The 57,671-nt window shown below is 53.6% G+C and carries 54 protein-coding genes (2 of these 54 running past the window's edge); 26 read left to right on the top strand and 28 right to left on the bottom strand.

What is annotated here, in order from left to right:
• The 4 genes from waaA to ACPUC8_RS16635 all read right to left on the bottom strand — a co-directional run.
• Nucleotides 1-261, bottom strand: partial view of a lipid IV(A) 3-deoxy-D-manno-octulosonic acid transferase gene (gene waaA, locus ACPUC8_RS16620; RefSeq protein WP_039328170.1) — the 5' end (the start) only. 1,014 nt of this gene lie to the left of the window's left edge; 261 of the gene's 1,275 nt are visible here — the first part of the coding sequence; its start codon is at nt 259-261; the stop codon falls past the left edge of the window.
• A gap of 85 nt (nt 262-346) precedes the next feature.
• Complete coding sequence (locus ACPUC8_RS16625) at nt 347-1,480, bottom strand: glycosyltransferase family 4 protein (RefSeq protein ID WP_494926858.1); 1,134 nt, start codon at nt 1,478-1,480, stop codon at nt 347-349.
• Nucleotides 1,473-2,549: a putative lipopolysaccharide heptosyltransferase III gene (gene rfaQ, locus ACPUC8_RS16630; RefSeq protein WP_494926859.1), complete on the bottom strand. Its 1,077-nt coding sequence runs from the start codon at nt 2,547-2,549 to the stop codon at nt 1,473-1,475. Before rfaQ ends, ACPUC8_RS16625 begins: the two co-directional genes overlap by 8 nt.
• A gap of 73 nt (nt 2,550-2,622) precedes the next feature.
• On the bottom strand, nt 2,623-3,612 hold the full coding sequence (locus ACPUC8_RS16635; protein WP_071885762.1) for a glycosyltransferase: 990 nt from the start codon (nt 3,610-3,612) through the stop codon (nt 2,623-2,625).
• Nucleotides 3,613-3,788: 176 nt separating this feature from the next.
• On the opposite strand from ACPUC8_RS16635, the gene ACPUC8_RS16640 reads away from it, so the two are divergent.
• Nucleotides 3,789-4,820: a glycosyltransferase family 9 protein gene (locus ACPUC8_RS16640; RefSeq protein ID WP_039328182.1), complete on the top strand. Its 1,032-nt coding sequence runs from the start codon at nt 3,789-3,791 to the stop codon at nt 4,818-4,820.
• Here ACPUC8_RS16640 and ACPUC8_RS16645 read toward each other — a convergent pair.
• Nucleotides 4,795-5,766, bottom strand: a complete 972-nt coding sequence (locus ACPUC8_RS16645) for a polysaccharide deacetylase family protein (protein ID WP_039328185.1) — start codon at nt 5,764-5,766, stop codon at nt 4,795-4,797. The genes ACPUC8_RS16640 and ACPUC8_RS16645 overlap by 26 nt on opposite strands.
• Nucleotides 5,767-5,951: 185 nt before the next feature.
• Between ACPUC8_RS16645 and ACPUC8_RS16650 the strand changes: the two genes are divergently transcribed.
• The gene (locus ACPUC8_RS16650) at nt 5,952-7,034 is read left to right on the top strand and encodes a glycosyltransferase (protein ID WP_039328188.1); all 1,083 of its coding nucleotides are present in this window, start codon (nt 5,952-5,954) and stop codon (nt 7,032-7,034) included.
• Nucleotides 7,035-7,069: 35 nt separating this feature from the next.
• Here the strand turns inward: ACPUC8_RS16650 and tdh are convergent, their stop codons facing one another.
• Complete coding sequence (gene tdh / locus ACPUC8_RS16655) at nt 7,070-8,098, bottom strand: L-threonine 3-dehydrogenase (protein WP_039328191.1); 1,029 nt, start codon at nt 8,096-8,098, stop codon at nt 7,070-7,072.
• On the bottom strand, nt 8,095-9,303 hold the full coding sequence (locus ACPUC8_RS16660; protein ID WP_039328194.1) for a glycine C-acetyltransferase: 1,209 nt from the start codon (nt 9,301-9,303) through the stop codon (nt 8,095-8,097). Before ACPUC8_RS16660 ends, tdh begins: the two co-directional genes overlap by 4 nt.
• A gap of 232 nt (nt 9,304-9,535) precedes the next feature.
• On the opposite strand from ACPUC8_RS16660, the gene rfaD reads away from it, so the two are divergent.
• Genes rfaD through ACPUC8_RS16680 form a run of 4 tightly spaced genes read left to right on the top strand, consistent with a single transcriptional unit; the run spans nt 9,536 to nt 13,403 of the window.
• Nucleotides 9,536-10,468 (top strand): ADP-glyceromanno-heptose 6-epimerase, encoded by a 933-nt coding sequence (rfaD, locus tag ACPUC8_RS16665; protein WP_039328197.1) that lies wholly within the window; start codon nt 9,536-9,538, stop codon nt 10,466-10,468.
• A gap of 17 nt (nt 10,469-10,485) precedes the next feature.
• The gene (gene rfaF / locus ACPUC8_RS16670; protein ID WP_039328200.1) at nt 10,486-11,529 is read left to right on the top strand and encodes an ADP-heptose--LPS heptosyltransferase RfaF; all 1,044 of its coding nucleotides are present in this window, start codon (nt 10,486-10,488) and stop codon (nt 11,527-11,529) included.
• 2 nt (nt 11,530-11,531) lie between these two features.
• Nucleotides 11,532-12,494, top strand: coding sequence for a lipopolysaccharide heptosyltransferase RfaC (gene rfaC / locus ACPUC8_RS16675; RefSeq protein WP_058970428.1), 963 nt, complete (start codon nt 11,532-11,534; stop codon nt 12,492-12,494).
• Nucleotides 12,495-13,403, top strand: a complete 909-nt coding sequence (locus ACPUC8_RS16680; protein ID WP_039328207.1) for a WaaZ-like lipopolysaccharide core biosynthesis protein — start codon at nt 12,495-12,497, stop codon at nt 13,401-13,403.
• A gap of 34 nt (nt 13,404-13,437) precedes the next feature.
• Here ACPUC8_RS16680 and ACPUC8_RS16685 read toward each other — a convergent pair whose 3' ends face one another.
• From ACPUC8_RS16685 to envC, 3 genes are all read right to left on the bottom strand, one after another.
• Nucleotides 13,438-14,517 carry a glycosyltransferase family 9 protein gene (locus ACPUC8_RS16685; RefSeq protein ID WP_039328315.1) on the bottom strand — a complete coding sequence of 360 codons (1,080 nt, stop codon included), beginning with the start codon at nt 14,515-14,517 and terminating at the stop codon, nt 13,438-13,440.
• A gap of 129 nt (nt 14,518-14,646) precedes the next feature.
• A complete protein-coding gene (locus ACPUC8_RS16690) occupies nt 14,647-15,549 on the bottom strand; it encodes a divergent polysaccharide deacetylase family protein (protein WP_039328317.1) in 903 nt (300 codons plus the stop codon).
• Nucleotides 15,550-15,552: 3 nt separating this feature from the next.
• Nucleotides 15,553-16,854 carry a murein hydrolase activator EnvC gene (envC, locus tag ACPUC8_RS16695; RefSeq protein ID WP_494926860.1) on the bottom strand — a complete coding sequence of 434 codons (1,302 nt, stop codon included), beginning with the start codon at nt 16,852-16,854 and terminating at the stop codon, nt 15,553-15,555.
• Nucleotides 16,855-17,104: 250 nt separating this feature from the next.
• On the opposite strand from envC, the gene ACPUC8_RS16700 reads away from it, so the two are divergent.
• The 5 genes from ACPUC8_RS16700 to cysE all read left to right on the top strand — a co-directional run bounded on the left by ACPUC8_RS16700 (nt 17,105) and on the right by cysE (nt 20,214).
• The gene (locus ACPUC8_RS16700; protein ID WP_039328214.1) at nt 17,105-17,536 is read left to right on the top strand and encodes a rhodanese-like domain-containing protein; all 432 of its coding nucleotides are present in this window, start codon (nt 17,105-17,107) and stop codon (nt 17,534-17,536) included.
• Nucleotides 17,537-17,553: 17 nt separating this feature from the next.
• A complete protein-coding gene (gene grxC / locus ACPUC8_RS16705; protein ID WP_039328217.1) occupies nt 17,554-17,808 on the top strand; it encodes a glutaredoxin 3 in 255 nt (84 codons plus the stop codon).
• Nucleotides 17,809-17,847: 39 nt separating this feature from the next.
• Nucleotides 17,848-18,312: a protein-export chaperone SecB gene (gene secB, locus ACPUC8_RS16710; protein WP_034823785.1), complete on the top strand. Its 465-nt coding sequence runs from the start codon at nt 17,848-17,850 to the stop codon at nt 18,310-18,312.
• On the top strand, nt 18,312-19,331 hold the full coding sequence (gpsA, locus tag ACPUC8_RS16715) for an NAD(P)H-dependent glycerol-3-phosphate dehydrogenase (RefSeq protein ID WP_039328222.1): 1,020 nt from the start codon (nt 18,312-18,314) through the stop codon (nt 19,329-19,331). Before secB ends, gpsA begins: the two co-directional genes overlap by 1 nt.
• A gap of 67 nt (nt 19,332-19,398) precedes the next feature.
• Nucleotides 19,399-20,214 carry a serine O-acetyltransferase gene (cysE, locus tag ACPUC8_RS16720; RefSeq protein ID WP_039328225.1) on the top strand — a complete coding sequence of 272 codons (816 nt, stop codon included), beginning with the start codon at nt 19,399-19,401 and terminating at the stop codon, nt 20,212-20,214.
• On the opposite strand, the gene trmL is transcribed toward cysE, so the two are convergent.
• From trmL to cpxR, 3 genes are read right to left on the bottom strand one after another with little or no spacing between them, the layout of a single operon-like run.
• On the bottom strand, nt 20,211-20,684 hold the full coding sequence (gene trmL, locus ACPUC8_RS16725) for a tRNA (uridine(34)/cytosine(34)/5-carboxymethylaminomethyluridine(34)-2'-O)-methyltransferase TrmL (RefSeq protein ID WP_039328230.1): 474 nt from the start codon (nt 20,682-20,684) through the stop codon (nt 20,211-20,213). The two genes, cysE and trmL, sit on opposite strands and share 4 nt — an antisense overlap.
• A gap of 35 nt (nt 20,685-20,719) precedes the next feature.
• On the bottom strand, nt 20,720-22,096 hold the full coding sequence (cpxA, locus tag ACPUC8_RS16730; protein WP_039328236.1) for an envelope stress sensor histidine kinase CpxA: 1,377 nt from the start codon (nt 22,094-22,096) through the stop codon (nt 20,720-20,722).
• A complete protein-coding gene (gene cpxR, locus ACPUC8_RS16735; RefSeq protein ID WP_039328240.1) occupies nt 22,093-22,791 on the bottom strand; it encodes an envelope stress response regulator transcription factor CpxR in 699 nt (232 codons plus the stop codon). Before cpxR ends, cpxA begins: the two co-directional genes overlap by 4 nt.
• 150 nt (nt 22,792-22,941) lie before the next feature.
• On the opposite strand from cpxR, the gene cpxP reads away from it, so the two are divergent.
• The 5 genes from cpxP (at nt 22,942) to ACPUC8_RS16760 (ending at nt 27,749) form a co-directional block, all read left to right on the top strand.
• Nucleotides 22,942-23,454 (top strand): cell-envelope stress modulator CpxP, encoded by a 513-nt coding sequence (cpxP, locus tag ACPUC8_RS16740; protein WP_039328243.1) that lies wholly within the window; start codon nt 22,942-22,944, stop codon nt 23,452-23,454.
• A 200-nt stretch (nt 23,455-23,654) separates the two neighbouring features.
• Complete coding sequence (gene fieF / locus ACPUC8_RS16745) at nt 23,655-24,557, top strand: CDF family cation-efflux transporter FieF (RefSeq protein ID WP_039328246.1); 903 nt, start codon at nt 23,655-23,657, stop codon at nt 24,555-24,557.
• Between the two features lie 207 nt (nt 24,558-24,764).
• The gene (pfkA, locus tag ACPUC8_RS16750; RefSeq protein WP_039328251.1) at nt 24,765-25,727 is read left to right on the top strand and encodes a 6-phosphofructokinase; all 963 of its coding nucleotides are present in this window, start codon (nt 24,765-24,767) and stop codon (nt 25,725-25,727) included.
• A 147-nt stretch (nt 25,728-25,874) separates the two neighbouring features.
• Nucleotides 25,875-26,864, top strand: coding sequence for a sulfate ABC transporter substrate-binding protein (locus tag ACPUC8_RS16755; RefSeq protein WP_039328254.1), 990 nt, complete (start codon nt 25,875-25,877; stop codon nt 26,862-26,864).
• Nucleotides 26,865-26,993: 129 nt separating this feature from the next.
• The gene (locus ACPUC8_RS16760; protein ID WP_039328256.1) at nt 26,994-27,749 is read left to right on the top strand and encodes a CDP-diacylglycerol diphosphatase; all 756 of its coding nucleotides are present in this window, start codon (nt 26,994-26,996) and stop codon (nt 27,747-27,749) included.
• A 136-nt stretch (nt 27,750-27,885) separates the two neighbouring features.
• Here the strand turns inward: ACPUC8_RS16760 and tpiA are convergent, their stop codons facing one another.
• From tpiA to fpr, 3 genes are all read right to left on the bottom strand, one after another.
• Nucleotides 27,886-28,653, bottom strand: coding sequence for a triose-phosphate isomerase (tpiA, locus tag ACPUC8_RS16765; protein WP_039328259.1), 768 nt, complete (start codon nt 28,651-28,653; stop codon nt 27,886-27,888).
• A gap of 120 nt (nt 28,654-28,773) precedes the next feature.
• The gene (locus ACPUC8_RS16770) at nt 28,774-29,364 is read right to left on the bottom strand and encodes a YiiQ family protein (protein ID WP_039328263.1); all 591 of its coding nucleotides are present in this window, start codon (nt 29,362-29,364) and stop codon (nt 28,774-28,776) included.
• 106 nt (nt 29,365-29,470) lie between these two features.
• Nucleotides 29,471-30,217 carry a ferredoxin--NADP(+) reductase gene (fpr, locus tag ACPUC8_RS16775; RefSeq protein WP_058970408.1) on the bottom strand — a complete coding sequence of 249 codons (747 nt, stop codon included), beginning with the start codon at nt 30,215-30,217 and terminating at the stop codon, nt 29,471-29,473.
• A gap of 291 nt (nt 30,218-30,508) precedes the next feature.
• Here fpr and emrD point away from each other — a divergent pair, with 291 nt between their 5' ends.
• Nucleotides 30,509-31,705, top strand: a complete 1,197-nt coding sequence (emrD, locus tag ACPUC8_RS16780) for a multidrug efflux MFS transporter EmrD (protein ID WP_039328269.1) — start codon at nt 30,509-30,511, stop codon at nt 31,703-31,705.
• Here emrD and glpX read toward each other — a convergent pair.
• The 3 genes from glpX to ACPUC8_RS16795 form a co-directional block, all read right to left on the bottom strand.
• Entirely contained in the window at nt 31,695-32,705 is a 1,011-nt protein-coding gene (glpX, locus tag ACPUC8_RS16785; RefSeq protein ID WP_039328271.1) for a class II fructose-bisphosphatase, read from the bottom strand. The genes emrD and glpX overlap by 11 nt on opposite strands.
• 98 nt (nt 32,706-32,803) lie before the next feature.
• Complete coding sequence (glpK, locus tag ACPUC8_RS16790) at nt 32,804-34,315, bottom strand: glycerol kinase GlpK (RefSeq protein WP_034823749.1); 1,512 nt, start codon at nt 34,313-34,315, stop codon at nt 32,804-32,806.
• Between the two features lie 29 nt (nt 34,316-34,344).
• Nucleotides 34,345-35,193 carry an MIP/aquaporin family protein gene (locus ACPUC8_RS16795; protein WP_039328274.1) on the bottom strand — a complete coding sequence of 283 codons (849 nt, stop codon included), beginning with the start codon at nt 35,191-35,193 and terminating at the stop codon, nt 34,345-34,347.
• 421 nt (nt 35,194-35,614) lie between these two features.
• On the opposite strand from ACPUC8_RS16795, the gene zapB reads away from it, so the two are divergent.
• The gene (zapB, locus tag ACPUC8_RS16800; protein ID WP_034823745.1) at nt 35,615-35,854 is read left to right on the top strand and encodes a cell division protein ZapB; all 240 of its coding nucleotides are present in this window, start codon (nt 35,615-35,617) and stop codon (nt 35,852-35,854) included.
• 153 nt (nt 35,855-36,007) lie between these two features.
• Here zapB and rraA read toward each other — a convergent pair whose 3' ends face one another.
• The 6 genes from rraA to priA all read right to left on the bottom strand — a co-directional run bounded on the left by rraA (nt 36,008) and on the right by priA (nt 43,155).
• Nucleotides 36,008-36,493: a ribonuclease E activity regulator RraA gene (gene rraA, locus ACPUC8_RS16805; protein WP_039328319.1), complete on the bottom strand. Its 486-nt coding sequence runs from the start codon at nt 36,491-36,493 to the stop codon at nt 36,008-36,010.
• A gap of 154 nt (nt 36,494-36,647) precedes the next feature.
• Nucleotides 36,648-37,982, bottom strand: coding sequence for an ATP-dependent protease ATPase subunit HslU (gene hslU, locus ACPUC8_RS16810; RefSeq protein ID WP_039328277.1), 1,335 nt, complete (start codon nt 37,980-37,982; stop codon nt 36,648-36,650).
• Between the two features lie 11 nt (nt 37,983-37,993).
• Complete coding sequence (hslV, locus tag ACPUC8_RS16815; RefSeq protein WP_071885763.1) at nt 37,994-38,524, bottom strand: ATP-dependent protease subunit HslV; 531 nt, start codon at nt 38,522-38,524, stop codon at nt 37,994-37,996.
• A 187-nt stretch (nt 38,525-38,711) separates the two neighbouring features.
• On the bottom strand, nt 38,712-39,602 hold the full coding sequence (gene ftsN, locus ACPUC8_RS16820) for a cell division protein FtsN (RefSeq protein WP_494926861.1): 891 nt from the start codon (nt 39,600-39,602) through the stop codon (nt 38,712-38,714).
• Nucleotides 39,603-39,751: 149 nt separating this feature from the next.
• Nucleotides 39,752-40,789, bottom strand: coding sequence for a DNA-binding transcriptional regulator CytR (cytR, locus tag ACPUC8_RS16825; RefSeq protein ID WP_039328283.1), 1,038 nt, complete (start codon nt 40,787-40,789; stop codon nt 39,752-39,754).
• Nucleotides 40,790-40,956: 167 nt separating this feature from the next.
• Entirely contained in the window at nt 40,957-43,155 is a 2,199-nt protein-coding gene (priA, locus tag ACPUC8_RS16830; protein ID WP_494926862.1) for a primosomal protein N', read from the bottom strand.
• A 222-nt stretch (nt 43,156-43,377) separates the two neighbouring features.
• Between priA and rpmE the strand changes: the two genes are divergently transcribed.
• On the top strand, nt 43,378-43,593 hold the full coding sequence (gene rpmE, locus ACPUC8_RS16835; RefSeq protein WP_021506837.1) for a 50S ribosomal protein L31: 216 nt from the start codon (nt 43,378-43,380) through the stop codon (nt 43,591-43,593).
• A 77-nt stretch (nt 43,594-43,670) separates the two neighbouring features.
• Here the strand turns inward: rpmE and metJ are convergent, their stop codons facing one another.
• Nucleotides 43,671-43,988 (bottom strand): met regulon transcriptional regulator MetJ, encoded by a 318-nt coding sequence (gene metJ, locus ACPUC8_RS16840; protein WP_034823729.1) that lies wholly within the window; start codon nt 43,986-43,988, stop codon nt 43,671-43,673.
• Between the two features lie 277 nt (nt 43,989-44,265).
• Between metJ and metB the strand changes: the two genes are divergently transcribed.
• The 3 genes from metB to metF all read left to right on the top strand — a co-directional run bounded on the left by metB (nt 44,266) and on the right by metF (nt 48,963).
• Nucleotides 44,266-45,426, top strand: coding sequence for a cystathionine gamma-synthase (metB, locus tag ACPUC8_RS16845; protein ID WP_039328291.1), 1,161 nt, complete (start codon nt 44,266-44,268; stop codon nt 45,424-45,426).
• Between the two features lie 2 nt (nt 45,427-45,428).
• Nucleotides 45,429-47,861: a bifunctional aspartate kinase/homoserine dehydrogenase II gene (locus ACPUC8_RS16850; RefSeq protein ID WP_058970394.1), complete on the top strand. Its 2,433-nt coding sequence runs from the start codon at nt 45,429-45,431 to the stop codon at nt 47,859-47,861.
• Between the two features lie 205 nt (nt 47,862-48,066).
• Nucleotides 48,067-48,963 (top strand): methylenetetrahydrofolate reductase, encoded by an 897-nt coding sequence (gene metF / locus ACPUC8_RS16855; protein ID WP_039328297.1) that lies wholly within the window; start codon nt 48,067-48,069, stop codon nt 48,961-48,963.
• Between the two features lie 230 nt (nt 48,964-49,193).
• On the opposite strand, the gene ppc is transcribed toward metF, so the two are convergent.
• Both ppc and argE read right to left on the bottom strand, forming a co-directional pair.
• On the bottom strand, nt 49,194-51,845 hold the full coding sequence (gene ppc / locus ACPUC8_RS16860; protein ID WP_039328300.1) for a phosphoenolpyruvate carboxylase: 2,652 nt from the start codon (nt 51,843-51,845) through the stop codon (nt 49,194-49,196).
• Nucleotides 51,846-52,091: 246 nt separating this feature from the next.
• Nucleotides 52,092-53,240, bottom strand: coding sequence for an acetylornithine deacetylase (gene argE, locus ACPUC8_RS16865; RefSeq protein WP_058970391.1), 1,149 nt, complete (start codon nt 53,238-53,240; stop codon nt 52,092-52,094).
• 169 nt (nt 53,241-53,409) lie between these two features.
• On the opposite strand from argE, the gene argC reads away from it, so the two are divergent.
• From argC to argH, 4 genes are all read left to right on the top strand, one after another.
• Nucleotides 53,410-54,414, top strand: a complete 1,005-nt coding sequence (argC, locus tag ACPUC8_RS16870) for an N-acetyl-gamma-glutamyl-phosphate reductase (protein WP_283228878.1) — start codon at nt 53,410-53,412, stop codon at nt 54,412-54,414.
• Between the two features lie 15 nt (nt 54,415-54,429).
• On the top strand, nt 54,430-55,203 hold the full coding sequence (argB, locus tag ACPUC8_RS16875) for an acetylglutamate kinase (protein ID WP_494926863.1): 774 nt from the start codon (nt 54,430-54,432) through the stop codon (nt 55,201-55,203).
• A 15-nt stretch (nt 55,204-55,218) separates the two neighbouring features.
• Nucleotides 55,219-56,436 carry an argininosuccinate synthase gene (locus tag ACPUC8_RS16880; RefSeq protein WP_039336506.1) on the top strand — a complete coding sequence of 406 codons (1,218 nt, stop codon included), beginning with the start codon at nt 55,219-55,221 and terminating at the stop codon, nt 56,434-56,436.
• 76 nt (nt 56,437-56,512) lie between these two features.
• Nucleotides 56,513-57,671 carry the 5' portion of an argininosuccinate lyase gene (gene argH, locus ACPUC8_RS16885; protein ID WP_039336508.1) on the top strand. Its footprint extends 215 nt past the window's final position, so 1,159 of the gene's 1,374 nt are visible here — the first part of the coding sequence; its start codon is at nt 56,513-56,515; the stop codon falls past the right edge of the window.

Consider the following 57,671-nt stretch of genomic DNA (forward strand, 5'->3'; position numbering starts at 1 on the left):
GGTTGGCGTCATGGTGGTGACAGTAATGGGTAGCGTTGGGTAGCGATGGCGCAGTGCGCGTACCAAGGGTACCGCGGCCAGGGTTTCGCCCACGGAAACAGAATGCAGCACAATGCCATGCGGTTGCACTTTGCCGACGCAATAGCCGTAGCGCTCGGCCCAGCGTTTACGATAGGCCGGTGCTTTTCGACCGCGCAGCCACAGGCGCAGCCAGATGAATGGCTGAATCAGATAGAGCAAGGCTGTGTATAGAGTTGTCATAGTTATCGTTACGACAGGTTCGCGTCAAAAAACACATGAAAGGCGGCATGTTATCAGAAACTGGCCGCCTGCTCATACCACTTCGTCAGCTGGCCTTCAGTACCTGCTGATAAAGTGAGGTCAGTGCCTGCGCCAGTCGTTGCGGACCAAAAGGTTCGATTCTGCGGCGTGCGGCTTCGCCCATGGCAGAATTCTGTAAAAGCGCAGGTGTCGCCATAATGGCATCATTTAACGCTTTGATATCCAACGCATCGCAAACGAAGCCTTCTTGACCTGCTGTAATGAATTCTGCACCACCGCAGCCCGTGCTGGTGATTACTGCTAAACCACAGGCCATCGCTTCCAGCACCACATTCGGAAAAGGATCATAAAGCGTCGGCAGCAGCAGTGAATCAGCCGCATGATAGTACGGCTGGACATCCTGCTGTACGCCAACAAAGCGCAGGCGATCAAGACAGTTAAGCTGGTTAGCTAACTGCTGATAACGCGACAACTGCTTATCCTGACCAACGACAATCAGATAACGGTCACTGTTGGCCAATGCGCTAATGGCGGCTTTCAATCCTTTGCGTTCAAAGCCGGAGCCGACATAGATCATCACCGTGGCATCTTGCGGCAATGTCAGTTGCTGACGCATGGCAAAGCGCTGGGCTTCTGTGGCTGGCTGAAAACGTTGGCTATCGATGGCGTTATGAATGACGTGTATCTTGCTGCCATCGAGCGTGAAATGACGCAAAATATCCTGTTTGACCATCTCTGAATTACAGATGACGGCTTTTAAGGACGGCGCGTTGAACATTTCCGCTTCAGCCTGCAGTACATAGCGATGATAAGGGCTGAGGCTGGCGCTTAAACGTTGCCAAGGCGAGACGATGCGTGCCCGCTGCTCAAGCCACACGCGATGCACGCCGTCACCGGCGCGAAAGATATCGCAGCCGGCAATGCGTTCGTGGCTCTGAACGATATCGAATTTTTCGCGCTCCCAGCATTCGCGTGCGGCGCGTGCAAATCCACGTTCGCGTGAGACGCGGCCAAATTTAGCGGGATTGCAAATGTGCAGATGCCAGGCCGGATTGGGTGTGCCCTGCCAGCTGCGGGTAATGATATTGAGATCGAGCTGCTCACTATCCAGCGCTTCCAGCGCCCGTGAGATAAAGCGCTCAGCACCGCCATCCGGGCGATATTTCTGCCGGACAATCGCCAGGCGTAACTTAGTCATGCAAAAAACTCCTTGCGGCGGCAATCACATCCTCAACGGGAATCGCGGAGAGATAGCGCTGCTCGGTTTTGGTATCGATATCGTCGGGGGATGGCAGCGGTGCATAATTACCGGCCCAAATGACGCGATTATTGTCACCCCACGGACGCCAGTGATGCAGCTTGGTGGGACCAAACAGCGCCAGGCAGGGCGTATTGAGCGCGGCGGCCATGTGCATTGGGGCTGAATCCACGCCAATAAACAGTTGCGCAGCATCGATCAGCGCCGCCAGTTGCGGTAGTGAGAGCTGCCCAGCCAGTGACACCACGTTCTGGCTATGGCAGAGCGACTGAATGTTAGCGATCATCGCCTGCTCTTTCTGATCTGGTGCTGCGGTCAGGACAACGGTGTGGCCATCGGCAGTGAGCGTATCGATGAGCTGCGCGACTTTTTCATCTTCCCAGCATTTGAATACCCAGCGTGAGGTCGGCTGTATCACAATAAACGGGCCGGTGACCTGTTGCTGCGCCAAAACAGCCTGCACTTTTTGCTGATCGGCTGCGCTAAAGTGCATCGAGGCTTTCGCACCTTCCGCACTGATGCCGAGTGGTTCCAGCGCCGCCATATTTTGCTCAACGGTGTGCAGCTGATTGTAGTTCTGAGTGGATATCAAGTGATTATGGCACCAGCGCCAGAGTGCATTATCGCGCTTCGCAAAGGCAAAGCCGATGCGAACCGGTGCGGCAGAAAAGCCGGTAATGATCGCACTGCGCCACTGATCGGCAAGGTTAATCACCACATCATAATGGCAGGCACGGACCGCAGAGAGCAGGGCCATTTCATGGCGAAACTTTTGCCAGCCGCCTTCCTTTTTCCAGTTACGATCGATGATATGCAACTGACGGATGGCGGGATGTGCTTCCAGCATTGGCCGCGTCTCTTTATACAACAGGACGTCGATATTGGCCTGGGGATAGCGCTGGCGTAGTGCATTGATAGCCGGCGTGGTCAGCAGCATATCGCCGTGATGACGCAGCTTAATCAGCAGAATATTTTTCGGTGCAAACTGGGCTGGAATCGGGCTTGCCATACTCAAATGATCTCAAAATTCAGTGAGCTGATTGTAGGGCAAACCCCCAGGGTGCGAAAGCCAGCCGCGGCGCTTATTTCTTACGCCAGCGATAAATCCGGCTCAACCACAACATTAACTGATACCACTGTCTGGCACCGCGTGCGTTACGCAGCATTCGTTTGTGAGTTTGAGTGGCAAAGATATCCGCAATCATCGCCTGGCGTGCGCTCTCTTCGGGCTCGCGGCGGATGGAGTGGCAGACGCTGAGTGCTTCACGGGTAATCTGATAGTGAAATGCCGGATAAATTTTAATGCGTGTGCGATAGCTTGTATTGATCTCTTCCAGCATCTGCGCGATTTTCAGGTAGTGCTGTTGATATTCCACGTTACGCTGACCTGTGCGCTTGCGATTACTGATCGATGCATCGTGCATGTAATACCGATACAGCATCTGATCGGTATAGCGCACACGTTTGACGTTGAACATAAACTCGGTGGTCCAGGGAATATCCTGATGGTGTAGTCCCGGCTCGAAGGTGAGATTGAGTTGTTCAATCAGTTCGCGGCGGTAAATACCAAGCCACACTACATGCATATAACGATGGGTCTGTAACGCGGTGTTCAGCCACTCTGGCCCACTGAGCACTTGGGTGCTCCTTAAACGATCCAGAGGAATCAGCGGTTTGGTGGTCTGGCTGGCTTTGAAGAACCATTCAGCGTTGCATTGCGCGGCGTCTAACTCATCACTTTCTGCCATCTCGACCAGCGTTTGATACATCGCCGGGTTCATGGTGTCGTCGGCGTCTGGGAAAGTGACGTATTTGCCCCTTGCGACGGCCAGCCCGGCATTACGTGCACGTGAAACTCCGCCATTGGCCTGATGGATGACACGTACATGAGAATGCTGCTGCGCGTAGGCATCGGCCCGTTCACCTGAGCCATCGGTGGAGCCATCATCAACGATGATAATTTCCAGTGAGCTTAGCGTTTGCGTCAGCAGGGACTGCATAAAAGTCTCGAGCATCGCACCGGCGTTGTACATCGGCGAGATGATGGAGAGTAAGGGAGCATTTTCCGACATTGTTGTGATGTTTTTATCAGTAATTAACGAAATTCTTACGTTAATTATTGCTAAGGAATTCAGAACTTTTTGGACATTTATGGTCAAAAGTAGTTAGCTCGCTAGCATTTTCGCACTTTTAGGAATGGTGATAGCCGAAAAGCGCAGCATATATCTTTATACACCTGGGTCTTAGCATGAAAAATATACTCGTTATCCGACGCGATAATATCGGTGATATGGTCTGTACCACTCCTTTACTGGAAGGCATAAAACAGGCATTTCCAGAAGCAACCATCACTTTGCTGGTGAACAAAATTGCGCAGGATGTGGTGAGTTACAATCCCCATGTTGACCGTCTGTATGTGTATAAGAAAGCCAAGCATCGCGCCAAAAATGAGACCACGCTGGGCGTTTACTGGCAACGGGTGAAGATCATGCTGGCACTGCGTAAAACCCGATTTGATGCCACCATTCTGGCCAATCCTGTGCCTTGCAAATACAGCCTGAGGCTGGCGAAGTTGGCGGGCGCGCACAACATTATCGGCGCCGCCCAGGCAGATGCGCAGCTGGATCATCCCTTCCAGAAAACAGATTTTCACGGCAAGCATCAGGTTGAGCACACCTACTCTTATCTTTCGGCATTAACGGATGCCTACCCCGCGGTCCCTCAGGTCAATCTCTACCTCGCGGAGGCAGAACGCGAAGCGGCGAGCGCACGCGTCGCAGCATTATTTCCCGCGCCGGGTAAAGTCTTCGGTGTTCATATCAGTAGCCGCAGCCCAAAACGCCGTTGGCCGGTGGCATCTTATGCCGCTTTTATTAATAAATTGCTGGAAGATGAGCAGGCGCGGGTACTGGTTTTCTGGTCGCCGCAAGGCACACTGGATGCCAATGATAAAGGCGATGCCGCACGCGCCGATGAGCTGATGGAACAAGTAAACTCAGCCCGCGCAGCACGTTACCCAACTGCGTCAGTGCGTGAGTTGATTGCCGGTTTTGACCGCTGTGAACAAATTTTGTGTAGCGATGGTGGCCAGATGCATTTGGCCGCAGGTTTACATAAAAAGCAGGTGGTGTTCTTTGGCGATACCAATGCCAGCATCTGGCATCCGTGGTCTGGAAAGTACCATATTATGCAGACCGCTTCCGGTGAATGCAGCGATGTCACTCTGGAAACGGTCTGGCAGGCGTGGCAGGAACTCAGCGCTGAGCCTGCTGGCGTGTGAAGCTGGCGTAATATTCCGCCAGTGTCTGGCCGACAAAGTTCGGTGCCAACCAGCTAAACAGCGCTTCGAGATCTTCGTATAGCTGCTCGATGTCACGTTCATTTTTAAACGTTGGGCTACCATCGGGCATGAATTCGGAGCTGTGCAACATAAACTCGGTGTAATTGTTCCCTTCCGCCAGTGACATCTCCACGACGCGCTTCATATCTGCAATGTTGCCACCCGATGGGCGCAACCAGTGCACAGCAGGGCTTTTTTGTTTACCGCGTAGTCGGTAAGCACCCTGTTTGAACGCATTCATCAATGCGGAATACTTGTACTGGATGCTCATCGGGACTTCGAGTAGCGATGAATCACCACTGCGCGAAATATCCTGTGGATCGATGAAATAAGGTTTGGCCGGGAAATGGGTATAGTTAGTGCCGCCGTTACCTTGCGGCGCACCGCGCGTGTAGGACCAGTTCACACGTGGCGTGACCGAACAGTCTACCTGATAGCCCAACTCAGTCAGGATCGCAGCGTAGCGTTCATCAAATGCCCAGCGACCGGCGCGATGACTTAACATTTTGGTTTGGAACTTTTCTTCGAGGAGATCCGTCATATAAGCGACTTTGTCACGCAGCACGCTATCGGGGTACTCGATCAGAAAAGGCTGCCAGCGCCAGTCATCGTCAGTCAGCGGGGCTTCGGGTGGACTGTTCCAGGCATGGAGATGCATCCCGATTTCGCCTTGCTTACGGGCAATCACATCTTTGCCAAATTCGACAAACGCAGGATCAATCGCCATTTCATAGTTGGTCAGCCAGGTGGGTTTAAAACCATAACGTTCGCACAACGCCTGAAAACGTGGCAGATAGCCGGTGTTTTTGGTGGTGATTGAGCGGTGATTGCGCCAGAGATTGTCGCCTTCGGTGTCAATGGTAATAAGGAACGCGTGCCGGGTCATGTTCGCCGCCTGAGGCCAATAAAATCGCAATGTTACGCTGTGCCCTGCAGTGACGCAAAACTATTTGTCTCGGCAGTAAACAGGCGAAAAGGGGGATGAATGTGCGTTAATATTCTCCACGCATAGCTGGCATTCACCCGTTTTCTAAAACTGATAGGTAGGACAATTTGTCAAAACGCATACTGATGGTGATCGATGGTTTACCAGGCGGCGGCGCCGAGAAGGTGGTGTTGACGCTGGTTGCTGGTATGTTGGCGCTGGGGCATCGAGTCTCACTCTTTTCTCTGCGCAAAGTGTGCGAGTATCCGTTGCCAGAAGGCGTGGATTATCACGTCATTCAGGACACCAACCGTAAGCCGTGGCGCAAATTGACCGAACTCAGTCGGCGTGCTCGTTTACTGGATGCCGCCGTCAGGAAGGCGGAAAAAGAGGGCGGTCAATTCGATCTTGTGGTCTCACATCTGCACAAAACCGATCGTATTGTGCGCCGCAGCCGGGCACTCCGGCAGGAGAAGACCTGGTGTTGCCTGCATGGCGTATTCTCTGCATCTTATTTGGGGCATCGCACCGGGTTATCTCGCTGGTTGAAGGCACGTAAAATCCGTCAGGTTTATCAGGGACGCAACGTGGTGGGTGTCTCGCCCGCGGTGCTTGAAGATCTCAAGTCTGCTTTTGCCGTGCAGCCCTCACGTGAAGCGGTGATTGGCAACCCATTCGATGTTGAGCAAATTCGACAACTGGCCGCCGAGCCCGCTGACGTGCCGCCAGCCGGTTTCCTGGTGCATGTGGGGCGCTTCCACGAAACTAAGCGCCATGACCGTCTGCTTAAAGCCTATGCATTGAGCAATATCCAACAGCCTCTGGTGCTGTTAGGCCAGGGTTCACCTGAACGCAAAGCCGCCCTGCAAGCGCAGGCGCAGACGTTGGGTATCGCCGACCGGGTGATTTTCCAGGGCTTTACGCTGAACCCGTATGCCTGGATAAGCCGGGCAACCATGTTGATTGTCAGTTCGGATAGCGAGGGCTTTGGAAACGTCCTCATCGAAGCGATGCTCTGCGGCACGCCTGTGGTAAGCACCCGTTGTCCCGGCGGTCCAGAGTGGTTATTGCAGGGCGATTTAGCGCGTGGTCTGTCCGAACTTAATCCGGAATCCCTGGCGGAGAAAATGCAGGAGATTTATCAGCATCCGCCACTCATACAGGCCGATGCATTTGCCGGGTTTGATACTTTATCAATCTGTCAGCAGTATCTGGCATTGAGTCGATAGAGCCTGCGGGAGGGTTGCTTACCTCCCGCAAACAGTTAATCCCAGCTCAATACCACTTTCCCAGAGCGACCAGAGCGCATCTCGTCAAATCCTTGCTGGAAATCATCGATGTGGTAGCGGTGTGTAATGATGGGCGTTAAATCGAGACCAGACTGAATCAGCGCCGCCATTTTGTACCAAGTCTCAAACATCTCACGGCCATAAATGCCTTTGATGAATAATCCTTTAAAGATCAACAGATTCCAGTCAATGGCCATCTCACCCGGGGGGATCCCCAACAAGGCGATGCGCCCACCGTGGTTCATGACGTCCAATAACGTGCGAAACGCTGGGGGGGCGCCAGACATCTCCAGCCCAACATCGAAACCTTCGGTCATGCCCAATTCCGCCATCACATCACGCAGATTTTCCTGCGCTACGTTGACTGCGCGGGTGACTCCCATCTGGCGTGCCAGACTAAGCCGATACTCGTTGATATCGGTGATCACCACATTACGTGCACCCACATGTTTGCATACTGCCGCCGCCATGATGCCAATCGGACCCGCGCCAGAGATCAGCACATCCTCACCGACCAGATCAAAGGACAACGCGGTATGCACGGCGTTGCCGAAGGGATCGAAAATCGCGGCCAGTTCATCCGGAATATTGTCGGGGATTTTGAAAGCGTTAAAAGCGGGGATAACCAGATATTCAGCAAAACAGCCCTGACGATTGACACCCACTCCAACCGTGTTGCGGCAGAGATGCGTGCGCCCGGCGCGGCAGTTACGGCAATGGCCGCAGGTGATGTGGCCTTCACCCGAAACGCGATCGCCAACTGAAAATCCCTTAACCTCTTCACCCATTCCCACGACTTCACCGACATATTCGTGGCCCGTGATCATCGGGACGGGAATAGTCTTACGCGACCAGTCATCCCAGTTGTAGATGTGCACGTCCGTGCCGCAAATCGCGGTTTTGCGAATTTTAATCAGCAGGTCGTTATGGCCAGGTTCTGGAATCGGTGCATCGTTGATCATCCAGATGCCTTCTTCGGCTTTTAATTTAGCCAGCGCTTTCATTTTGCCGCTCCTGTAATCACACCCAGCTGTTGGCCAATGCGCGTAAAGGCCGCGACGGCATGCTCAAGCTGTGCCTGCGTGTGCCCGGCAGATATCTGCGTGCGGATACGCGCCTGACCTTGTGGCACCACGGGATAGAAGAAGCCCGTGACGTAAATACCTTCCTGTTGCAGCAGGCTGGCAAACTGCTGTGCCACTTTGGCATCACCCAACATCACCGGAATAATGGCGTGATCGGCTCCCGCCAGCGTAAAGCCTGCGGCTGTCATTTTTTCGCGGAAGAAGCGGGCATTTTCCCAGAGACGTTGGCGTAAGCCATCGCCTTCACTCAGCAAATCCAGCACACGCAGTGAGGCGGTGACGATGGCGGGGGCCAGCGAATTAGAGAACAGGTAAGGGCGTGAACGTTGACGCAGCCACTCGACGACCTCTTTTTTGGCGGCCACGTAGCCACCGGATGCGCCGCCTAACGCCTTACCTAAGGTGCCGGTCAGGATATCAACGCGGTCCATGATGCCACAATATTCGTGTGAGCCACGCCCGGATGCGCCGACAAAGCCAACAGCATGAGAATCATCTACCATCACCATTGCATCAAATTCGTCGGCTAAATCGCAAATACCCTGCAAATTAGCGATAACGCCATCCATTGAGAACACGCCATCGGTGGCGATCAGGATGTGACGCGCGCCCTTATCACGCGCCTCTTGCAAGCGGATGCGTAGCTCGCTCATATCGTTATTGGCATAGCGATATCGCTGCGCTTTGCACAAGCGCACACCGTCAATGATCGAGGCGTGGTTGAGCGCATCAGAAATGATGGCGTCTTCCGCGCTGAGCAGGGTTTCAAACAGACCGCCGTTGGCATCAAAACAGGAGGAGAAAAGTATGGCATCTTCCATGCCCAGAAACGCCGCCAGCTTGTGTTCTAACTGCTGATGAATATCCTGAGTTCCGCAGATGAAGCGCACCGACGCCATGCCAAAACCATGCGAATCCATGCCCTCTTTGGCTGCCTGTATTAACGCAGGATGATTAGCCAGGCCAAGATAGTTATTGGCGCAGAAGTTAATGACGGGTGGGCTGTTGGCGACGGTGATTTCCGCCTGCTGTGCCGACGTAATGGTGCGTTCCTGTTTGAACAATCCGTCCTGACGTGTTGTCTCAAGCTGTTGACGGATTTGCGAATAAAACTGACTGGACATGATTCTGCTCCTCAGATAGCAAAATTTTGGCACATATTACTGATCGAAAAGCATCGTGCCGACATTTACGCCAGGGAAATCTCAGTTTTGCAGCATAGTTCACGTGATGGTTGCGATTTGTGCAGCCGTTGCAGAGTCATCTGGCTGCCTGTCTCGGGCTGAAATGTTATGATGTTAGGCATTAGTGCGTGAAACCTCCTGTTTCACCCCAAACTGTTTAAAGGCAAAGCATATGATTATCGTAACCGGTGGCGCTGGCATGATTGGCAGCAACATTGTTAAAGCGCTGAACGATCGCGGTCTTACCGATATTCTGGTGGTGGATAATCTGAAAGACGGCACCAAATTCGTGAACCTCGCGGACCTCGATATCGCGGATTACATGGATAAAGAGGAATTCCTCTCTTACATCATGTCCGGCGAAGATCTGGGTCCCATTGAAGCGGTGTTCCATGAAGGTGCTTGCTCAGCGACCACCGAGTGGGACGGCAAGTACATGATGGATAACAACTATCAGTACTCAAAAGACCTGCTGCATTTCTGTCTGGAACGTGAAATTCCGTTCCTGTATGCCTCTTCAGCCGCCACCTACGGCGGCCGTAATGAGAACTTCATCGAAGAACGCCAGTACGAGCAGCCTCTCAACGTCTATGGCTACTCAAAAATGCTGTTTGACCACTATGTGCGTCAGATTTTGCCAGAGGCGAATTCGCCGGTGTGTGGTTTCCGTTACTTCAACGTATACGGCCCACGCGAAGGGCATAAAGGCAGCATGGCCAGCGTGGCTTTCCACCTCAACACCCAGATCGGCGGCGGTGAAAATCCGAAACTGTTTGAAGGCAGCGACGATTTCCGCCGTGACTTCATCCACGTTGATGATGTGGTTGCGGTTAACCTGTGGTGCTGGGAGAACGGCATTTCGGGTATCTATAACTGCGGCACGGGTCGCGCGGAATCCTTCCAGGAAGTGGCGGATGCGGTACTGAATTTCCACCAGAAAGGCCAGATTGAGTACATTCCGTTCCCAGACAAGCTGAAGGGTCGCTATCAGGCCTTCACCCAGGCCGATCTCACCAACCTGCGTGCAGCGGGTTACGACAAGGCGTTCAAAACTGTCGCGCAGGGTGTGGGTGAATACATGGCCTGGCTGAACCGTAACGCATAAGGAATCCGGCACCAGCGATGAAAATTCTGGTTATTGGCCCATCCTGGGTCGGCGATATGATGATGTCGCAAAGTCTCTATCGCACGCTCAAGGCTGAGCATCCAGATGCGGTGATTGATGTGATGGCGCCGGCCTGGTGTCGGCCTTTACTGTCACGCATGCCAGAGGTCAATCAGGCGCTGGCGATGCCGCTTGGCCATGGTGCTTTAGCGCTGGGTGAGCGGCGTCGTTTGGGGAAATCTCTCAGCGCCAGTGGCTATGATCGCGCTTACGTGCTGCCTAACTCGTTTAAATCGGCGCTGGTGCCGTTTTTTGCCGGAATTAAACGCCGTGTCGGTTGGCGTGGTGAGATGCGTTATGGCTTGCTAAATGATGTGCGCGTATTGGATAAACCGGCATTTCCGCTGATGGTCGAGCGTTATGTGGCGCTGGGTTATGATCAGCCAGTATCTTCTGCCCAGCAGTTACCGCAGCCCTTGCTCTGGCCGCAACTGCGCGTAGATGATGAAGAAAAGCGCATGACGGCCGCGCAATTTTCACTTTCCGCCGATCGTCCGGTTATTGGGTTTTGCCCAGGGGCTGAATTTGGCCCGGCTAAGCGCTGGCCGCATTACCACTATGCTGCCTTAGCGGAACAACTGATTGGTGAAGGCTATCAGGTTGTGCTGTTCGGCTCGGCTAAGGATCGTGAAACCGGTGACACTATTGTGCAAACGCTATCAGACGACGCGCGTGCACACTGCAAAAATCTGGCCGGTGACACGCAGTTGGAGCAGGCCGTTATCTTGATTGCTCACTGTGCTGCCGTTGTCAGTAATGACTCTGGCTTAATGCATATTGCTGCCGCGCTGAATCGCCCACTTGTGGCGTTGTATGGCCCAAGCAGCCCGGATTTCACGCCGCCATTGTCGCATCAGGCTCGCGTTATTCGTCTGATCACGGGCTATCACAAAGTGCGTAAGGGTGATGCCGAAGAAGGCTATCACCAGAGTTTAATTGATATTCAGCCTGCTCGCGTTCATCAGGAACTGAGTGCGCTGCTGCAGCCGGTGCGGGAGTAGCCATGCACGTTTTGATTGTTAAAACCTCCTCAATGGGAGACGTGCTGCATACCTTACCTGCACTCACCGATGCGATGCAGGCCATGCCGGGCATCCGTTTTGATTGGGCAGTGGAAGAGAACTTCGCTCAAATCCCAGGCTGGCACCCAGCAGTGGATAAAGTCCTGCCGGTTGCCATTCGCCGCTGGCGTAAACACTGGTTTGGCAGCCAGCAGCGTGAAGAGCGTGTGCTTTTCAAGCGTGACCTGCAATCGCGTGAGTATGACGTGATCATTGATGCGCAAGGCCTGATTAAAAGTGCTGCGCTGGTCACGCGCTTGGCTAAGGGGATCAAACACGGGCAAGACAGCCGGAGTGCCCGTGAGCCTTTTGCCAGCTGGTGGTATGACAAACGTCATGAAATCAATAAGCAACAGCATGCCGTTGAGCGAACGCGGGAACTGTTTGCCAAAAGCCTTGGATATGAAAAACCGGCTACGCAAGGCGACTATGCAATTGCCCGACATTTCCTCTCCACGCTGCCTCAGGATGCACATCAGTACCTGGTGTTCCTGCACGCGACCACGCGTGACAATAAACACTGGCCGGAATCGCACTGGCGTGAACTGATAGAGCTGGTACAGCCAACGGGCCTGAAAATAAAGCTTCCTTGGGGGGCAGAGCATGAGCATCAGCGTGCATTAAGAATGGCTGAGGGGTTTACACATGTTGAGGTGCTGCCAAAGCTTACGCTGGAACAGGTTGCGCAGCAGTTAGCTGGCGCGCGTGCGGTGGTCTCTGTGGATACCGGCTTGAGTCATCTGACAGCCGCGCTGGACCGGCCCAACATCACGCTCTTTGGGCCAACCGATCCAGGCTTGATTGGGGGATATGGTCAAAATCAGCATGAACTACGCGGTGAAGATGGCACCATGCAGGCAATTTCTGCCAACAGGGTCATGGATAAATTGCGGGAATTACTCTGAATGGACTCGATCTTCAAGCAATTGTATCGTTATACCCATGCCAGGGTTATGCGGCACAACGAAAACTTTTGGCCGTATATTGCGATTCAACGTGCAGATGAAGATCATATTCAGAAATTATCGTACTGCAGAAAAAATGTTCCCCTGGAAAATCTGAGTGATCTTCATGCGAAGGTGTCTGGCGATGTGACCATTCTCGCCACAGGGCCGTCTATCAATTCACTGGATTTGCAAAAGCTGTCCGATACCACTTTTATTGGTGTTAATGGGGCCTATCATTTACGTAATAATGTTAAGTTTTCTTATTATGTCATTGTGGATCGTGGGTTTGTTAAGCAACGTGCAAATCTGGTTAAGGACGTGCTGGCGGACAAAAATTTAGTGCTTTTCACCACTGTGCACTGTTTGAACGACATGCTTAAGAGCGTGTTGTTAAACGACATCCAGTGTCGATTGGCAATTATCGAAGATCTCAGCTTCAAGGTGTTCCGTGAAAAGGTTATGCCCTATGACTACGAACGGTATTACCGAGAAAAAAACGGCATTAAAATATTCCCCACTGAACCCCGTGCAGGGTTTTCATGGGATATCCGTCAGGGGATTTTCGATGCAGGTACCGTTGCCTATTGGGCTCTGCAAATTGCCGCGTGGTTAGGTGCTCATCGTATCTTATTGGCCGGTGTCGATATGAATAACTTTGACGCGCCAAGGTTTTATGAAAGTGAGGGAGATAAATTACCCAGTTTTCTCTCTTCTAATTTTGAAAGCATCATCAGACCTGCTTTTCTGCATGCAAGTAGAGAGTTGGGCCGCGCAAATATCAAAACCTATAATTTGTGTTTAAATAGTGGATTAGGCGATGATATTTTTGAAAAAACCACGCCGGATGTGCTTTTTCCTCAGAAATAATCCGCCAGGTTATTAACCTAACCTGGCAGTGAAATTATTTTTTAATCACCATCTTCAATTCCTGCAAAACGGTATCGACGCTGATTTTCCGCAATGGGTAGATCGCGTCGTCGCCTGCTTCCGGTTCTATGCGAATCGTTTTATGAATCGATAAATCCTGATACGGGCCTGTATGCCGTGGGTTAGCGCTGACGTACAGGCTCACCGTTGGCGTTTGGGCTGTAATGGCAATATGCAGCGGACCGGTGTCTCCGGTGACTAATGCATCGATCGAATTGATGAGTTCAATCAACGCTGGAAGACGGGTTTTTCCAATGTAAGACGTCACTCGGGAGTGATATTTTTCAGGCAACATTTTGAAGAACTCTTTTTCAATTGGCTGGTCTTGTCCTGCACCTGTCAATATCACCTTCGAGTCAGCAATGTCAGTGAAAATACGTTCTGCTAATTGAGCAAAATGCTCAACAGGCCAGCAGCGATTTTTACCTGATGCCCCCATCTGAAAACCAATGGTTGGACTCAGAGCGCTGCGCGGCGTTTTATTAACCGCAATCGGAAACTGCATTTTAATATCGGCCGGATCACAGCCTAAAACGCTAATTAAATCCATTTTGCGTTGAATGATATGGCCATCTACGCTGGTCGAGTATTTATCCAGCCAATGGTTAAATACCGGTTTGTCATGGCGAAAGTTATCTCGAATGATATACTTTGAACCACCAAGGCGGGAGCATAAAATATCGTAACCCAGGCTTGAATGTAAAAGTAATGTTAAGTCTGGTTGGAATTGACGTATTTTTCTAATCAAGTTCGGTGCACGAACAATTTTATTATCCCAGATGGCGACTTGATCAAACCATTCACTTTTTTCGACCAGATCGCGGTTTTTATCACTGGATACCAGCATAAGTTTGGCAGCAGGGTAACGGCGTTTTATGGCTTTAATGGCTGGGGTGTTGAAGAGTAAATCCCCTAATGCAGTCGTTGAGAAAATAACAATGCGTTCAAATTCATGATTTGAACTTAACGGCTGCTTATTTTTATCAATCTGACTCAGTCTGGCATGCAAACTCAGTACGTTATTGATTAAATTTATTTTCCAAATCTTTTTCATTAATCCGATTAACCCTAAGAACCTGGCAAATTTGACATCAATGCTGGGAAATAATTTCGTTATCATAACGAAAAAAACGCCAGTCCCGAATGGCACTGACGTTAATTTTTCATGTTGTTGACGATTAGCTTAGAAAAGCGAACCTAACTGTTTGATTAGTTTGCTTTCTGAAACATGCTCGATGATCAGATCCACCGCACGGCTTTGTGGTACTGGCGGTAGCGGTTTACTCACCTTACACACGCCCGGCGCATGGAACTTGGTGGGCAGCGGTTTTGCTGGCTGAGAGGATGGGCCGGATCCCTGATGCAACGGTTCATTCAGTAGCTGGCTTGGGCGTACCAAGGTGATATCGCCAGGCAGCGATGGCAGCATTTGTTGCAACACGCGAACCGTGGTCGGATGCGGATGACCAATCGCAATGGCATAGCCATCACGCTGTGCCAGTTTAACTGCGCGGGTGAATTGCTCGCGAATCGAAGCTTCATTCTGGCTGTCATCGAGGAATACGCGGCGTTTGAGTACTTTTACATGCGTGCCTTGCGAGGCTGGAATGGACTGGCTGTTGCCAATCGTCATGCTATCGAGAAAGTAGTAGTTGTACTGGTTGAGTACCTGCATCACTTTCTGCATGCCGGGCAGGCTTGAGGTCATTTTGCTGCCCATATGGTTGTTCAGGCCCACGGCGAACGGGACTTTACCCGTTGCATCGCGAATGATGCGTGCGATCTCTTCGCTGCTCATTTCCGGAGTGAGGGTATCTTTCTCCAGTGGCTGCTTACTAAGCGGTGCCATGGGCAGATGGATCAACACTTCATGGCCGCCCTGATGGGCTTTGGTCGCCATTTCACGCGCGTGTGGTGCATTGGGAAGTACAGCGACGGAAATCGCCGCTGGCATTTGCAACACTTTGTTCTCTTCTACAGGCCGGTAACCGAAGTCGTCGATGACTATCGAAAGTTTGCCGGCCTGAGCAGAAAGTGACAAAAACAGCGCACAGAGCGCGATTGAAAGCTTTTGGGGCTGAAACAACACTTATCTTCCTAACCACGGTAGTGGATTGACGGCCTTTCCCTGGCGTCGGATTTCAAAGTAGAGCGAAGGCGTGCCGCGGCCGCCACTGGTACCCACTAAAGCGATAGGCTGTCCTGCCTTCACCTGAGTACCGACGCTCACCAGCGCACTTTGGTTGTAGCCATAAAGACTCATGTCGCCTTTACCATGTTCCAGCACCACAACCAGACCGTAGCCTTGCAGCCAGTCGGCCATCAGTACGCGTCCATCGGCGATGGCTTTCACTTCTGTACCTTCTGGTGCATCAATCACCAGACCTTTCCAGCGCAGTTCGCCCTGCATGGATTCGCCGAAGCGATGTTCTATGCGTCCGTTGACCGGCCACAGAGCTTGACCTCCAGGCCTGCCAAGTCCGCCGGTTCGTGCCATCAGTTCACGCTCGCTCTGCGTGGGCTGATAGTTGGAACCTTTGGCTTTTGCCTGCGCCTGGCGTTGGCGAACTTTCTCTGCCTCGCGTGCTTCGCGTTCCGCACGTTCACGTGCTTCACGTTCCGCTTTGGCAATTTTATCTTGCAGGCGGCTTTCGTTTTCCCGCATTTCGACCAGATCGGCTTGATCTTTTTCCAGCGAGCTTTCCAGCACCGTCAGCGTTTTCTTGCGTGCTGCACTGGCGGTTTCCAGCTTGGTTTGCTGTGTTTGCTGCTGTGACAACAGCGATTTCTGCTGTTCCTGTTTGCCTTGTAATGCCTGGCGCTGTTCCGCGAGCTGCTGCTGGGTTTGTTTGAGATCGTCGATGTTTTTCTGACGTGCGGCATTGAGATAGCCGAAATAAGCCAGAATACGCTCACTGCGCTGCGCTTCTTCACCACCTAACAGCAATTGCAAACCATTGTGCTGCCCCTGGCGGAACGCCGCATCCAGTTGTTGCGCCAGCAATTTTTCCTGCTGGGCCTGCTGTTTTTCCAGGTGAGAGATAGAGGTGGTGATCTGTGCGATTTCGCCGTTCAGCGCGGTCAGGCTATTACGTGTTTCGCGCAATTGACGGCTGGCTTGAGCAATCACTTTTTCCTGGCTTTGCAGTTGGTCAAGGAGCTTGCTGCGCTGCAGTTTCTGCGCTTTGACGCTCTTTTCTTTCTCGGCGATATCTTGCTGAATGGATTTCAGCTGTGTTTTGCTGTCATCGGCGCTGTGAGCGGCAATTGGCAACAACAGCGCGCCCGCACAGAGCAGGCTTCGGGAGATTTCGGACCAGCAAAATAACAACGGATGCGCTGGGCCGTTGTGGCGAGTCCTTGTGTGTGTAACGGTCGCTTTTCCCTTCATAGTCGATAATTATTCCACGATGAACAGCCGCTTACCAGTTATCCCGGGCGGGTTTTGCTTAACGAAAGATGTCCGTGCCGAGCTTACTGGCATTAACTTTGTCTTAATTTTGCGATTAGAACACTTTTTTTGGAAAATGACGCACAAATCGTAACTCTGCCCGCTTCACGACTGTACATGAGAAGTGGCGCAGGTATACTCAGAACCCTTGTTTTAGCTTAATTAGCCCGGTCTGGAGTCGTTACCCCTCATGCAAGATATTATGCAGTTTGCAAGCAATCACACCATCCTTAGTCTGGCATGGGTTGTTTTACTCGTTCTGGTGATTGTGACCACCGTTAAAGGAATGTTCTCTAAGATAAAAACCATCAGCCGTGGCGAAGCAACCCACCTGATTAACAAAGAGGACGCGGTGGTTGTAGACGTGCGCTCGCGCGATGACTATCGCAAAGGACACATTTCAGGGGCGATTAACGTTGCCGCCGCTGATATTAAAAAAGGCAGCTTTGCCGACCTGGAAAAGCACAAGTCACAGCCCATAATTGTGGTATGTGCCACCGGCCAAAGCGCGGGTGAATCGGCAGCGAAATTGAGTGCCGCAGGTTTTGAGAACGTTTCTGTGCTGAAAGATGGCGTGAGCGGCTGGAGTGGTGAGAACCTGCCGCTGGTACGTGGTAAATAATTCCCTGAGGTATCCGCATGGCTAATGTAGAGATTTATACCAAAGTGACCTGCCCGTATTGCCACAGAGCAAAGGCGTTGCTGGATCAAAAAGGCGTGTCGTTCAAGGAGATTCCTATTGATGGGAACGCGACGAAACGTGAAGAAATGATCCAACGCAGCGGGCGTACAACGGTTCCACAAATTTTTATTGATGCACAGCACATTGGTGGCTGTGACGATCTTTACGCGCTGGATGGGCGTCAGGGATTGGATCCCTTACTCCAGGCATAATTTCTCGATAAGACAATTTAACTCACAGGATTTAGTCACATGTCAGAACATTCTACTAACGAAATGCAGTTCCAGATTCAACGTGTCTATACCAAAGACGTTTCTTACGAAGCGCCAAATGCCCCTCAGGTTTTCCAGAAAGAGTGGGAACCTGAAGTGAAGCTGGATCTGGACACAGCTTCGTCTCAGCTGGCTGATGAAGTGTACGAAGTCGTTCTGCGTGTGACTGTGACCGCAACTGTGGGTGAAGACACCGCGTTCCTGTGTGAAGTACAGCAGGCAGGTATCTTCACTATCGGCGGTATTGAAGGTACGCAGATGGCGCATTGCTTGGGTGCTTACTGCCCGAACATTCTGTTCCCTTATGCGCGTGAGTGCATCACCAGCCTCGTATCGCGTGGTACTTTCCCGCAGCTCAATCTGGCGCCAGTTAACTTTGATGCCCTGTTCATGAACTATCTGCAGCAGCAAGGTGAAGGCGAAGCGCCACGTCAGGATGCCTGATGACTACACTTAACGCTTCTATTAGCGTCATCGGTGCCGGCTCGTACGGCACCGCATTGGCCATCACTCTGGCCCGCAACGGCCATCCGGTATTACTTTGGGGCCACAACCCACAAAGCGTGGCGCAGCTCAAAGCTGACCGATGCAATACCGCTTTCCTGCCCGATGTTCCTTTCCCCGATAATCTTGCCCCTGAGGCCGATCTGGCGACAGTCGTTAATGCCAGCCGCGATCTGCTTGTGGTCGTGCCCAGCCATGTTTTTGGCGACGTGCTGACTCAGCTTAAGCCACATCTGCGCGCGGATTCTCGCATTGTCTGGGCAACTAAGGGCCTGGAGAAAGAAACCGGGCGTTTATTGCAGGATGTCGCACGTGAAATTCTGGGCGATAGCATTCCGCTGGCGGTGATTTCCGGACCAACCTTTGCGAAAGAACTTGCGGCAGGATTGCCAACCGCCATTGCGCTGGCAGCTACGGATGCGCAATTCGCTGACGATCTGCAGCAAAAACTGCACTGCGGTAAAAGCTTCCGCGTTTATAACAATCCGGACTTCATCGGTGTGCAACTTGGCGGTGCCGTGAAAAACGTGATCGCCATTGGCGCTGGCATTTCTGATGGTATCGGTTTTGGCGCTAACGCCCGAACCGCGCTCATCACGCGTGGCCTGACAGAAATGAGCCGCCTGGGAGCTGCGTTAGGTGCTGATCCCACCACTTTTATGGGGATGGCGGGACTAGGCGATTTAGTGCTGACCTGTACCGATAATCAATCACGCAACCGTCGTTTTGGCATGATGCTGGGGCAGGGTGAGAGCGTTGATGAGGCACAACGCATTATCGGACAAGTTGTAGAAGGTTATCGAAACACTAAAGAAGTCAAAGCATTGGCGGCACGAATGGGTGTCGAGATGCCGATAACTGAGCAGATTTATCAGGTCTTGTATTGCGAAAAATCGGCGCGAGAGGCAGCATTGAGTTTACTTGGCCGTGCAAGGAAGGACGAAAACAGCCAAAGCTGAAGCCGGATGCCCAGCTAAACCACCTGCAGCGCCTCTCAGGCGCTTTTTTTATCGGGAGCACAGAGCAATGTCGTCAGAAGAGTTAGAACTGGTCTGGAACAACATCAAAGCTGAAGCCAGAGCGCTGGCTGATTGTGAACCCATGCTGGCCAGTTTTTATCACGCGACATTGCTCAAGCATGAGAACCTCGGCAGTGCGCTGAGCTACATGCTGGCGAACAAACTGGCGAACCCCATTATGCCTGCCATCGCCGTGCGCGAGATCGTTGAAGAAGCCTATCGTGAAGACCCAGAGATGATTGTCTCAGCGGCTTATGATATCCAGGCAGTGCGTATGCGTGACCCGGCCGTCGATAAATATTCCACACCTCTGCTCTATCTGAAAGGCTTCCATGCGTTGCAAGCCTATCGCATTGGCCACTGGCTGTGGAAAGAGGGGCGTCGCGCTCTGGCTGTTTACCTGCAGAATGAAATCTCAGTCTCCTTCGCCGTGGATATTCACCCGGCTGCACGTATTGGTCGCGGCATCATGCTCGACCATGCAACGGGCATCGTCATTGGTGAAACGGCGGTGGTGGAAAACGACGTGTCGATTTTGCAGTCGGTGACGTTAGGCGGTACCGGTAAAACCAGCGGCGATCGCCATCCGAAGATCCGTGAAGGCGTGATGATTGGGGCGGGCGCCAAGATTCTGGGCAATATTGAAGTGGGACGCGGCGCGAAAATTGGCGCCGGGTCGGTCGTCTTGCAACCCGTCCCCCCGCATACCACAGCGGCAGGCGTACCGGCGCGCATCGTCGGCAAACCCACCAGTGATAAGCCATCAATGGATATGGATCAACTCTTCAATGGCGCCGGTTTTGAATACGGCGACGGCATCTAGCTTTTGATCAGTGCGCCACTGTAATCAAGCTGGCGCCACGCTTCATACACCACCACCGATACCGCATTTGACAGGTTCATACTGCGACTTTCCGCCATCATCGGAATGCGGATCTTCTGCTCTGCAGGCAGCGCATTAAGAATCTCTGCCGGTAATCCACGGCTTTCTGGACCAAACAGCAAATAATCCCCTTTCTGATAGCTTACCGCGCTATGTGCCGGTGTCCCTTTGGTGGTTAAGGCAAAGAGGCGCTGTGGGGCTTCTGACGCGAGAAACGCCGCATAATTGGCGTGTTTCTTCAGCGAGGTGTATTCGTGATAGTCCAGCCCGGCACGGCGCAGGCGTTTATCATCCCAGGCAAAGCCCAGCGGCTCAATCAGATGCAACTGAAAGCCGGTGTTCGCACAGAGGCGGATGATATTGCCGGTATTTGGCGGGATTTCAGGTTCAAATAAAACGATGTTCAGCATAAGGCCCCCGGAAACGAGGGCCGAAGCATAGCAAATTATTGGCGAGCGGAGTACAGCGGTAACCACAGCGTAAGACGCAGGCCCCCCAGTGGACTGTCATCCGCTTTCACCCAACCTCGGTGTTGCTGGACGGCCGTTTCAACAATCGCCAGACCTAAACCGGTGCCACCGGATTCACGATCGCGCGCTTCATCTGTGCGATAAAACGGACGGAAAATCTGTTCGCGATCCTCGGCACTGACGCCTGGGCCATCATCATCGACGTGGACAGTGATACCCTGAATATCTACTGAGAAGCTGACACTGATGTGGTTGTGGGAATAGCGCAACGCATTACGCACGATATTTTCCAACGCACTCTCCAGCGCATGCGGGTTGCCATAGAGCGGCCATGGGCCAGGCGGGTAAGGCACATCCATGGTTTTACCCATCTGCTCTGCTTCGAATTTGGCGTCTTCCAGCACGCCATTCCAAAGCTGGTTTGCCTTCATCGCTTCACTCACCAGCGCATTTTTGTGTTGCGTGCGCGACAGCACCAGCAGATCGTTAATCATGCCATCCAGGCGCTGTGCTTCCGTTTCGATACGTTGTAGCTCTTTACCTTCACCGTTACGACGACGCAGCAGCGCTGTGGCCAACTGAAGGCGCGTAAGCGGCGTGCGCAGTTCATGGCTGATGTCAGACAGCAGGCGCTGTTGAGCAGTCATCATACGTTCTAGCGCACTCACCATTTGGTTGAAGCTCGATCCTGCGGCGAGAAACTCCTGTGGGCCGGATTCCAGTTCAGGATGCTGGCGTAAGTTACCGCTTGCTACTTCATCGGCCGCATACTTCAGTTTGCGTGCCGGGCGAGCCAGGCTCCACGCCAGCCATAACAGCAGTGGCGAGCTGATCAGCATCGTGACAATCAGCAGCAGTAAAGGTCGATCAAATAACAGGTTAACAAAATCCAGCTGCGAACTGGTGGCAGGTCGAATCAGGTAAAGTTGGTAATTGTCTTCGCCATCGCGCACGGCGAAGGGGCCGACCATTTCCACTCGACCATACTTCTTCTTCTGCGGATGATCGGCGTTATCTGCCTGGCCAATAAAGTTACGGATCACCTGCATTTCATTGTGTTGAGCGCCGATGACGCGGCCTTCACTGGTCACCAGCAATAAGCGTTGCCCCGGCGGCGCCCATTTATCGATGGCGCGAAATAGCCTACGCCACCACATCAAATCGTTAGGCGGGTCTTGTGACAGCTCAGCTTCAACGTGCTGTTCAATCATGGTGCCCTGTCGTTGCTCACTTTCCAGCAGCGATGTCATCTGGCGCGAGTCGAGTTTGGGCACCATCAAAACCAGCATCAACACCAACGCCAGCGTGAGCCAGAAGATGGCGAAGATGCGGGTGGTCAAACTTCCAATCATGATGCCGAAACCATCAGATAGCCGCGTCCGCGCAGAGTTTTAAACCACGGATGACCATCACGACGTTCCGGCAATTTACGACGCAGGTTAGAGATATGCATGTCAATGGCACGGTCAAACGGCGTCAGGCGTTTGCCCAGTACTTCCTGGCTTAGATGTTCGCGCGAAACCACCTGACCCAAATGCTGTGCCAGCAAATAAAGCAGGGTGAATTCGGTACCCGTAAGATCCAGTGTTTCAGTATCGAAACTGGCTTCCTGGCGACCGGGATTCAGGCGTAAACAATCCACTTCCAGCGTTGGCGAGCTGTTGTCATGCTGCTGTTGCTGTTCGCTCCAGTTTGAACGGCGCAAAATAGCGCGGATACGCGCTACCAGTTCGCGGTCGTTAAACGGTTTTGGCAGATAGTCGTCCGCGCCCAGCTCAAGGCCTAGAACGCGATCTAACTCACTGCCACGCGCGGTCAGCATAATGACCGGGGTCTGATGTTGCTGGCGTAATTCTTTCAACGTATCGATACCGTTCTTTTTCGGCATCATGACGTCGAGCAATAACAAGTCAACGGTGTTGTCCAGTAGGTTGAGCGCCTGCTCGCCATCACCGGCGACAATCACCTCAAAACCTTCCATTTCAAGCAGTTCTTTAAGCAGCGAAGTTAATTCGCGGTCGTCATCAACCAACAGGATTTTATTCATTTTTTATTGCCCTCCGCAGGCAAAATACCGTGTTCCATGACCTGCAATCCAACGCTTTACGTAGTTTTACACCCCCTGACGGATGTTTGCAGCCATCGCCGTACACTAGCTCTCGTTGAATCGCAAAACGGAACGAACTGGGAGTAAACGATGCGCTACTTAACCGCCGTCGTCATTGCCTCAGCGATGGTTCTCAGTCACGCCAGCGCAGAAGCAGCAGACACGACGACGATTGACGAGATGCATCAGAACAGCGGATTGACGACAGGCAGTATGACGCAAAATCCGCAAAGCCACATGTTCGATGGCATTGAGCTGACTGAACAACAGCGGCAACAGATGCGAGACCTGATGCAGCAAGCGCGACACGAACGCCCCGTATTGAGCGTTCAGGACATTGAAACTATGCATGACCTTGTCATTGCAGACAAATTTAACGAATCGGCTATCCGCCAGCAGGCAGAAAAACAAGCCCGCGCGCAGGTTGAACTGCAAGTTGAGATGGCTCGGGTTCGTAACCAGATGTATCACCTGCTTACGCCTGCACAGCAAGCGTTATTGCAGCAGAATTATGAGCGGCGTCTCAACAATATGCGTCAGCTCTCCGGATTGCAGCCATCACCACCGCTGCATGCAGTGAGTAGTACCAGCAGTAACCAGTAACATAGTATCCCTGTTTTCCTTGCCATAGACACCATCCCTGTCTTCCCCGCCATGATGGCGGGGTTTTTTTTGCCTGTCATTGCGCTGACGCATCATTAACTTAATATTCAATTCACGCACCTTAAGCTGGCCGATGATAAACTTTAGCCATGATTTAACAACGGCGTGGCGCTTTTGCGTGCGCTTTAATGAGGCAAGGCATGGATCCCTCCTATGCAAAACTCGTCAATCGGGCGGCGCTGGCAGCAACGACATTGGCGACACTGCTGTTAATCGTCAAAGTTTTTGCCTGGTGGCTAACCGGTTCAGTCAGCATGCTGGCCGCACTGGTCGATTCACTGGTCGATATTGCGGCATCACTCACTAACCTCTTAGTGGTGCGCTATTCATTACAGCCAGCCGATGATGATCATACCTTTGGTCACGGTAAAGCGGAGTCACTGGCAGCGCTGGCTCAGAGCATGTTCATCTCTGGTTCTGCCCTGTTTCTCTTCCTCACCGGTATTCAGCACCTGGCGTCACCCAATACGCTGCATTCGCCGCTGGTAGGCATTGTGGTGACGGTGGTTGCTCTGTTCTCAACGTTGTTGCTGGTGACGTTCCAGCGCTGGGTTGTCAGGCGCACACGTAGCCAGGCCATTCGAGCGGATATGCTGCACTATCAATCCGATGTGGTGATGAACGGCGCAATTCTGGTTGCCCTGGTGTTAAGCAGCTATGGTTTTGTCAGGGCAGATGCGTTATTCGCCTTGGGGATCGGCGTCTACATTCTCTATAACGCATTGCGTATGGGCTATGAAGCGGTGCAATCGCTATTGGATCGCGCGTTGCCGGAAGAAGAAAAACAGGCAATTATTGATGTCGTCAGTGACTGGCCAGGCGTACGTGGTGCGCATGCGTTACGTACGCGTCAGTCTGGGCCGACGCGTTTTATACAGCTGCACCTGGAAATGGATGATCACTTGCCGTTGCTGCAGGCGCATCAGGTGGCCGATCAGATTGAGCAAGCATTGCGGCAAAAATTTCCCGGTTCTGACGTAATCATTCATCAGGATCCCTGTTCGGTGGTGCCTGAAAATCAGCAAGGTTTTTTTCAGTTTTAGCGGTTAAATATCATGGCGTTGCGTGATAAAAATGACGTAACGCTAACAACTCTGTAAAAAATTAGCGAAAACTTGTCTGACCTGAATCAATTCAGCATCAAGCCTTTGATATACTATCTGCAACTATTAAGCCGCACGATCGTGAATGGGTTTACACCGGTCGGCAGGCAGGAATAATCCTTAGCTTTGAACAATCCAGAGGTTGTCATGATCAAAAAAATCGGAGTACTGACCAGCGGCGGTGACGCCCCAGGCATGAACGCAGCCATTCGCGGAGTTGTCCGTTCCGCGCTGAGTGAAGGCCTTGAAGTTTTTGGTATCTACGACGGCTATCTGGGATTGTATGAAGATCGCATGATCAACCTCGACCGTTACAGCGTGTCAGACATGATCAACCGTGGCGGCACTTTCCTTGGCTCTGCGCGCTTCCCGGATTTCCGTAATGAGGAAGTTCGCCAGGTCGCGATTGAGAACATGAAAAAGCGCGGCATTGATGCGCTGGTGGTGATTGGCGGTGACGGCTCCTACATGGGTGCCAAGCGTCTGACCGAAATGGGCTTCCCGTGTATTGGTCTGCCTGGCACCATTGATAACGACGTAGCAGGAACCGACTACACCATTGGTTACTTCACCGCACTGGAGACCGTGGTGGAAGCGATTGACCGTCTGCGCGACACCTCATCTTCACACCAGCGTATCTCTATCGTTGAAGTGATGGGTCGTTACTGCGGTGATCTTACCCTGGCTGCTGCGATTGCTGGCGGTTGCGAATTTATCGTGCTGCCGGAAATCCCTTACACCCGCGAAGAGCTGGTGGAAGAGATCAAAGCCGGTATCGCTAAAGGTAAAAAGCACGCCATTGTGGCGATCACTGAGCACATCTGTGATATCGACGACCTGGCACATTACATTGAAGCGGAAACCAAACGTGAAACCCGTGCCACCGTACTTGGTCACATTCAGCGTGGCGGTGCGCCATGTGCCTATGACCGTATTCTGGCTTCACGCATGGGTGCTTACTCTATTGAGCTGCTGTTGCAGGGTTACGGCGGCCGTTGCGTCGGTATCCAAAACGAGAAGATGGTGCACCACGACATCATCGATGCGATTGAGAACATGAAGCGTCCGTTCAAACGCGATTGGCTCGACACTGCGAAAAAACTCTACTAATCAAACTGCATCAGGGCGCGACCTTAATCGCGCCCTTTTTTGTGCAACCTTATATTCCCCAAAGTTATAAACACTCTTTTTTAATTCTTTAATCTATGGATTGGTTTGTGTCAGTCTTGTTCTATAACGACCTCGGGAGAGCAAGCAATGAACAAGTGGAGTATTGGTGTCACCCTGTTACTGGCTTCAACCAGTGTTTTGGCAAAGGATATCCAGCTGTTAAACGTTTCTTACGATCCAACGCGTGAGTTGTACGAGCAGTACAACAAAGCGTTTAGCGCTCACTACAAACAAGAGACCGGCGACAACGTGGTGATTCGCCAGTCGCACGGCGGTTCAGGTAAGCAGGCAACCTCAGTCATCAACGGCATTCGTGCCGATGTGGTGACGCTGGCGCTGCAGTCTGACGTGGATGCCATTGCTGACCGTGGTCGTATCGATAAGAACTGGATCAAACGCCTGCCTGATAACTCCGCACCTTACACCTCAACCATCGTGTTCCTGGTACGCAAAGGCAACCCGAAGGGCATCCATGACTGGAACGATTTGATTAAGCCTGGTGTCTCGGTCATCACCCCGAACCCGAAAACCTCTGGCGGCGCACGTTGGAACTATCTGGCCGCATGGGGCTGGGCACTGGACCAAAACCATGGCGATCAGGCCAAAGCGCTGGCTTATGTGAAAGCGCTGTTCAAGAATGTGGAAGTGCAGGATTCCGGCGCGCGCGGCGCGACCAATACCTTTGTTGAACGTGGTATTGGCGATGTGCTGATTGCCTGGGAAAACGAAGCCTATCTGGCGGTGAATAAGCTGGGTAAAGACAAATTTGAAATCGTCACCCCGAGCGAGTCGATTCTGGCGGAGCCAACGGTTTCCGTGGTAGACAAAGTGGTGGATGAGCAGGGCACGCGCAAAGTCGCCGAAGAGTATCTGAAGTACCTTTACTCACCGGAAGGCCAGACCATCGCGGCGGAAAACTTCTATCGTCCACGCGATCCTGAAGTGGCCAAGAAGTTTGCCAGTACTTTTGCCCCGGTCAAACTCTTCACAATCGACAGTAAGTTTGGTGGCTGGACACAGGCCCAGAAAACCCACTTCGCCGATGGTGGCAGCTATGATCAGGTGATGAAACCGTAATCGCATCATCTTTAAATTGAAACGGTCAGCCTTGCGCTGGCCGTTTTGCTTTGCGTGGCAGCAAAAGTCCGTGACTTTACCCATTCGGCAGGCGAGGATGCAGGCAGGTGATGAACAGAGGGCCAGGCCATGCAGGGAAGTCGTCGTACCCTGAAGTTATTGACCGTGTTGTTGCTGCTATTGATAGTGGGGCTGATCGTCAGTGCCTTTCACTTCCAGAAAAATTCTAATGCGTTATGGCAGATCATCAGTGAGAAGTGCGTACCCAATATGGCTAAGAGCGGCAATCCTGCCCCTTGCCAGCAGGTTAACACTGCTCAGGGTTATGTCACGTTAAAAGACCTCAACGGGCCATTACAGTTTTTACTGATGCCGATTGAGAAAATCACCGGCATGGAAAGCCCCATCATTCTCGAACCCACTACGCCAAATCTGTTTGCTGCCGCCTGGCAGCAGCGCAGTTTACTGGCGAAAAAACGCGGTGCGCCGATTGATGATAGCGCACTGTCGCTGGCGATAAATGCGCAATATGGTCGCTCGCAGAATCAGCTGCACATCCACATTTCCTGCTTACGTCCAGATATTCGCCAGCAGTTGGATAGCATGACGGCACGACTTAACGAGCAGTGGCAATCCGCTACGCTGCGCAAACATCATTATCTGATTCGTACGCTTTCGACCGCTGAACTGGCGCAACAAAGCGCATTTATCCGTCTGGCAGAAGAAGTGCCAAATGCACGCAGTGAGATGGGGAAATATGGGCTGGCATTGGTCGCGTTACCGGATGGTCGCCTGGCGTTACTGGCGTTGGAGCGGAACTGGCTGAAGTTGAATAGCGGTTCGGCGGAAGAGTTGCAGGACCATCAATGCCAGATTTTGCATTAATAAAACCCACGACCGCCAATGCGCGCCCTCACTACCCAACCGTAGCGGCGCGATTTATCGCGCAATAAATTGCGCCGCTACGTGTAATGATGAAAAAGGCGGCCCTTGGGCCGCCCTTTAAACCGCAGTCTACAGCTTAAGCGTTTTTCGCTGCCGCAGCGGCTTTCACGATAACTGCGAAAGCGTCCGCTTTCAGTGATGCACCGCCAACCAGCGCGCCATCAATGTCTGGCTGGGTGAACAGTTCTGCCGCATTTTTATCGTTAACAGAACCGCCGTACTGAATGATCACCTGCTGAGCAATCGCCGCATCTTTCTTCGCGATGTGGTCACGGATGAATTTGTGCACGGCCTGAGCCTGTGCAGGGGTGGCTGATTTACCGGTACCGATCGCCCAGACTGGCTCGTAAGCGATAACCACGCCTTCAAAGGCAGCAGCACCCTGAGTTTCCAGTACCGCGTCGATCTGACGTGCGCACACTTCTTCGGTTTTGCCCGCTTCGTTTTCTGCTTCGGTTTCACCGATGCACAGGACGGGAATCAGACCAGCCGCTTTCAGCACCGCAAATTTCTTCGCGATGAACTCGTCACTTTCTTTGTGGTAAGTACGGCGCTCAGAGTGGCCGATAATAATGTATTTCGCGCCGACGTCTTTCAGCATGTCTGCGGAGGTTTCACCGGTGAATGCGCCTGACAGGTTAACGTCGACGTTCTGAGCACCCAGTGCAATGTGGCTACCGGAAATGGCGTGTTTTGCCAGGTCAAGATAGATAGCCGGTGGGGCAATCGCTACACCACAACCTTCCACACCTGACAGCTCTTTGCGCAGACCTTCGATCAGCTCGCCCGCCATGTGCTTACTGCCGTTCAGTTTCCAGTTACCCATAACCAGTGGATGTCGCATTCTTTCCTCCGCATAACGCGATTCATGAAATAGCGCTGCCATCGGGCAGCGATGTCTGCCAGACAGTATAGAGATCAAATGTGCCGCTGGCTTTGCTTTTCGTCATTTTTGCCGGAGTGATCAGGGGGTCGCAAGCGAGAGTTTTATTGGCTCAACCGCGAAGGTCAAACCCTTGTCGCCGTTGTCTGCCACCACAAAACGCAGTGCACCTTCGTTGCGAGCAAAATAGCGCACGCCTTTACCGGCACTGAGGAGGGAATCGAGTTTTTTGCGTCCGTCTTCAAGTGACAATCCCGGCATGAAAAAGCGCAGCAGGGCGGTCATGTAATCCATGGCGCGGGCCTGCGCGGCTTTCATGTCAGGGCCTGGAACCGGTAGCCAGGTGATTTGTAGCGTTTTGATTTTTCCGGTGCCTTGCTCCAATGCGGTGGAAGCGTACAGCGTTTCGCTGATTTTGCTGGCAGCGCGCGTCAGGTTGCTCTTGTCGTCGCGATTATCGATAGCGCGATATTCCAGCAGCGGCTGTTCTGGATTCGCCGCATTATATTTTTCGCGGAACTGCGCGATGGTCATATCAAAGGTGGGCGCGCCCGCCAGCAAATAGGGCGCAGCGGGCAGATGATCGCTACGATCCTGCGCAGGTGCATCCTCCGCCCAGGCGGGAAATGTCAGTGCGAGGCTAACAAGCAGCGCGACTGGCAGGTTCTTCATTGCTTCGGCCCTAAATCATTCACTTAGCCCATGATTAGAACGGTTTTTACCGACCAAAGTCAAAACTCGCACTGAGAAAAATCTGACATTAATCACACCGCACTTATCACCAGTAATGTTCGCTGGTCATATGACCGGGTTTGCGTTTGAAATGTTTGCGCATATCACGCGACTCTTTCAACAACTGCTGGGTATCACGCACCATTTGTGGATTGCCACACAGCATCACGTGGCTGGTGTCAGCTGTCATCGGCAAGCCAACGGCACGTTCTAATGCTCCGCTTTCTATCAATTGTGGCACACGGCCGTGCAGTGAACCGGCTATCTCTTCGCGGCTCACCACCGTTTGGATATGCAGTTTGCCCTGATAGCGCTGTTGCAACTGCTGCATCAGCGGTAAAAAGCTCAGGTCATCGGCATAGCGCGCGGCATGAACCAGCACAATATTGTCAAAACGTTCCAGGCCTTCACCTTGCTGCAGAATCGACAAGTAGGGACCGATTGCGGTGCCGGTAGCCAACATCCACAGGGTGCGGCAGTCGGGAATTTCGTCGAGCACAAAAAATCCTGCGGCTTCTTTGGTCACCATCACCTGATCGCCAGGCTGTAATGCCTGTAAACGCGGGCTGAGTTTACCTTCCGGTACCGTGACCAGATAAAACTCCAGCAGCGGATCCTGCGGGGCATTCACATAAGAGTAAGCGCGCTGTACGCGTTCGCCGTCAATCTCCAGCGCCAGTTTGGCAAATTGCCCGGCGGTGAAAGCATCAATGGGCGCGGTAACGCGCAGGCTGAACAGTGCGTCGGTCCAGTTTTTCACTTCTTTCACTTCAGCATTGATCCACTCTGCCATGATCGCTCCTTATTGTTGATTATTCAGGCATGTCACTATCATCGTCAGCCAGCCAGCTCATTTCCAGCCCTGTGCCGGGCAAAGCGCTCTCAGCGACAAATGGAGCGCACAGATCAGCAACTGTAGCGACCACTTTACAAGCCTGGTACATAAGCTTGCCGCCTGCGCGTAAACCACTTTGCGCTCACCTCTCGATTTGTCACTCAATCCTGATATTTTTGCCGCCATTCATTTCAGATGGCATTTTTTCATGCTGTCTTAATTTTGTTTCTCAGGCAGACATTTTGTTCCATGTTGAAAAATAAAACGCAAAACCGCTTCCTGTTATTCATGCTGATCGTTTTAGTGGCCGTGGGTCAGATGGCGCAAACGATCTATGTTCCGGCGATGGCCAACATGGCGGAAGCGCTCAATGTGCGCAGCGGCACCATGCAGCAGGTGATGGCCGCATACTTGATGACCTATGGCGGATCGCAGCTGATCTACGGCCCACTGTCAGACAATGTTGGTCGTCGCCCGGTGATCCTTATCGGCATGACGATCTTTGCCGTGGGCGCGTTGATCGCCATGTTCGCACCCTCGCTACACATTTTAGTCCTCGGCAGCGCGGTGCAAGGGCTGGGGACTGGCGTGGCGGGTGTGATGGCGCGCACCATGCCACGCGATCTCTATTCGGGTATTGCGCTGCGCCAGGCTAACAGTCTGCTGAATATGGGCATTCTGGTCAGCCCACTGCTGGCACCGGTGATAGGCGCATTGCTCACGCATCTGTTTGGCTGGCACGCCTGTTTCGCCTTCCTGCTGCTGCTGTGTGTGGGCGTAACGGCCTCTATGGCGCGGTGGTTACCGGAAACGCGTCCCGTTGAAACGCCTGCTACGCCGTTCCTGCGTCGTTATGCCACGTTGCTCAGTGACGGCAATTTTGTGCGCTTTCTGCTACTGCTGATTGGCGCACTGGCAGGCATCGCGGTGTTTGAGGCCAGCTGTGGCGTGCTGCTCGGAGGTGTGCTGGGTCTTGATGGGTTGACCGTCAGTATTCTGTTTATTCTGCCCATTCCGGCGGCGTTCTTTGGCGCATGGTTTGCCGGGCGTGAGCAGAAATCCTGGCACACGCTGATGTGGTATGGCGTCAACAGTTGCTTGCTGGCTGGTTTATTGATGTGGGTCCCAGCCTGGTTCGGCATCATGAATATCTGGACGCTGCTGGTGCCAGCCGCGTTGTTCTTCTTTGGTGCCGGTATGCTGTTCCCGCTGGCGACCTCTGGCGCAATGGAACCCTATGCCTGGTTAGCGGGCAGTGCGGGTGCGCTGATTGGTGGCTTGCAGAATTTGGGTTCAGGCGTGATTGCCTGGCTATCCGCGCTGTTACCTCAGCACGATCAGTCCAGCCTTGGCATGCTGATGTTTGTGACGTCACTGGTGATGTTGCTGTGCTGGTGGCCGCTCTCACGTCATCCTGAGAGCGGCAAACAGGCGATTACAGGATAAACTGATGCAGCGCCGCGTCTTTGCGGTCCAGATAATGGATCGACTGGATGCGGCGAATGGTGCGTGATTTGCCGCGCACCAACAGGGTTTCGCTGGTGGCGATGTTACCGTTGCGGGTGATGCCTTTCAGCAGGTCACCGGTGGTGATGCCGGTGGCAGCGAAAATCACGTTATCGTTACGCGCCATCTCCTCCAGCTTCAGCACTTCTCCGGCTTTAATGCCCATCTCGGCGCAACGTTGCAGCTCTTGCTCGCCAAGACGGCGATTCTCTTCGCTATCCCCTTTGACGTCGTGACGCGCCAGCAAGCGGGCTTGCATGTCGCCATCCATCGCACGGATCACTGCCGCTGACACTACGCCTTCTGGCGCGCCGCCGATACCGTAGAGAACATCAACTTCACTGTCTGGCATGCAGGTGAGAATGGATGCGGCCACATCACCATCCGGGAAGGAAAACACGCGCACGCCGAGTTGCTGCAACTGCGCAATCACCGCATCGTGGCGGGGTTTGGCCAGAATCGAGACGGTCAGTTGGCTGAGGGGCTTATCGAGTGCGATAGCGATGTTTTTGAGGTTGGTTTCCAACGGCAGATTGAGATCGATGGTCCCACGTGCGCCCGGCCCGACAATCAGCTTTTCCATGTACATATCAGGTGCGTGCAGGAAGCTGCCTTTATCGCCCACCGCCAGCACGGCCAGCGCGTTGGCCTGGCCCATGGCCGTCATGCGTGTGCCTTCAATCGGGTCTACGGCGATATCCACCGCGTCGCCACGGCCGGTACCGACTTTTTCTCCGATATACAGCATCGGGGCTTCATCGATTTCGCCTTCGCCAATCACAATCTGGCCGTCGATATCGATGGTATTGAGCATAATGCGCATGGCGTGAACGGCTGCGCCGTCAGCCGCATTTTTATCGCCGCGTCCTAACCAGTGATAGCCCGCTAACGCAGCGGCTTCGGTCACACGGGAAAATTCAATCGCGAGTTCTCGTTTCATGGTTGCACCTGATAAAAAACAGGCAAGCAGTGTAGCACGGAGGGGAAAGTGAGACGGGTAGAAAAACCCGCGGCAGGGTGCCGCGGGTCAGTTGAGTATTACTCTGAGTCTTCCCACGCTTGTGCGCGCGCGACAGCTTTCTTCCAGCCAGCGTAACGTACGTTACGTTCGGTGGTTTCAATGCTTGGGCGGAACTCGCGCTCAACCACGGCTTTCGCACGCACTTCTTCCAGATCGCTCCAGAAGCCAACCGCCAGGCCCGCCAGGTAAGCGGCGCCTAATGCTGTGACCTCACGCACTTCTGGACGCTCAACGCGGGTACCCAGAATGTCTGACTGGAACTGCATCAGGAAGTTGTTGGCAACCGCACCGCCATCAACACGCAGGGATTGCAGGCGCGTACCGGCATCATTCTGCATGGCTTCCAGTACGTCACGCGTCTGGTAAGCGATGGATTCCAGAGTCGCGCGGATGATGTGGTTAGCATTCGCACCACGTGTCAGACCAAAGATGGCGCCACGCGCATACGGATCCCAGTATGGTGCGCCCAGACCGGTGAAGGCTGGCACCATGTAAACGCCGTTGGTGTCTTTCACTTTCAGCGCGAAGTATTCAGAGTCAGTTGAATCACTGATCAGCTTCATCTCATCACGCAGCCACTGAATGGACGCGCCGCCGATAAACACCGCACCTTCCAGTGCATAGTTCACTTCACCGCGTGGGCCGCAGGCGATGGTGGTCAGCAGGCCGTGGGTGGAGGTCACCGCTTCGGTACCGGTGTTCATCAACATGAAGCAGCCAGTGCCGTAAGTGTTTTTCGCCATGCCAGGTTGCACACACAGCTGGCCGTACAGCGCTGCCTGTTGGTCACCTGCAATACCGGCGATAGGAATACGCGTACCGCCTTTACCACCGATGTTGGTCTGGCCGTAGATTTCAGAAGAGCCTTTAACTTCCGGCAGCATTTCGCGCGGAATATCAAGGATCTCCAGCATGCGCTCATCCCACTCCAGCTTGTGGATGTTGTACATCATGGTACGCGAGGCATTGGTGTGATCGGTGATGTGTACGCGGCCCTGTGTCATTTTCCACACCAGCCAGGTATCAACGGTTCCGAACAGCAGCTCGCCACGTTTTGCACGCTCACGCGCACCTTCCACGTTGTCGAGAATCCACTTCACTTTGGTGCCGGAGAAGTACGGGTTAATCACCAGACCGGTGGTGTGCTGGATGTACTCTTCCAGTCCCTCTTTCTTCAGCTTGTTACAGTAGTCCGCAGTACGCGGATCCTGCCAGACAATGGCGTTGTAGATTGGCTTACCGGTCTCTTTATCCCACACGATGGCGGTTTCACGCTGGTTAGTGATACCAATCGCGGCAATTTCATCAGAGCGAATGTCGGCATGAGCCAGCACTTCTACCAGCGTTGAGCTTTGTGAGGCCCAGATGTCCATTGGGTCATGCTCTACCCAGCCCGCTTTCGGGTAGATCTGGGTAAATTCACGCTGTGAGACGGCGACGATGTTCGCGTCATGATCCAGTACCACGGCACGGGAGCTGGTCGTGCCCTGATCGAGCGCGAGAATGTATTTTTTATCAGTCGTAGTCATTTTATTTTCCTGATGATTAACGATGAAACTTACGCTTTACGCTGCTCAGCGCGTGCGACCGGTTTTTCTGTTTTGCTGGCTTCCGCCACATTGACAGGCAAGTTACGGCCAATCAGTGAACGGTAACCGAAGGCTCCGAGGCAGGCACCCACTAATGGGCCAAAAATCGGAACCAGGAAGTAAGGAATATCTTTGCCACCGGTAAAGGCCACGTCACCCCAACCGGCGATGAAGGCAAACAGTTTTGGACCAAAGTCACGTGCCGGGTTCAGTGCGAAGCCGGTGAGTGGGCCCATTGAACCGCCAATCACGGCAACCAGCAGACCAATTAACAGCGGCGCCAGCGGACCACGAGGCACACCATTGCCGTCGTCAGTCAGTGCCATAATCACCGCCATCAACACTGCCGTAATCACCATCTCCACCAGGAAAGCCTGACCTACAGTGATGTGTGGGTTTGGATAGGTAGAGAAGATGCCGGCCAGGTCGAGGCTCTGCACGCTACCGCGTACCATTTGATGGCTGACTTCATAATCAAAGAACAAATTGTAGTAGAGACCATAAACCAACGCTGCCGCACAGAAGGCTCCGGCAACCTGCGCCAGGATGTAGGGCAGAACTTTACGGCCTTCGAAGTTAGCGAACAGGCACAGCGCGACGGTAACGGCTGGATTCAAATGCGCACCTGACACGCCAGCACTGAGATAAACTGCCATGGAGACAGCTAAACCCCAGATAATACAAATTTCCCACTGACCGAATGCGGCACCCGCCAGTTTCAGCGCCGCCACACAGCCTGCACCAAAAAAGATGATCAAACCGGTGCCGAGAAACTCGGCGATGCACTGACCTTTTAGTGTGTTCGTTGTTTGACTCATAATGGTATTCCTGAAGCGAGGTTAAATTTTATCAGTTTTTGTTCTCAATCCATGAGTCACCCAGCTCTTATGTAGGGCTGATGTGAATTTATCGTTAACGAGCATAAACGAGAAATAGCGAAATCGAAATATGTGTACTGCGTCATAAAAATGCGCGTTTTCGCGTCTTTTGCTTTTCTTTATGACCCATTAACCCTGCTGTCACTGGGTGCAATACCGTGACCGCGCGCAAAAATGCGCGAACGTGAGCGTTTTTTTAAGCATTAACTGAAAAGTGTTACAGACTAGCGTTGCAGGCCCTGTGCCGCTGGACTTGCAAGGTCTCGCTACATACAATCGGGACATCGTGGCTGGACGCACCATAACAAGGCAGTCCCAGCACCATCAACGCCTTGCAAGAGATTTAGGAGAGGTCAGAAAGATGTCATTTGAAGTGTTCGAAAAACTGGAAGCGAAAGTACAGCAGGCGATTGATACCATCACTCTGCTGCAGATGGAAATTGAAGAGCTGAAAGATCAGAACAACACGCTGCGCAACGAAGCCAGCCAGGCTTCTGGCAACCAGGATGCACTGGTACGTGAAAACCAGCATCTGAAAGAAGAGCAGCATGTATGGCAGGAGCGCCTGCGTGCACTGCTGGGAAAAATGGAAGAGGTTTAAGCCAGTATTTAAACATCAGCGCTTAAACCAACGGGTGCCTCGGCACCCGTTTTATACCCGTCATACTTCAAGCCGCAGGTGCGTTGGCTGCCTTCCTGCACCAAGAGTAGGCCCCATGAGGGGACTCGAAGTATTTAAGGTGTATTTTGTGGCTTACTCGATATCGAGTGCGTCTTCCGACAGGATGATACCGGTATTGTCGGCATACAAGTGGTCACCGGAGAAGAAGGTGACACCACCAAAGTTAACGCGAACGTCACTTTCACCAATACCTTCACCTGCAGCGCCTACGGGAATCGCGGCAATCGCCTGAATGCCGATCTCCAGCTCCTCCAGATCGTCAACCTGGCGCACGGAACCGTAAACCACCAATCCTTCCCACTCATTTTGCGCGGCCAGACGTGCCAGTTGTGCATCCACCAGCGCGCGACGTACGGAACCTCCGCCGTCAATGACCAGCACACGACCCCGACCATTCTCTTCGAGTAAATCATAGAGCAGGCCGTTGTCTTCGAAACATTTCACTGTGGTGATTTGTCCACCGAATGAGGTGCGTCCGCCAAAATTTGAAAAGAGCGGTTCAACCACGTTCACTTCTTCATGGTAGATGTCACAGAGTTCGGAAGTATCGTATTTCATGAGGGTATCGTCTGTTTGCCACAGGAGGGGTAAGTATATCGCTATCTGAGGATTGTTGGCAAAATCATCAACCGTCAAAAAAAGCGCTGCATCAATATCCTGCGCAAAAAAAATGCCCGGCGCAGTGGCCGGGCATCGCACATCGATGAGACGATTACAGAATAAAGCGGCTGAGATCTTCGTCTGCCACCAGCACGTCCAGATGCTTGCCAACGTACTCGGCATCAATGGTGATGGATTCACCGCTACGATCGCTGGCGTCATAGGAGATGTCTTCCATCAGACGTTCCAACACCGTGTGCAGGCGGCGCGCACCGATGTTCTCGGTGGTTTCATTGACCTGCCATGCGGCTTCAGCGATACGACGAATGCCGTCTTCGGTGAAATCGACATTCACACCTTCTGTGCCCATCAGCGCTTTGTACTGCACGGTAACGGAGGCATTAGGTTCTGTCAGAATGCGCTCAAAGTCATTCACAGTCAGCGCTTGCAGCTCAACGCGAATCGGTAAACGACCCTGCAGTTCTGGAATCAGATCCGATGGGCTCGCCACCTGGAATGCGCCCGAAGCAATAAACAGGATGTGGTCAGTTTTGACCATGCCGTGTTTGGTTGAAACGGTGCAACCTTCTACCAGCGGCAGCAAGTCGCGCTGCACGCCTTCACGTGAAACGTCAGGACCGGAAGACTGGCCGCCGCGCTTACAGATTTTGTCGATTTCGTCGATGAAAACGATACCGTGCTGCTCAACAGCCTCGATAGCGTCCTGCTTCAACTCTTCCGGATTCACCAGTTTTGCCGCTTCTTCCTCGATCAGCAGCTTCATCGCGTCTTTGATCTTCAGCTTGCGTGCTTTCTGCTTCTGACCGCCGAGGTTTTGGAACATCGACTGCAACTGGCTGGTCATCTCTTCCATGCCAGGAGGAGCCATGATCTCAACACCGGCAGAAGAGGCCGCCAGATCGATCTCAATTTCTTTATCGTCCAACTGGCCTTCACGCAGCTTCTTGCGGAAAGACTGGCGTGCAGCAGAAGGTTCAGCGGTGTGCTCCGCCTGGCCCCAGTTATTTTTTGCCGGTGGGATCAGCACATCGAGAATGCGCTCTTCAGCCATCTCTTCGGCACGGTATTTGTTTTTCTCGATCGCCTGGCTGCGCACCATCTTGATAGCGGAGTCGGTCAAATCACGAATAATCGAGTCCACTTCTTTACCGACATAACCGACTTCGGTGAATTTAGTGGCCTCAACTTTGATGAAAGGTGCGTTAGCGAGTTTTGCCAGACGGCGAGCGATTTCGGTTTTACCGACACCGGTCGGGCCAATCATCAGAATGTTTTTTGGTGTCACTTCATGGCGCAGCTCTTCGTCGAGCTGCATGCGGCGCCAGCGGTTACGCAGCGCAATCGCGACGGCCTTCTTGGCGCCATCCTGGCCAATGATGAAGCGGTTAAGCTCGCTGACAATCTCACGGGGAGTCATCTCAGACATGATTTTAATCCTTACGCCTTAGACGGTAATTCTTCGAAGTTAATGTTGTGGTTGGTGTAGATGCAGATATCACCCGCGATGTTCAGCGCTTTCTCTACGATATCGTGCGCACCAATGTCCGTGTTCTCCAGCAGGGCGCGTGCCGCTGCCTGGGCGTAAGGTCCGCCAGAACCGATGGCAATCAGGTCATTTTCCGGCTGAATCACGTCACCGTTACCGCTGATGATCAACGAGGAGTTTTCATCAGCGACCGCCAGCAGTGCTTCAAGACGGCGCAGCATGCGATCGGTGCGCCAGTCTTTTGCCAGTTCGACCGCGGCTTTCACCAGGTGACCCTGATGCATCTCCAGCTTGCGCTCGAACAGTTCAAATAGGGTGAAGGCATCTGCAGTACCGCCAGCAAAACCAGCGATGACTTTGTCGTTGTAGAGACGACGCACTTTCTTAACATTGCCTTTCATCACGGTATTGCCGAGAGTCGCCTGGCCATCACCGCCAATTACGACTCGGCCGTTGCGTCGTACACTTACTATTGTTGTCACGGGCAGACCCCTTGTTGCAGTGGAAAAGGAACGCCGCGCACAGAGCGCGGAGTATCATGCAACCAGATATGGGGCAAGTTTAGAGGGTTTCAACCCCAAGATTTGTCTTACTTGACAGGGCAGGTGAGCTGGCGAGGTACGCTCACCCCTGTTGTATGCTCAGGGGGAGTGCACTTGCCGCTCGTCTTTAAGGTAATGCGAGAGGAATACAGCTGCTGTGGCCGGAACTGTGTAAGCGTTTGACGGTGCTGTCCGCGCTGCTGCGATCTTTAAACGGTCCGATAACCACGCGATTCCAGCCACCGCCGGTGGTGATGCGGCTTTCGAAACCTTCGAATGCCAGCCCCGCACGCACAGATTCTGCCTGATCGGTACCTTTAAACGATCCACACTGCACCATCCAGCGCTGAGCAGTGGCCTTCTCTTCCTGCTTCGCTTTTGCCGTCTCCTGCGGTTTCGGCTGTTGCACCGGCTCGCGGGTAATTGGCGCGGGTTGCTGCTGCTGACGCGTGGCCTGCTGCTGCTGAATCTGCTGTTGGCGCTGCTGCTGTTGTAACTGTTGCTGCTGGCGCTGTAATTGCTGTTGCTGAACTTGCACCTGCTGCTGACGTTGCAAGGTTTGCTGGCGCTGCGCAGGTGTTTGCTCGTTCCATGGCACTTCGTTCAGCTGCGTGGGTTGCTGGCGCATATCCGCCTGCATCTGCTCCAGCAGCTGACGTTGTTCATCAGTGAGTTGGGTTTGCGACTGCACGCCACCGCCAGCAGACGGTTCAGTCGGCGTTGGCACGGTGATCTGGCGATTTTCCAGCTCTTTGATGTACTTCCAGCGCTCTTCCGGCTTAGGCGGAAGGCCGTTGCCGTTGGCTTTATGATTCGGAATAACCTCAGTCTCTTCTTTTTTATGATGAGAGATGAACCATAAACCACCGGCAAAGGTGACCAGCACGGCCACGGCCAGTACCATCATCAGCTTTGAGGTGCCGGAGCCGCCTTTGCTTTTCTTGCTGCGGCCCGCTGCGGGTTTTTTGCGACGCGTCCCTGTTGAACGCCCGCGGCCTACATAATCTCTCTGTGCCACTTTCGTTCTGATACCCTTTAAAAAATGCCAATGGGCCTGTAAATGTACTGTTAATTGCCCGGCAAGGAATGCGCCATGTTACTCAAGGGCTGGAACTTTGACCAGCAGAGTCTGCCTTAAGAATCTGCTGAAAATGCAGGGTTCCATCGTTATTTTTCACGTTTTGCGGCGGGTGCCGTGCTCCCGCGCACGCGCAGCTCTGCATCCAGCAGGCGAGACCCGTTATTGACCCGCTTACCTTGTAACTCATCGAGCAACAGCAGCATCGCTTCGCGGCCGATGGCAAATCGCGGCTGGGCGACGGTGGTCAGCGGTGGATCGTAATACTGTGCCAGCTCGATATCGTCAAAACCCACCACGGAAAGGTCCTGAGGAATGCGCATGCCGAGTTTACGTGCTTGATTCATCGCGCCCAGCGCCATCAAATCGCTGTGACAGAATATCGCTTTAGGCGGGATCGGTAAGCTCATTAACTGTTTCAGCGCATTAGCGCCTGCTTCGAAGGTGAAATCACCGTGGACAATCATCGTCGGGTCGATGGCGATATTACTGCGGCGCAGTGCCTGAATATAGCCTTGCAAACGATACTGGCAGAGTGGGATGTGCTCAGGGCCGGTGATACACGCAATCTGGCGATGGCCGAGTTGCAGCAGATGGTTGACCGCTTCAAAGGCGGCGGTCAGGTTATCGATGTGCACCGTGGGCAGCGCCATTTCTGGGGCAAACTCATTGCCCATCACCATCGGTGGCAGATTGCGTTGATCTTCAATACCCGCCTCGAATGGCAACTGTGAACCCAGCAGCACCATCCCGTCGATTTGCCGTGTCAGCATCAGGTTCAGGAAGGTTTTTTCTTGTTGATCCTGATGCGCGCAGTCACCAATCAGCACCAGATAACCTTCCTGAGCGGCAGTCACTTCCACGCCACGAATGATTTCGCTAAAGAAGGGGTCACAGATGTCCGGCACAATCACCAGAATGGTTTGAGTTTCACCGCGTTTGGCGTTGCGCGCCAATCCATGTGGCGCGTAGCCTACGTCAATGACGGCCTGTTCAACTTTCTGCCGGGTGGCAGCCGAGACTTTTTCTGGATTCATCAACGCACGAGATACCGTGGCGGTTGAAACGCCGGCTTTCTCGGCCACATCTTTCATGGTGGCAGCAGATGAAGGTTGCTTCTGGTCCAACGTATAACTCCTGACGCGGTACAGCGCATTGATTTGCAGACATTGCCGGGCTTCAGCCGGGATGGGCACTATTGATAACCCAACGCCGGATGAGGTTGTTACTTAATTTGCATAAAAATTGTGACTTGTGCGACTTTTTTCGATCTGGCTCGCAGATGTGATGTGGCTTAGCTCTCAGTAGGATCGATATCCAGCGTCCATTTCACTTTACGCGCGGCTGGCAAGGTTGAGATCAGGGGTAATGAACTGCTGAGCAACTGTTGCAGGCGTTTGCGTGAAGGGTGCTGTATCAGCAGTTGCCAACGCCAGCGTCCACTGCGTTTCGGCGCCAGAGCAGGAACCGGACCCATCAACCACATGGCTTCATCTTTCAGTGGGCTGGCTTCCAGCAAATTACGCAGCTGCGTCAGAAATTCGGCGGCTTGCGCGTTATCGAGGTCTTCAGCCCGAAACAGCGCATGGCTGGTCCAGGGGGGCAGTTGGACGGATTGGCGCTCCAGCAAGGTTTCGTCAGCAAAAGCGAAATAGCCGCGATGGAGCAGCGTCTGCAACAGGGGATGTTCCGGATGATGGGTTTGTAGCAACACTTCACCCTGTTTTCCGGCGCGTCCAGCGCGGCCCGCGACCTGGGTATACAGCTGCGCAAAGCGTTCGGCGGCCCGGAAGTCAGCGGAGAACAACGCGCCATCGACATCCAGTAGCGATACCAGCGTCACATCGGGGAAATGGTGGCCTTTGGCCAGCATCTGCGTACCGACCAAAATGCGGGCTCCCCCGCGATGTACATCGGCCAGATGTTGTTCCAGCGCGCCTTTGCGGCTGGTGGTATCACGGTCGATGCGCGATACCGGCACGCCAGGGAAGAGTGTGCTGAGCTGCTGTTCCAGCTGTTCGGTCCCTACACCCACCGGCATCAAATGCGTCGAACCACAGCCAGGACACTGGTTTGGCAGCGGGCGCTGGCTGTCGCAATGGTGGCAGCGCAACTGGCGGTGATGTTGATGGAGGGTGTAATAGCTATCGCAACGCTGACACTCGGCTAACCAGCCGCAGTCGTGGCACATTAACGCCGGAGAAAATCCGCGTCGGTTAAGGAACAGCAACACCTGATTATCGGCCTGTAAATGCTGACGCATTTTGCCTAACAGCGCAGGGGCCAGGCCGCCTTTTAGCTGCTGGCCCTTAAGATCGATCAGCTGTTGCAAAGCCGGTTTGGCATTTCCAGCGCGTTTGGTGAGATTGAGCTGGCGATATTTCCCGACGCGCACATTGTGCAGGGTTTCCAGCGCCGGCGTGGCTGAACCCATTACGACAGGAATATCCTCCTCGTGCGCACGGAACACCGCCAAATCACGTGCCTGATAGCGCCAGCCTTCCTGCTGCTTATACGAGCTGTCGTGCTCTTCATCAATAATGATCACGCCAGGACGAGCCAGCGGGGTGAACAAGGCCGAACGCGTGCCGATGATAATCGCCGTTTCGCCGCGGCGCGCACGCAGCCACACTGCCAGGCGCTCACTGTCGTTGAGTGCAGAGTGCAGGACATCGATGGGCGCATCAAATCGTTCGCGGAAGCGGGCGATAGTTTGGGGCGTCAGCCCGATTTCTGGCACCAGCACCAGCGCCTGTTTGCCGCGTGCCAGCACATTCTCCAGCACGCTGAGGTAGACTTCCGTTTTACCGGAACCGGTAATGCCTGCCAGTAACCAAGGGGCATAGTGCTCGTCTTCGCTGCGAATCGCACCTACTGCCATGGCTTGATCGGTGTTCAGGCGCAGGCGATCGCCTTTTACGGCAAAGGTGGTGCGCCAGTCGTGCATTTGCGGCGCGTGTTCACGCAGATCGCACAGCCCTTTTGTGCGCAGCGATTGCAGCGCAGCATCAGTCAGATCCTGTTCACTGACCTGGTGGCGATAAAGCGGCTGTTGACGCAGTGCCGCCAGTGCCTGCTGCTGCTTAGGCGCACGCTTCAGGCTTTCCATCGCCACTTCACGTCCCGCGTCGTTGATCACCCACTGCCAGAGCGGGGATTCCTGAGCTGGTTTACCCTGGCGCAACAGCACCGGCAACGCGTGGCTCAGCACTTCGCCGAGTGGGTAATGATAGTAACTTGCTGCCCAGTTGAGGATGCGCCACAGTGCGGGAGAGAAAAGGCTCTGATCGTCCAGCACGCTTTCCAGTTGCTTTAGCTGCGTCAGAGGCAGATCGCTGCTTTCCTGAATCTTCACCACAATGCCAATCATTTTGCGATTGCCAAACGGTACGCTCACGCGGCTACCGACCACCGGCTGCGGCGCGTCGATGGGCAGCAGGTAGTCAAACAGGCGAGGCAGCGGAACGGGCAGGGCAACCTGAACAACGGGCATGTCGATCTCTATCCGGTTCTGTCAAAAGGAGAAGTAGTGTACACGCTCGCTTCAGCAGCGGGTATAGATCGCCGGGATTTGCCTGGTGCGGTCAAATTCTGTATACTATGCCGCCTTTGATGAGACGACTCGTCAAAGATACACTTAATTGTTCAACCGCGTGTGGTGCTGTGCAGGTTCGCCTGGCACGGAGAGCGACACGGCCTTTTATGAGGTTCTCCCATGAAACAAGGTATTCACCCGAAATACGAAGCTGTGACCATCACCTGCTCTTGCGGCAACGTGATCAACACCCGTTCAACCATGACTGGTACCCTGAACCTGGACGTGTGCGGCAAATGCCACCCGTTCTACACTGGTAAGCAGCGTGTTGTTGATTCTGGTGGTCGTGTTGATCGCTTCAACAAGCGTTTCAGCATCCCAGGCAGCAAGAAATAAGATTATTTGCCATCGAATCTTCATGATTCGGCAGCAAGAAAAAACCCAGCCAAGGCTGGGTTTTTTTGTTTCTGGACTCAGTATTCCCAGGTATCGGGATCGATGCCCATCTCACGCATGATCTGTTTGGCTTCTTCCGGAATTTCATCACTGCGTTCTTTTCGCAGATCAACATCATTTGGCAGAGGCTGCCCGGTGAAAGCATGCAAAAAGGCTTCGCACAGCAATTCGCTGTTAGTGGCATGACGCAGGTTGTTCACCTGACGGCGGGTGCGCTCATCCGTTAAAATTTTCAGCACTTTCAGCGGGATAGAAACTGTAATTTTCTTGACCTGCTCGCTCTTCTTACCGTGCTCAGCGTAAGGGCTGATATATTCGCCGTTCCATTCAGCCATGGGTTACCTTAATCAATAAAAGTTGAATATGGGGAAATCCGTTGATTATGCCCGATTTTTCGATGCCTGACCGCTTAAACTGCCGGTTTTATGCTTAAACATCGCTTTTCACAGGAAAGCGCGCTGAACACCAGGCGATGACGCGTAATTTTAGCGGTTATTGATGATTTGCTCAATCTATACGCAAAGACATTTAGATGTCCAGATGTATTGACGTCTATGCGCTGAATGTTATCCTGTTGCCACTTCTTATTACACTTCAGGAACAGTAAGCACCATGACGCGTAAACAGGCAACCATCGCAGTACGCAGCGGTTTGAATGATGACGAGCAATATGGCTGCGTTGTCCCCCCGATTCATCTTTCCAGCACTTACAACTTTCTCGATTTCAACGAACCGCGTGCGCATGACTACTCACGTCGCGGAAATCCTACGCGTGATGTGGTACAACGCGCGCTGGCCGAGTTGGAAGGTGGTGTGGGCGCGGTATTGACCAATACCGGGATGTCGGCAATCCATTTGGTGACCACCGTGTTCCTGAAGCCGGGCGACCTGTTGGTGGCCCCACATGACTGTTACGGCGGCAGCTATCGCCTGTTCGACAGCCTGAGCAAGCGTGGCGCTTATCGCGTCAAATTTGTCGATCAGGGTGATAAAGCAGCACTGGCCGCGGCGCTGGCTGAAAAACCGAAGCTGGTGCTGGTCGAAAGCCCAAGCAACCCGTTGCTGCGCGTGGTGGATATCGCCGGTATTTGCCAGGCGGCGCGTGAAGCCGGTGCCGTCAGCGTGGTGGATAACACCTTCCTGAGCCCGGCGTTGCAGAACCCGCTGGCACTGGGTGCCGATCTGGTGATCCACTCTTGCACCAAATACCTGAATGGCCACTCTGACGTGGTGGCGGGTGCGGTGATTTCTAAAGATCCTGCCGTGGCAACCGAACTTGCCTGGTGGGCGAATAATATTGGTGTAACCGGCGCAGCGTTTGATAGCTACCTGCTGCTGCGCGGTTTGCGCACGCTGGCGCCACGTATGGCGGCCGCACAGCGTAATGCGCTGGCAATTGTTGATTACCTGAAGCAACAACCGCTGGTGAAAAAACTGTATCATCCGTCTCTGCCGGAAAATGCGGGTCATGAGTATGCGGTACGTCAACAGCGTGGCTTTGGTGCGATGCTCAGTTTTGAACTCGACGCTGATGAAGCACGTCTGCGCCGCTTCCTGAAAGCGCTGCAGCTGTTCACCCTGGCAGAATCGCTGGGTGGCGTAGAGAGTTTGATTTCGCACACAGCGACCATGACGCATGCCGGTATGTCTGCGGAAGCGCGTGCCGCAGCGGGAATTTCGGAAACGCTGTTGCGTATTTCTGTCGGAATTGAAGATCACGAAGATTTAATCGCCGATCTGGATAATGCCTTCCGGATCGCAGCCGAGGACTAAGCATGACGATTTCAGCAGGCGCGGGAACGCCGAACAAGCAGTTGCATAAATTTGGTGGCAGTAGCCTGGCCGATGCGCGTTGTTATCAGCGTGTTGCCAGCATCATGGCGGATTACAGCCAGCCGGGCGACTTAATGGTGGTCTCTGCCGCAGGCAGTACCACCAATCAGCTGATTAGCTGGCTCAAGTTGAGCCAGAGCGATCGCCTATCTGCGCATCAGGTGCAACAAGCTTTACGGCGTTACCACAGCGAGCTGATTGCTGCGCTGCTGCCTGCTGAATTTGCTGAAACCCTGACAGCTTCGTTTATTCGTGATTTGGAACGTCTTGCGGCACTGCTGGATGGCGCCATCACCGATGCGGTCTATGCCGAAGTCGTCGGTCATGGCGAACTTTGGTCGGCGCGTTTAATGGCTGCGGTACTGAGCCAGCGTGATATTGAAGCGGCCTGGCTGGATGCACGTGACTTCCTGCGTGCCGAGCGTGCTGCGCAGCCACAGGTGGATGAAGGCAAATCCTGGCCGCTGTTGCAGGCATTGTTGGCACAGCATCCGCATAAACGTCTGGTGGTGACTGGCTTTATCAGCCGCAGCGATGCCGGTGAAACCGTGTTGCTGGGCCGTAATGGTTCGGATTACTCGGCCACGCAGATTGGTGCGCTGGCTGGCGTCAGTCGCGTGACCATCTGGAGTGACGTGGCCGGGGTTTACAGTGCCGATCCACGTAAAGTCTCCGATGCTTGTCTGTTACCGCTGCTGCGTTTAGACGAAGCCAGCGAACTGGCACGTCTCGCTGCCCCGGTGCTGCATACCCGCACGTTACAGCCAGTCTCAAATAGCGATATCGATTTGCAACTGCGTTGCAGTTACCAGCCGGAGCAGGGTTCCACGCGCATTGAACGCGTGCTGGCTTCCGGCACCGGCGCGCGTATCGTCACCAGCCATGACGACGTGTGTCTGGTGGAGATTCAGATCCCAGACAACCATGACTTTAAAACCCAGCAGAAAGAGATCGATCTGCTGCTGAAGCGGGCGCAACTGCGTCCGTTAGCGATTGGCGTGCATCCTGACCGCCGGTTGCTGCAACTCTGCTACACCTCAGAAGTGGTGAACAGCGCCTTTAACCTGTTGCAGGACGCCGCGCTGCCGGGTCATCTGCAATTGCGTGATGGCCTGGCGTTGGTGGCGCTGGTGGGCGCAGGCGTCACGCGCAATCCACTGCACAGCCATCGTTTCTGGCAGCAAATTAAAGATCAGCCGGTGGAGTTTGTCTGGCAGTCAGAAGACCATATCAGCATCGTTGCGGTACTGCGTGTCGGCCCAACCCAGCATCTGATTCAGGGACTGCACCAGTCGCTGTTCCGCGCGGAAAAACGCATTGGTTTAATGCTGTTCGGCAAAGGCAATATCGGTTCGCGTTGGCTGGAGCTGTTTGCTCGCGAGCAGGAAAGTTTGTCGGCGCGGACCGGTTTTGAATATGTGTTGGCGGGCGTGGTGGACAGCAGCCGCAGCCTGCTGAGCTATGAAGGTCTTGATGCCAGCCGCGCATTGGCTTTCTTTGAAGATGAAGCCGAAGCGCGCGATGAAGAGTCATTGTTCCTGTGGATGCGCGCCCACCCGTTTGATGATTTAGTGGTGCTGGATGTCACTGCCAGTGCGCCGTTGGCCCAGCAGTACCTTGATTTTGCCAGTCACGGTTTCCACGTCATCAGTGCAAATAAAGTGGCGGGTGCATCAAGTGGCCAAAGCTGGCGCCAGATCCGTGATGCCTTCGCGAAAACCGGTCGCCATTGGTTGTATAACGCCACCGTGGGCGCCGGTTTGCCGGTCAACCATACGGTGCGCGATCTGCGTGAAAGCGGTGACAGCATTCTGGCGATCAGCGGCATTTTCTCCGGTACGCTGTCGTGGCTGTTCCTGCAATTTGATGGCACGGTGCCGTTCAGTGAGCTGGTGGATCAGGCCTGGCAGCAGGGCTTAACCGAGCCCGATCCACGCGTTGATTTATCGGGTCAGGACGTGATGCGCAAGCTGGTGATTCTGGCGCGTGAAGCCGGTTATGACATTGAGCCAGACCAGGTGCGTGTCGAATCGCTGGTGCCAGCGGATTGCGAAGACGAATCTATCGATCACTTTTTCGAGAACGCCGACGAGCTTAACGACCAGATGCTGCAACGCCTTGAGGCCGCGCAGGAGATGGGGTTAGTTCTGCGCTACGTGGCGCGTTTCGACGCGAATGGCAAAGCGCGCGTTGGTGTTGAGGCGGTGCGTCCTGAGCATCCGCTCGCCTCGCTGCTGCCGTGTGATAACGTATTTGCCATCGAAAGCCGCTGGTATCGTGATAATCCGCTGGTGATCCGTGGGCCAGGCGCAGGCCGCGATGTCACGGCGGGCGCACTGCAATCTGATATCAACCGCCTCGCGCAACTGCTGTAATCTTACCTATCCTGCAGACGGCGTCCGTCGTCTGCATTTCCCTCTTTTCATGAAACTCTTTCACATTGGTTGAATTATTGTCACGCCTGTACATTAATTTTAGGTTGACGCTAACCCCGTAATCGTTCAATTTAAGCATCTGGACGTCTAAACGTATGGATGTTCGGGGGCCGCAAAATAATCGATGTGATGACGAGGTAACAGGATGAGTTTCTTTCACGCCAATCAACGCGAAGCGCTGAACCAAAGCCTGGCTGAGCTGAACGGGCAAATTAATGTTTCTTTTGAGTTTTTCCCGCCGCGCACCAGTGAAATGGAAGAGACCTTGTGGAGCTCCATCGATCGACTCAGCAGCCTGAAGCCTAAATTTCTCTCCGTCACCTACGGTGCCAACTCAGGCGAGCGTGACCGTACGCATAGCATCATTAAAGGCATTAAAGATCGTACCGGCCTGGAAGCGGCGCCGCATTTAACCTGTATCGATGCCACTCGTGATGAACTGCGTGCGATTGCACGTGATTACTGGGAAAACGGTATCCGTCATATTGTGGCGCTGCGTGGCGATTTACCGCCTGGCAGCGGCAAACCCGAGATGTACGGCGCGGATTTAGTTGAATTGCTTAAAGAAGTGGGCGATTTTGATATCTCCGTGGCGGCTTATCCAGAAGTGCATCCCGAAGCGAAAAGTGCCCAAGCGGACCTGATCAACCTGAAGCGTAAAGTGGATGCGGGAGCCAATCGCGCTATCACGCAGTTCTTCTTTGATGTCGAAAGTTATCTGCGCTTCCGTGACCGCTGCGTAGCGGCAGGCATTGACGTGGAAATCGTGCCGGGGATTCTGCCAGTATCGAACTTCAAACAGCTGCAGCGCTTCGCCACCATGACCAACGTTCGTGTACCTGGCTGGATGAATGCAATGTTTGAAGGGTTGGATAACGATCCAGAGACACGCAAAATGGTCGGCGCCAGTGTCGCCATGGACATGGTAAAAATCCTGTCACGCGAAGGTGTGAAAGATTTCCATTTCTATACGTTGAACCGTGCAGAGCTGAGCTACGCCATTTGTCACACGCTGGGTGTGCGTCCGCCTGTCTTGGCCTGATCATCTACAACGGAATCACGAATAAGAGGGCCAATGGGTCCTCTTTTTTTATAGGCACTGGCTTACAGAGTGAGAAGAGGCGGCAAATGGAGTAAAGCGTCGAGCGCCATGGATGGCGCCCGCCGAGCGATCAGGGACGAGACAGCGACTTTACGTAATTTGTCGCCTCTTCTCGCGACGCCCATGAAAAAAGGGGCACATTGGCCCCTTCATGATGAGCGTTTTCACCACTAGCCCGTATTACGCATACCCGCCGCAACACCTGCAATCGTTACCATCAGTGCTTGTTCAACGCGTGCATCTGGCTCATCACCACGATCTTCCTGCGCACGCGCACGATGCAGCAATTCAGCCTGCAGCACGTTGAGCGGATCGGTGTAGACGTTACGCAGCGCGATGGACTCGGCAATCCATGGTTGGTCGGCCATCAGATGCGCATCGTTGGCGATGGTCAACACAGCTTTGATATCCGCTGCCAGCTGATCGCGCAGTTGCTGGCCCAACGACCACAGCGATTTATCCACCAGACGCTGATCGTAATACTCCGCCAGCCACAAGTCGGCTTTCGAGAACACCATTTCCAGCATACCCAGGCGCGTAGCAAAGAACGGCCATTCGCGGCACATCGCTTCCAGTTGATCCTGATGGCCTTCATCCATCGCTTTCTGCAGCGCGGCACCCGCACCGAGCCAGGCCGGCAGCATCAGGCGGTTCTGCGTCCAGGCAAAAATCCACGGAATGGCACGCAGTGACTCCACGCCACCGGTTGGACGACGCTTCGCCGGACGCGAGCCGAGCGGCAGTTTGCCCAGTTCCTGTTCCGGTGTTGCGGAACGGAAATACGGCACGAAGTCAGGATTTTCACGCACATAGCCACGGTACATCGCGCAGGAGTGCGCTGACAGACCGTTCATGATCTCCTTCCACTCACGCTTTGGTTCTGGCGGCGGCATCAGGTTGGCTTCCAGAATCGCACCGGTATACAGCGACAGACTAGCGATGGTGACTTCTGGCAAACCGTACTTGAAGCGAATCATCTCGCCCTGTTCAGTCACGCGCAGGCCACCTTTCAGGCTGCCCGGCGGTTGCGACAGCAGTGCTGCATGGGCAGGTGCGCCGCCACGGCCGATGGAACCACCGCGTCCGTGGAACAGCGTCAGCGTGATGCCGGCCTTCTCACAGGTTTTGATCAGCGCGTCTTGTGCTTCATATTGTGCCCAGCTGGCGGCCATCACGCCGGCATCTTTTGCCGAGTCGGAATAACCAATCATCACCATCTGTTTGCCGTTGATGAAGCCGCGATACCAGTCGATGTTCAGCAACTGCGTCATCACGTCATTGGCGTTGTTCAGGTCATCAAGGGTTTCAAACAGCGGCGCAACCGGCATCGCATAAGGAATGCCCGCTTCTTTCAGCAGCAGATGCACGGCCAGCACATCTGACGGCGTTTTTGCCATGGAAATCACGTAGGAAGCGATCGATCCTTCTGGCGCATCGGCCACCACTTTACAGGTGTCCAGCACTTCACGCGTGTTGTCGCTTGGCTCCCACTGGTGTGGCAGCAGCGGACGTTTGGAATTCAGTTCACGGATCAGGAACGCCTGCTTGTCGGCTTCTGACCAGCTTTCATAATCACCCAGACCAAGGTAGCGCGTTACTTCAGCAATCGCCTCAGTATGACGGGTGCTCTCCTGGCGAATATCAATGCGCACTAGCGGTACGCCAAAGCATTTCACGCGGCGCAACGTATCCAGCAGTTGGCCATTGGCAATGATGCCCATACCGCACTGTTGCAGCGATTGATAGATAGCGAACAGCGGTTGCCACAGCTGATCGTTGTTCACCAGCAAATCAGCCGGACGCGGCAGGCGTTCACCTTTCAGACGACGCCCCAGATACGCTTGGGTGGTCATCAGCTGGCCACGGATGCGCTTGAGGATCATGCGATACGGTTCCAGCGCTTCGGGATCGCCGCACAGCTCACGCACTTCATCGCTGCATTCAGACATCGACAGCTCAGAGATCAGCACACCCACATCGCGCAGGAACAGATCGGCGGCTTTCCATCGGCTCAGTTGCATCGCATGACGGGTGATCGGCGCAGTAACGTTGGGGTTGCCATCGCGGTCGCCACCCATCCATGAGGTGAATTTAATTGGGACGAAGTCCACTGGCAGCTTGATGCCAAAAGTCTCTTCGACTTGTTCATTCAGCTCACGCAGGAAAGCCGGCACGCCTTGCCACAGGCTGTTTTCCACCACCGCAAAGCCCCATTTGGCTTCGTCAATCGGGGTAGGGCGATATTTACGGATTTCATCCGTATGCCAGGCTTGCGCGACCAGTTGGCGCAAGCGACGCATCACCTGCGTGCGCTCATAATCGGAGATGTCGCTGTGATCGAGTTGCTGCAAGCAGCTATTCACTTCACCCAGCATGTGAATCAAGGTGCGACGTGTGATTTCGGTTGGGTGCGCAGTTAACACCAGCTCCAGCGACAGCGATTCAATCGCCTGACGGATCGCCGCTTCACTCAGGTCGCCCTGCTGTTTCAGATGTTCAAAGGTTTTTTTCAGCAGCTCAGGGTTATTCGCCCCCTCGCCGCTGCGGGAAATGGTCTGATACTGTTCAGCCACGTTGGTCAGGTTCAGGAACTGGCTAAAGGCACGCGCGACGGGCAGCAGCTCGTCGTTAGAGAGGTTTTGCAGCGTGTTCAGCAATTCCTTACGATCGGTGTCATTTCCAGCGCGGGATGATTTAGAGAGCTTGCGGATGGTCTCCACACGTTCGAGGATGTTCTCTCCCAGTGCATCCTTTATCGTATCCCCGAGCAGTTTGCCGAGCATACTGACATTACTTCGCATTGCGGAATATTGTTCGTTCATTTGACCCTGACACCCTCATCGTCTTAAAAGTACCCTTACACCCAACGGGCATAACATCGTCTTTTATCTAGCCACGGTTCTTCCTGTACGTCAATTGACTTAAATTGACGATAATTCGCTGCTAACTACCGGAAATTCATAGAATTAAATTGAGAGGAAGCGAGATAAGTTATTCTTATTATTAAATCCCGAACAATGACCGGGCAATTTGCTGTTTTAACAGTGAATTGCCCCATCTATTGTTAATCAGTGGCAAAAATGCTGTACAACCTGCGTGATAAGCGCATGAGTTGGCTTAATAAATGCGGTATCAATAAATTCATCTGGCTGATGGGCCTGATTGATCGATCCTGGGCCTAAAACCAATGTTGGGCATAACAACTGGATAAAAGGCGCTTCAGTGCAATAGTTCACCACTTCAGTCGGCACACCCAGCAGTTTCTCAACCACTTTCACCAGTTCATGATCGGCAGGGCATTCGTAGCCCGGGATCGGCGGGTGCAATTCGCCTACGGTTAAACGTCCTGGCCAGCGTTCGCTAACCGGTGCCAGGGCTTCATTCAGCAGGCCGTCAAGATCGCTCAGGGTTAAGCCCGGCAGCGGACGAATATCCATATGTAATTCGCAGCAGGCGCAAATTCGGTTGGCGGCGTCACCCCCGTGAATGTGACCAAAGTTCATGGTCGGGTAGGGGATAGCGAAGCCGTCGTGGTTATAACGCGTTTTCAGCGTGTTACGCAGCTGCATCAACTGGGTAATGGACTCATGCATCAGTTCGATGGCGTTGACACCGCGCGCGGGATCGCTGGAGTGGCCTGACTGGCCCTGAATACGAATCACATTCGACAGGTGACCTTTGTGAGCACGTACCGGTTTTAGCGAGGTTGGTTCACCAATAATGGCGCAGTCCGGACGCAGCTGGGTGGATTCCGAAAAATACTTCGCACCGGCCATGGTGGTTTCTTCATCGGCGGTCGCAAGGATGTACAGCGGCTTGCTCAGTTTAGTCACGTCAACGTCACGCAACGCATCCAGAATAAAGGCAAAGAAGCCTTTCATATCCGCCGTACCCAAGCCGTATAACTTGTTGTCGTGTTCAGTCAAGGTAAAGGGATCGCGCGTCCAGCGGCCATCATCGTAAGGAACGGTGTCCGTGTGACCCGCCAGCAGCAGGCCGCCCGCACCTAATCCGCTGCGTGCCAGCATGTTGAATTTATGGCGCGTACCCGGTACCGGTTGTACTTCGACACTGAAGCCCAGATCGCGGAACCAACCTGCCAGTAAATTGATTAAAGTTTCATTGCTCTGATCGATGGCGCTGTCGGTCGCGCTGATCGATGGTGTGGCAATCAACTGGCGGTAGAGTTCGATAAAAGGTGGTAATTTTGTCTTCACTGTTGACGGTCCTTGGGTTAGGATGTATCAATATTCATGCATTAATAGTGAATAAAAATACAATAACGTCGTCTGCATGTGAAGAGAGAAATCTTCTGCAAACGGCATCGTGGGCAACGGGGCAAGGCCGCGACCCGGAATGTGTGACTGTAATAAGGTATACAGCCTGATGTTGAATACGCTGATCGTTGGTGCCAGTGGTTATGCTGGCGTAGAGCTTGCCACTTACCTGAATCGCCATCCGCATATGAACATAACCGCTTTGGCGGTTTCAGCGCAAAGCCCGGATGCCGGAAAATTACTGTCGGACCTGCATCCGCAGCTGAAAGGCATTGTGGATTTGCCACTGCAGCCGTTGAGTGATGCCTCAGAATGGGCCGATAAAGTCGATGTGGTGTTCCTTTGCACCGCCCATGAAGTCAGCCACGATCTGGCACCAGGTTTTCTTAAAGCCGGTTGCGTAGTGTTCGATCTTTCCGGTGCGTTCCGCGTCAACGACGAAGCTTTCTATACTCAATATTATGGTTTCAGCCATCAGCATCAGGAGTGGCTGGACAAAGCGGTCTATGGCCTGGCGGAATGGCAGCACGACAAAATTAAAGATGCACAGTTGGTCGCCGTGCCGGGTTGCTACCCAACGGCGGCTCAGCTGTCATTGAAACCGCTGGTTGAAGCGGGCCTGCTTAACGATGCACAGTGGCCAGTGATCAATGCCACCAGCGGCGTAAGCGGTGCAGGGCGTAAAGCCAATGTTGGCACCAGCTTCTGTGAAGTGAGCCTGCAACCCTATGGGCTGTTTAACCACCGTCATCACCCTGAAATCGTTGCGCATTTGGGAACGCCAGTGATCTTCACGCCGCATCTGGGCAGCTTCCCGCGTGGTATTTTATCCACCACCACCTGCCGTCTGAAAGCCGGTGTGACGCAACAAGATGTCGCCGATGCTTTCCACAAGGCCTATCACGACAAACCGCTGGTGCGCGTGTATGACAAAGGCGTGCCTGCGCTGAAAGGGGTGGTCGGTTTGCCGTTCTGCGATATCGGTTTTGCCATGCAAGGCGAGCACCTGATTGTGGTGGCGGCGGAAGATAACCTGCTGAAAGGTGCCTCTTCGCAGGCGGTTCAGTGTTTGAACATTCGTTTCGGCTTCCCCGAAACGCTGTCACTGATTTAACGGACGGAAACTGCAATGAATCCATTGATCATTAAACTGGGTGGCGTGTTGCTGGATAGCGAAGAAGCGCTGGCCCGTCTGTTTGATGCCCTGCTGGCGTATCGTAATGAATATCAGCGTCCGCTGATCATTGTGCACGGTGGCGGTTGCCTGGTTGACGAGCTGATGAAGAAGCTCGCCCTGCCAGTGAAAAAGAAGAACGGATTGCGCGTGACGCCAGCCGATCAGATTGACATTATTACCGGTGCCCTGGCCGGTACTGCCAACAAAACGCTGTTAGCGTGGGCAAAGAAATACGGCATTGGCGCAGTGGGCTTATGCCTCGGCGATGCTGGCCTGGTGAATGTGGCGCAGTTCGACGAAGAGCTCGGTCACGTGGGCAATGCCACGCCTGGCAATCCTGCGCTGGTGAATACCTTATTAACTGCAGGCTACATGCCAGTGATCAGTTCAATTGGTATCACTGATGGCGGTGACTTGATGAACGTCAATGCTGACCAGGCGGCGACGGCGCTGGCGGCAACTATCGGTGCTGATTTGGTTCTGTTGTCTGACGTGAGCGGTATTCTCGATGGCAAAGGTCAGCGCATCGAAGAGATGACAGCAGAGAAAGCAGAGCAGTTGATTGCTCAAGGCATTATTACTGATGGCATGATCGTGAAAGTGAACGCGGCGCTCGACGCAGCGCGTACGCTGGGTCGCCCGGTTGATATTGCTAGCTGGCGTCATGCTGAACAGCTGCCAACCCTTTTCAACGGCGTGTCGATTGGCACCCGGATTCTCGCATAATCAAGGATTTAAGACATGAGCACGCAAAAGATTAAGAAAATCGTTCTGGCCTATTCCGGCGGTCTGGATACTTCAGCCATCATTCCATGGTTGAAAGAGAATTACGGCGATTGTGAAGTGGTGGCATTCGTGGCCAACATTGGTCAGGACCCAGCCGATCTGGAAGGCGTTGAGAAGAAAGCGCTGCAGTCTGGTGCTTCTGAATGCCACGTAGCTGACCTGCGTGAAGAGTTCATCAGCGAATACGTTTATCCTGTGCTGCAGACTGGCGCACTGTACGAAGGCACCTACCTGCTGGGTACCTCAATGGCACGTCCTATCATCGCTAAAGCGCAGGTTGAGCTGGCGCTGAAAGTCGGCGCAGACGCGCTGTGCCACGGTGCGACCGGTAAAGGTAACGATCAGGTGCGTTTCGAAACCACCTACACCGCACTGGCACCACAGCTGAAAGTGGTTGCGCCATGGCGTGAGTGGGACCTGCGTTCACGTGAAGCCCTGTTGGATTACCTGAAAGTACGCAACATCCCAACTACCGCTTCGCTGGAAAAAATCTACAGCCGTGACGAGAACGCATGGCACATCTCCACCGAAGGCGGCGTACTGGAAAGCCCAGCGAACGCACCGAACAAAGATTGCTGGGTATGGACCGTTGATCCACTGGAAGCGCCAGACCAGCCAGAGAACGTGACCGTCACCGTTGAGAAAGGCCGTGTGGTTGCCGTAAACGGTGAGAAGCTGAGTCCGTTCCAGTGCCTGGAAAAACTGAATGTGCTGGGCGCGAAGCACGGCGTGGGCCGTATTGATATCGTGGAAAACCGCCTGGTGGGTATTAAGTCTCGCGGCTGCTATGAAACCCCTGGCGGCACCATCATGGTTAACGCCCTGCGTGCGGTTGAGCAGCTGGTGCTGGATCGTGATAGCTTCAAATGGCGTGAGCAGTTGGGCCATGAGATGTCTTACGTAGTTTACGACGGTCGTTGGTTCGCGCCACTGCGTAAATCTATCCAGGCGGCAGCTGAATCACTGGCAGAAGAAGTGAATGGCGAAGTGGTACTGCAGCTGTATAAAGGCCAGGCGACCGCGATTCAGAAAACCTCTGCTAACAGCCTGTACTCTGAAGAATTCGCGACCTTCGGCGAGGACGAAGTGTACGACCACAGCCACGCGGGCGGCTTCATCCGTCTGTTCTCTCTCTCTTCACGCATCCGTGCACTGAACGAGCAGAAGAAGTAATACCGCAGCAGAGACGATTTTTTGCAAGGGCGGCCGCGAGCCGCCCTTTCTTTAACAGAATTCAGGAGTAAAGCAGATGGCACTTTGGGGCGGACGTTTTTCGCAGGCAGCAGACCAACGGTTCAAACAATTCAATGACTCACTGCGTTTTGACTATCGTCTGGCTGAGCAGGACATCACCGGGTCGATTGCGTGGTCAAAAGCGCTGGTGACCGTCAATGTGCTGAGCAGCGAAGAACAACAGCAGCTGGAAGCCGCATTAAATGAACTGCTGGCAGAAGTGCGCGCCAATCCAGAGCAGATTTTGCAAAGCGACGCAGAAGATATTCACAGCTGGGTTGAGGGCAAACTGATCGACAAAGTTGGCGCACTCGGTAAAAAACTGCATACCGGCCGTAGCCGTAACGATCAGGTCGCGACCGATCTCAAACTGTGGTGCAAAGAGCAGGTTGCGCTGCTGCTTGAAGCAACGCGTGAGCTGCAATCGGCTTTGGTGGCGACCGCAGAAGCCAATCAAGACGCAGTCATGCCGGGTTACACGCACTTGCAGCGTGCACAGCCGGTGACCTTTGCGCACTGGTGTCTGGCCTATGTTGAGATGCTGGCGCGTGATGAAAGCCGCTTGCAGGATACCCTGAAGCGTCTGGATGTCAGCCCGCTGGGCTGTGGCGCACTGGCTGGCACTGCGTATGAAATCGACCGTCAGCAGCTGGCGGGCTGGTTAGGTTTCGCCTCTGCCACCCGCAACAGCCTTGATACCGTGTCTGACCGCGATCACGTACTGGAGCTGCTGTCTGACGCATCGATCGGTATGGTGCACCTGTCACGCTTTGCTGAAGACCTGATTTTCTTCAACACCGGTGAAGCGGGCTTCCTTGAACTGTCTGACAAGGTGACGTCTGGCTCCTCACTGATGCCGCAGAAGAAAAACCCGGATGCGCTGGAACTGATTCGCGGCAAATGTGGCCGTGTGCAGGGCGCGTTGACCGGCATGATGATGACGCTGAAAGGTCTGCCACTGGCTTACAACAAAGACATGCAGGAAGATAAAGAAGGGCTGTTCGATGCGCTGGATACCTGGGGAGACTGCCTGCATATGGCGGTGCTGGTGCTGGACGGCATTCAGGTAAAACGTCCACGTTGCCAGGAGGCAGCAGAGCAAGGTTATGCTAACTCCACTGAGCTGGCGGACTATCTGGTGGCGAAGGGCGTACCTTTCCGTGAAGCACACCACA

The sequence above is a fragment of the Pantoea sp. CFCC18177 genome (assembly GCF_059412425.1).

Coding starts and splice junctions, on each gene's coding strand:
- ACPUC8_RS16625 (WP_494926858.1), bottom strand. CDS start 1,480: ATGACTAAGTTACGCCTGGCGATTGTCCGGCAGAAATATCGCCCGGAT.
- rfaQ (WP_494926859.1), bottom strand. CDS start 2,549: ATGGCAAGCCCGATTCCAGCCCAGTTTGCACCGAAAAATATTCTGCTG.
- ACPUC8_RS16635 (WP_071885762.1), bottom strand. CDS start 3,612: ATGTCGGAAAATGCTCCCTTACTCTCCATCATCTCGCCGATGTACAAC.
- ACPUC8_RS16640 (WP_039328182.1), top strand. CDS start 3,789: ATGAAAAATATACTCGTTATCCGACGCGATAATATCGGTGATATGGTC.
- ACPUC8_RS16645 (WP_039328185.1), bottom strand. CDS start 5,766: ATGACCCGGCACGCGTTCCTTATTACCATTGACACCGAAGGCGACAAT.
- ACPUC8_RS16650 (WP_039328188.1), top strand. CDS start 5,952: ATGGTGATCGATGGTTTACCAGGCGGCGGCGCCGAGAAGGTGGTGTTG.
- tdh (WP_039328191.1), bottom strand. CDS start 8,098: ATGAAAGCGCTGGCTAAATTAAAAGCCGAAGAAGGCATCTGGATGATC.
- ACPUC8_RS16660 (WP_039328194.1), bottom strand. CDS start 9,303: ATGTCCAGTCAGTTTTATTCGCAAATCCGTCAACAGCTTGAGACAACA.
- rfaD (WP_039328197.1), top strand. CDS start 9,536: ATGATTATCGTAACCGGTGGCGCTGGCATGATTGGCAGCAACATTGTT.
- rfaF (WP_039328200.1), top strand. CDS start 10,486: ATGAAAATTCTGGTTATTGGCCCATCCTGGGTCGGCGATATGATGATG.
- rfaC (WP_058970428.1), top strand. CDS start 11,532: ATGCACGTTTTGATTGTTAAAACCTCCTCAATGGGAGACGTGCTGCAT.
- ACPUC8_RS16680 (WP_039328207.1), top strand. CDS start 12,495: ATGGACTCGATCTTCAAGCAATTGTATCGTTATACCCATGCCAGGGTT.
- ACPUC8_RS16685 (WP_039328315.1), bottom strand. CDS start 14,517: ATGAAAAAGATTTGGAAAATAAATTTAATCAATAACGTACTGAGTTTG.
- envC (WP_494926860.1), bottom strand. CDS start 16,854: ATGAAGGGAAAAGCGACCGTTACACACACAAGGACTCGCCACAACGGC.
- ACPUC8_RS16700 (WP_039328214.1), top strand. CDS start 17,105: ATGCAAGATATTATGCAGTTTGCAAGCAATCACACCATCCTTAGTCTG.
- grxC (WP_039328217.1), top strand. CDS start 17,554: ATGGCTAATGTAGAGATTTATACCAAAGTGACCTGCCCGTATTGCCAC.
- secB (WP_034823785.1), top strand. CDS start 17,848: ATGTCAGAACATTCTACTAACGAAATGCAGTTCCAGATTCAACGTGTC.
- gpsA (WP_039328222.1), top strand. CDS start 18,312: ATGACTACACTTAACGCTTCTATTAGCGTCATCGGTGCCGGCTCGTAC.
- cysE (WP_039328225.1), top strand. CDS start 19,399: ATGTCGTCAGAAGAGTTAGAACTGGTCTGGAACAACATCAAAGCTGAA.
- trmL (WP_039328230.1), bottom strand. CDS start 20,684: ATGCTGAACATCGTTTTATTTGAACCTGAAATCCCGCCAAATACCGGC.
- cpxA (WP_039328236.1), bottom strand. CDS start 22,096: ATGATTGGAAGTTTGACCACCCGCATCTTCGCCATCTTCTGGCTCACG.
- cpxR (WP_039328240.1), bottom strand. CDS start 22,791: ATGAATAAAATCCTGTTGGTTGATGACGACCGCGAATTAACTTCGCTG.
- cpxP (WP_039328243.1), top strand. CDS start 22,942: ATGCGCTACTTAACCGCCGTCGTCATTGCCTCAGCGATGGTTCTCAGT.
- fieF (WP_039328246.1), top strand. CDS start 23,655: ATGGATCCCTCCTATGCAAAACTCGTCAATCGGGCGGCGCTGGCAGCA.
- pfkA (WP_039328251.1), top strand. CDS start 24,765: ATGATCAAAAAAATCGGAGTACTGACCAGCGGCGGTGACGCCCCAGGC.
- ACPUC8_RS16755 (WP_039328254.1), top strand. CDS start 25,875: ATGAACAAGTGGAGTATTGGTGTCACCCTGTTACTGGCTTCAACCAGT.
- ACPUC8_RS16760 (WP_039328256.1), top strand. CDS start 26,994: ATGCAGGGAAGTCGTCGTACCCTGAAGTTATTGACCGTGTTGTTGCTG.
- tpiA (WP_039328259.1), bottom strand. CDS start 28,653: ATGCGACATCCACTGGTTATGGGTAACTGGAAACTGAACGGCAGTAAG.
- ACPUC8_RS16770 (WP_039328263.1), bottom strand. CDS start 29,364: ATGAAGAACCTGCCAGTCGCGCTGCTTGTTAGCCTCGCACTGACATTT.
- fpr (WP_058970408.1), bottom strand. CDS start 30,217: ATGGCAGAGTGGATCAATGCTGAAGTGAAAGAAGTGAAAAACTGGACC.
- emrD (WP_039328269.1), top strand. CDS start 30,509: ATGTTGAAAAATAAAACGCAAAACCGCTTCCTGTTATTCATGCTGATC.
- glpX (WP_039328271.1), bottom strand. CDS start 32,705: ATGAAACGAGAACTCGCGATTGAATTTTCCCGTGTGACCGAAGCCGCT.
- glpK (WP_034823749.1), bottom strand. CDS start 34,315: ATGACTACGACTGATAAAAAATACATTCTCGCGCTCGATCAGGGCACG.
- ACPUC8_RS16795 (WP_039328274.1), bottom strand. CDS start 35,193: ATGAGTCAAACAACGAACACACTAAAAGGTCAGTGCATCGCCGAGTTT.
- zapB (WP_034823745.1), top strand. CDS start 35,615: ATGTCATTTGAAGTGTTCGAAAAACTGGAAGCGAAAGTACAGCAGGCG.
- rraA (WP_039328319.1), bottom strand. CDS start 36,493: ATGAAATACGATACTTCCGAACTCTGTGACATCTACCATGAAGAAGTG.
- hslU (WP_039328277.1), bottom strand. CDS start 37,982: ATGTCTGAGATGACTCCCCGTGAGATTGTCAGCGAGCTTAACCGCTTC.
- priA (WP_494926862.1), bottom strand. CDS start 43,155: ATGCCCGTTGTTCAGGTTGCCCTGCCCGTTCCGCTGCCTCGCCTGTTT.
- rpmE (WP_021506837.1), top strand. CDS start 43,378: ATGAAACAAGGTATTCACCCGAAATACGAAGCTGTGACCATCACCTGC.
- metJ (WP_034823729.1), bottom strand. CDS start 43,988: ATGGCTGAATGGAACGGCGAATATATCAGCCCTTACGCTGAGCACGGT.
- metB (WP_039328291.1), top strand. CDS start 44,266: ATGACGCGTAAACAGGCAACCATCGCAGTACGCAGCGGTTTGAATGAT.
- ACPUC8_RS16850 (WP_058970394.1), top strand. CDS start 45,429: ATGACGATTTCAGCAGGCGCGGGAACGCCGAACAAGCAGTTGCATAAA.
- metF (WP_039328297.1), top strand. CDS start 48,067: ATGAGTTTCTTTCACGCCAATCAACGCGAAGCGCTGAACCAAAGCCTG.
- ppc (WP_039328300.1), bottom strand. CDS start 51,845: ATGAACGAACAATATTCCGCAATGCGAAGTAATGTCAGTATGCTCGGC.
- argC (WP_283228878.1), top strand. CDS start 53,410: ATGTTGAATACGCTGATCGTTGGTGCCAGTGGTTATGCTGGCGTAGAG.
- argB (WP_494926863.1), top strand. CDS start 54,430: ATGAATCCATTGATCATTAAACTGGGTGGCGTGTTGCTGGATAGCGAA.
- ACPUC8_RS16880 (WP_039336506.1), top strand. CDS start 55,219: ATGAGCACGCAAAAGATTAAGAAAATCGTTCTGGCCTATTCCGGCGGT.